The organism is Vibrio sp. VPAP30 (assembly GCF_001188205.1).
In the GTDB taxonomy this organism is placed as follows: Bacteria; Pseudomonadota; Gammaproteobacteria; order Enterobacterales; family Vibrionaceae; genus Vibrio; species Vibrio bivalvicida.
On record NZ_LBLS01000025.1, the window covers coordinates 1 to 57,671 of the forward strand.

The window sequence follows — 57,671 nt, forward strand, 5'->3', positions numbered from 1 at the left end:
AATGAATACTGACTTCAAAACTACTGTGTAATTTTAAAGCTATTATCGTTCCAACAGAACGATAATGAATTGACTGTGCTCGATAACCGAAGTTATCAAATTGGTCACTCAGTTCATTGAAACCTAATTTGAAACCCCTCTTTATTTAGAGAAATTTCTAATTGGATTATCATCAACGAGTGCCCACACAGATTGATAGGTTTATATTGTTAAAGAGCTTTCTTCTTTGTGATTCGCATCACTTCGGAAGAGGCGGTCATTTTAGCGAGATAAAGTTTAGTGTCAACCACTTTTTTCAAACTTTTTTCAAGCGTTTCCACTTGGCTAATTGACCTTGCTAACTGGGCTTGCGTTTCTGTTGAAGCGTTGCCGTGTCAGCGAGGGGGCATTATAGAGATCGAAAGATTCTTGGCAAGCCCTTTTTGCAGTTTTTTCTAACTTTTTTATTGTTCGATTAAATTTCGATCTAAAAGCCTTATAAGTAAGCCTTTTCTTTACATATCTTTAAACTTATTGGCGAATAGAGTCACTTTTTCCCAGTTGGTATACTCTACCTCTTTACTTGTATCTGTCTCTCCCCCCGTCATACTCATAATGAATTTAATCATTGTTCTATCAAACCAACCATATCGTGGGTAATAGAGCGCACCGGCAAATACGCCAATCAACTCAGGTTGCCAAGGCGACTTTTTGAGAAATGTCTTTATATAGGCACTACCTTCAGGCGTATCCTTTCCTTGGTCTTCTTTACGTGCCGTCAGATTCACACAGAAGAAAGCAACTTTACTCTGCTGTAATGAAGACAAGTTACGCTCAATAAACTGATAGAGCTTTTTATTAAGGTGGCCATAACGAATAGAGGCACCAATAAGCACTCGCTCATATTGGCTGAAATCGACAGTCTCTATGCGATGCAGGTCGAGCAGCTCACAATCAAATCCCGGCATCTGTTTCTGTATATAGTTAAAAATCTTTTTAGTTTGACCTTCACGGCTTGAATAGAGAAATAGCGCCTTTGCCACATCGTCTCCTTAGCTACGCCAAAATGTCGGCGTCAGTAGTATAAGTAGTGTAAATATTTCCAGTCGTCCAAATAGCATCGAAACAATCAGAACCCATTTCGCCTTGTCATTCACATCCCCAAAGTGAAGTGCCACTTCACCAAGACCCGGACCTAAGTTGTTGAGTGTAGCCGCAACCGCAGAGAAAGCACTTAGCTCATCCATACCAGTGGCAATCAGACCTAACATACAAACAACAAAAACCAGAGCATAGGCAGAGAAAAATCCCCACACCGCATCGACAACCCGCTGAGGAAGAGAGCTGCCCCCGACTTTAATCGTATAGACCGCACGAGGGTGAACTAAACGCTTGAGTTCACGTACCCCCTGCAAGGTCAGTAGTAAGATACGAACCACTTTCATGCCACCACCTGTCGACCCAGCGCATCCACCGATAAAAGAAGAAAAAAGCAGCAACACAGGTAAGAATAGCGGCCATTCTGAAAAGCCTGTTGTGGTAAAGCCCGCTGTAGTGGATATCGAAACGGTTTGGAACAGCGCTTGATCAAAAGCATCATAGACTGAGTTATATGAGTGATGATTTAACAGCACAAGAAAACAAACGACAAACAGCAGCGCTTGAATGAAGATAAAAGCTCTAAATTCTGGGTCTTTCCAATAGTATTTAGGATGCACACCACCAGATGCAAAGGCAGCAAAGTGAAGTGAGTAGTTACATGCTGAAATTAATAGAAACACCACAGTAATCATATTAACCGCGTAACTATCAAAATGCCCCATGCTGGCATCATGAGTAGAGAAGCCACCAATAGCAATCGTTGAGAAACTATGGCTGATCGCATCAAACGGCGTCATACCTGCTAACCAAAAAGCAGCAGCGCAAGCGATAGTTAAACTGAGATAAATATACCAAAGAGCTTTAGCCGTTTCCGCTATCCGTGGCGTCATCTTGGTATCTTTTACTGGTCCTGGGATTTCTGCTCGGTAAAGCTGCATACCACCGATACCTAATACCGGTAAGATCGCAACGGCAAGTACGATGATACCCATACCACCAAACCACTGTAGAAACTGACGATAAAACAATATCGCTTTGGGCAAATCATCTAAGCCAACAATAACGGTGGCTCCAGTCGTGGTTAAAGCAGAAAAAGACTCAAAGAAAGCATCAGTGACGGAAATATTGGGATTGTCTGCGATCAGAAATGGTAATGAACCAGCGCTACCGAGTACCGTCCAAAATAGAACAACAATCAAAAATCCATCACGGGCTTTTAATTCATGTTTGTAGCGTCGATTCGGAAACCAGCACAAGGTCCCGCAAAACAAGAGTACAAAAAAGGTGGTAACAAAAGGAACACCGGCGCCGTCTCGATAGATAAGCGCCACCAAAGCAGGCGCCAACATTGAGAGACTAAAGAGAGCGAGCAAAAGCCCGACGATACGAATAATGGATCGAAATTGCATGGTTAGATTGATTTATGAAGCGTAGCTTCCGACTTCCTAGTTATCTTTGTTGTATGTCCAATGGGGTAACCTGTACCTTGGCGCCACTCTTATTAATAATGGTTTGTGTAAAATCACCCACTTGACGAAGTTCAATCTCGACAACCATTTTAACCAACTCACTGTACTCAGCGTTCACCTCTTGAACTCCAAACTGAGGAAACAACGATTGTGCAATGGGCATAAACCCATAGTCTAACTCTAGTAGTAACTTAGTGGTTATTTTTTTCTCAATTGTTTGAAGAGATTTGAGTGCTTGCTGCACTCCGCCGCCATATGCTTTAACCAAACCGCCAGTACCGAGTTTAATTCCACCCGAGTAACGCGTGACCACAGCAGTAATCTCACCAACACCAGAACCGGCCAACTGCGCCAGTATTGGTTTGCCTGCTGTACCTGAAGGCTCACCATCATCACTAAAACCCCACTTCATCGAATCGTCAGGCCTGCCAGCAACAAACCCCCAGCAGTTATGCCGCGCATCAGAATGTTTGTTTTTTATCTGCTCAACGAAAGCTTTAGCTACAGCAATTGAGGGAGTATGTGCGAGGTAGGTAATAAAGATGCTTTTCTTTATCTCCTCTTCAAACTGAGTGGGTTGCACAGGGACTAAATACGGCTGGTCATTCATGGTTTAGATTCATCTTTTGTTGTGCTCGCAGTGTAGCACGAGAGCGAATTTAACGTCGCCTAAGATCTGTTCGAGCGCACAATGTTAAACAGTTGTTTAAAAAATGTATTGAATTTAACCAACAGCAAGTCCAAACTAAAACAACTGGTCAAACCAGAATAACTATAACACCACTTTCCTTTACAGCGGTTGCTGTTAAACCAGCCGCTGTACACGCAATCCAAAGATTGTATGTCATGGAGATAGACAATGATTTACCAAGCCGAAACCCTACAGGTAAAGGAATTACAAGACGGAATCGCTGAGCTCAGCTTCTGTGCCCCAGCGTCTGTTAACAAGCTCGACCTTGCTACTCTTGAGTCACTGGATAAGGCTCTTGACGCACTTAAAGCTCATAGCTCTCTCAAAGGATTACTGCTCACTTCAGATAAAGATACCTTTATTGTAGGCGCAGATATTACTGAGTTTCTGGGCCTATTTGCCAAACAGGAACAAGAGCTAGATCAATGGCTTCAATTTGCTAACAGCATCTTTAACAAGTTAGAAGACCTACCGGTACCAACACTTTCAGTTTTAAAAGGTCACACTTTAGGTGGCGGCTGTGAGTGTGTACTCGCTACCGACATGCGTATTGGTGATAAAACCACCAGCATTGGCTTACCAGAGACTAAACTCGGTATCATGCCAGGTTTTGGTGGTTGTGTTCGCTTACCTCGTGTTATCGGTGCCGACAGCGCGATGGAAGTCATTACACAAGGCAAAGCGTGCCGAGCTGATGAAGCACTTAAAATCGGCCTACTCGATGCAATTGTCGACACAGACGCCCTGTATGATTCAGCGATCAAAACCCTGACTCAAGCGATCAATGAAAAGCTCGATTGGAAACAGCGCCGTAAACAAAAAACATCGGCACTTTCACTCAGCAAGCTTGAATCAATGATGAGCTTTACCATGGCAAAAGGCTTGGTCGCTCAGAAGGCTGGCCCTCACTACCCAGCCCCTATGACAGCTGTTGTGACTATCGAGGAAGGTGCTCGTTTTACTCGCAATGAAGCACTTGATATTGAACGCAAGTATTTCGTTAAGCTGGCTAAATCCGAAGAAGCTAAGTCTCTCGTTGGCCTGTTCCTCAACGATCAATATATTAAGGGGCTAGCTAAAAAAGCGGCTAAATCTGCGAGTAAAGACACTCAACGTGCAGCGGTATTAGGTGCGGGCATCATGGGGGGCGGAATTGCTTACCAATCGGCTCTTAAAGATGTCCCTGTCTTAATGAAAGATATCGCACAATCATCTTTAGACCTCGGTATGACGGAAGCATCTAAACTGCTCAACAAGCGTTTATCTCGCGGTCGTATTGATGGCTTTAAAATGGCGGGTATCCTAGCGTCTATCACTCCAAGCCTCCATTACGCAGGCATTGAGGAGACGGATGTTATCGTTGAAGCTGTGGTTGAAAACCCGAAAGTGAAAGCGGCAGTACTCAGTGAAGTCGAGCAACAAGTGGGTGACGAAACCGTCATTACCTCAAATACATCGACCATCCCGATCAATCTGCTGGCTAAATCACTCAAGCGACCTGAAAACTTCTGTGGTATGCATTTCTTCAACCCAGTACATCGCATGCCTTTAGTAGAGATCATCCGTGGTGAACACACCTCAGATGAAACTATCAACCGCGTAGTCGCTTACGCAGCGAAAATGGGTAAATCGCCAATCGTAGTGAATGACTGCCCGGGATTCTTCGTCAACCGCGTACTCTTCCCTTACTTTGGTGGATTCAGCATGTTGCTACGTGACGGCGCTGATTTCACTAAAATCGACAAAGTCATGGAGCGTAAATTTGGCTGGCCAATGGGACCTGCCTATCTGCTAGATGTAGTCGGTATTGATACCGCTCACCATGCTCAAGCGGTAATGGCTCAAGGTTTCCCAGAGCGTATGGGCAAACAGGGCCGTGACGCGATTGATGCCCTGTTTGAAGCAGACAAGTATGGTCAGAAAAATGGCAGCGGCTTCTATAGTTACGCTTTAGACAGAAAAGGTAAACCGAAGAAGACATTCAGTGAAGATATTCTGCCAGTACTCGCCGACGTTTGTGCTGAGAAACAAGAGTTCGATGATCAAACCATCATCCAACGAATGATGATTCCGATGATCAATGAAGTTGTCTTGTGTCTGCAAGAAAACATCATCGCTTCTCCTCAAGAAGCTGATATGGCTTTAGTTTATGGTCTGGGCTTCCCTCCATTCCGAGGTGGCGTTTTCCGTTACTTAGATAGCATAGGTATTGCCGAGTTTGTCGCAATGGCCAACCAATACTCAGATCTAGGCGCTATGTACCAAGTACCACAATTGCTGATTGATATGGCTGAAAAAGGCCAGAGCTTCTATGGTGCTCAGCAACAAGGTTCTATCTAAGGAGATTCCCAAATGACTAATCAAACTAAAAACGTTGTCGTAGTAGATTGCCTACGTACACCGATGGGACGCTCTAAAGGTGGGGCTTTCCGTCATACTCGCGCCGAAGATCTTTCTGCCCACTTAATGAAAGGCATTCTTGCGCGCAATCCTCAGGTCAACCCAAGTGAAATTGAAGATATCTACTGGGGCTGTGTGCAACAAACGTTAGAACAAGGCTTTAACGTTGCGCGTAATGCAGCACTGCTTGCAGGCTTGCCAATTGAAATAGGTGCAGTAACTGTCAACCGCTTATGTGGTTCATCAATGCAGGCTCTGCATGATGGCACACGCGCAATCATGACCGGTGATGCGGAGATTTGCCTCATTGGTGGTGTTGAGCACATGGGACATGTTCCTATGAATCATGGTGTGGATTTCCATCCAGGCATGTCGAAAAACGTTGCTAAAGCCGCGGGTATGATGGGTTTAACCGCAGAAATGCTTGGTAAACTGCACGGTATCAGCCGTGAGCAACAAGATGAGTTTGCTGCGCGTTCTCATGCTCGTGCTCATGCCGCTACCCTTGAAGGTCGCTTTAAAAATGAGATTCTTCCAATTGAGGGCCACGCAGCGGACGGCACCCTATTCACGCTAGATCACGATGAAGTGATTCGTCCGGAAACCTCAGTAGAAGGTCTATCTCAGCTTCGCCCAGTGTTTGACCCTGCAAACGGAACCGTCACGGCAGGTACATCCTCTGCGCTATCTGATGGTGCATCAGCTATGCTGATCATGAGCGAAGACAAAGCCAATGAGCTTGGTTTGCCAATTCGCGCTCGCATCAAAGGTATGGCGATTGCGGGTTGCGATCCATCTATCATGGGTTACGGCCCTGTACCAGCAACGCAGAAAGCGCTCAAACGTGCAGGTCTCTCTATCGAAGATATGGATGTGGTAGAGCTAAATGAAGCATTTGCTGCTCAATCTTTACCTTGTGCTAAAGACCTAGGTTTACTGGAAGTGATGGACGAGAAGGTCAACCTTAACGGTGGTGCCATCGCTCTTGGTCACCCGCTAGGTTGTTCTGGGTCGCGCATCTCAACCACGCTTATCAACTTAATGGAAGCCAAAGACGCAAAATATGGCCTGGCCACTATGTGTATCGGTTTAGGTCAGGGGATCGCAACCGTCTTTGAACGCCCTTAAGCGGCTATCAAGTCAAACAACGCCAGCATTATGCTGGCGTTGCTTTAGTGCTTTAACCAGTCGTGATGGAGCTGATTGGAAGAGCCTAAGTAATCTACCATCCACTGAATAAGTTTGTGATTATCATCCTTACGCCAAACTAAACAGCATTGGCTGATCGGCTTTTCATCTGGCAAGGTTTTCTCCACCAGCACCCCATCAAGAATCAACGACATCGCGATGTGTCGAGGCATATAGCCAACCCCAACGCCATTCTTAAGACACTCAATTGCACTATACCAATTGGGCAGCAACAAGCGCCGCTGCTGCGGATAATGCCCAGTGTGACGCTTAGGCAGAACACTGGAAGTATCATCAAGACAGATGGCAGGGAACTGGCTGACAAACTCTTCGCTTAAGTTTTGCTGACGAACACAAGGGTGTGCCGGAGACATAACAAATGCCCAGTCCAGTACGCCCATATCTCTGACCTCAAAATCTCCACCAACGGGGATCGCAGATGTTGCACCGATGACAATATCGGCTCGCTCCTGCGCTATCGCCTCCCAAGATCCATTAAAAACTTCCATGTTTATTTGTAACTCAGCAAACTCAAACTCACGATAAAAGTCTTCAACCAGTGGCTTTAACTTATCGAGCTTCACTACATTATCCAAAGTTAGCTTAAGGGTTGATTGCCAACCATGAGCAGCACGTTTAGTTTGTACCTTAAGTTCTTCCATCTGTCTTAGTAATAGTCGCGCTTCGGCGATAAATAGTTCACCAGCCGGAGTAAGCTCAACTTTCCGTGGCAAACGACGAAACAATATGACGTCCAACTCTTGCTCGACCTGACGTACACCATAGCTGATAGCTGAAGGCACTTTGTGTAGCACCTCTGCTGCCGCAGTAAAACTTCCTAACCGAGCCACGGTATCTAACATCTCAAGTGACGACTTTGAATACATAATGGACAACCGTTCAATATTTTTGATTGATAACCAATAATTTTAACGTTTTATTTTCTTAAAATCGAAAAATAGAATGGCATGGTAAATAAATCAGGGTTGGCGCCAACTAATACTGAGTAATTAATGATTAAATAATTTGATTGGTTGAATCATGAAAATATCAAAACTACAGCTTGTTTATCTCGCAGCCCTTTCAATGCTCGGCTTTATTGCCACCGACATGTACCTGCCCGCTTTTAAAGCAATGGAAGTTGATTTCGCAACGGGCCCAGAGCAGATAGCCCTTTCATTAACCGTATTTTTGGTTGGTATGGCATTTGGGCAACTTATGTGGGGGTTGGCCTCGGATAAGTTTGGTCATCGTAATACCTTAGCGGCAGGCTTGGTAATTTTTACTATCGCCTCTTTTGGCTTAGCCTTTAGTGATCAAGTTTGGCAGCTACTCGCCCTACGCTTTGTGCAAGCAATTGGTGTCTGCGCACCTGCAGTGATCTGGCAAGCGATGGTTATTAAGCGTCACTCAAGCAACAGTCAGCAAATATTCGCTACTATCATGCCACTGGTCGCCCTGTCCCCAGCGCTGGCTCCACAGTTGGGTGTATTACTGGCAGATAGCTTTGGTTGGCACAGCATTTTTGTAGCGCTGACACTAATGGGTGTATTGCTCGTCATCGCAACCATGGCACAGAAAAATGAAAAAGCTGAAGTTAAGCAAACCAGCATGTCGACAGATATTAAGCTGCTACTGGGGTCAAAAACCTACCTTGGCAATGTATTTATGTTTGCCACAGCATCGGCGGCCTTCTTTGCTTACCTTACAGGAATGCCGGAGATCATGTCGCAGCTTGGTTATGAAGCTAAAGACATTGGTTTGAGCTTTATTCCACAAACTATCGCATTTATGGTAGGCGGCTACTTAGGTAAAGTCGGTGTCCGCAAGTATGGTGACGAAAAAGTACTACGCCAACTGATTGGCCTGTTTAGTGTCGCTTCTTTGCTGATCTTTATCGCTTCTCAATGGCAACTAACTTCCATTTGGCCGATCCTAGCACCTTTCTGTTTGATTGCTGTCGCCAACGGCGCGCTTTACCCAATCGTTGTCAATCGTGCTCTAGCAAGCGCGCAGCGAAGCCCTGCAACGGCCGCTGGCTTACAAAACAGTGTGCAAATTTGTGTCAGTAGCTTATCGAGCGCTCTAGTGGCTGCAATGGCAAGTCAGGCACAGCTAGTAACAGGCATCGCGATTGTTATTTGTATGGGAGGGCTGTGGATTGGCTATGTTGTTTCGAATCGTGAGCTGTCTCAGCACTTTACTGCGCCTGACAACTCTCGCGTAGTCAATGATGAGTAAATAGTAAAAGAGCCGCAAAATGCGGCTCTTTGTTAGGGCAGTAAACTTAGTAAATACTTACAAACTCTTCAGACCCCATTTTTCGGCTGTCTTTTTAAAGAACCCCTGAGTCTTCTTCAATTCTACCCAGTGATTGAGGTAATTAATCCAAACCTGATCATCCTGTGGCAGTAACATCGCGATCGGCGTCGGTTTACGTGGTTCTTTAACTGGCACGATAGCCAGTTGTTTGAACTTCTCCACCAACGTAGCCGCCTCAACGTTTGAGGTCACTGAGACATCCGCTCTGCGTGCCAGTAGCTCCTGGAAGTCACGTGCAGGTGCTTCAATAACAACATGCTGTGCTGACGGAAAGAACTCTTTAACCATCTTTTCTTGTACTGTTCCCAGCGTTGCCGCTACTTTGACTTCTGATTTGTCAAAATCACTCCAATCAGAGAACTTGTCTAAGTCCTTTTTCTGCACCACTGGAACAAACGCCAAGTAGAAATATGGCTGACTGTAACCTGCTACTTTAGCGCGCGACATGTTCAGTGAAGCACTACCAGTAACGTCGTACTTATTGGCAGTAATACCATTAACCAATGTTTTCCAGTCTGTCGCTACATATTCGACTTTTACACCAAGATCCTTAGCCAACTCAGTTGTCACATCAATATCAAAACCGCGATAGCTATTGGTTGCTGGATCCTTCATTGTCATCGGATTCCAATCCCCTGTAGTACCAACACGCAGCACCCCTTTATCAAGGATTTGTTGTAAACGACTGGTTTCGGCCATGACCTGGCCCACTGACAATAAGCACAATCCAAGTGCTAAAATATACTTGTTCATTATATCTTCCCTAAAGTTATTACGAATTAAGCCCGTTCATTGCTAACATAGCAGCATCAAATGGATTTTTTTAGTCAATACAAGGTGTAATGTGACTTCTCGTTATCTATTGCTTAGTTCACTGCTACTTCTCAGCGGCTGTTCAGATTATCAGTGGGGTTGGTACGTACTTGACCCGACAACCGAGCAAGGCCAAACCAACTTAAGCTTTCTACTCGCAGGGTTTAGCGACACAATTCAAGTCTCTCTGCTGAGCATGCTGTTTGCCATGACGCTCGGGTTAATCATCGCGTTACCTGCGCTTTCTCCAATGAAATATCTGCGTGCCATCAACCGAATCTATGTAGAATGCGTGCGCTCTGTACCTGTGCTCGTCTTGCTACTTTGGGTCTACTATGGAATGCCAACTTTACTAGACGTCTCACTAGATCATTTTTGGGCGGGGGTGATAGCACTGACCATCGCGGAAAGTGCTTTTATGGCTGAAGTGTTTCGCGGCGGGATTCAAGCCATCAGCCGTGGCCAACATGAAGCTGCGGAGTCACTAGGTTTGAATTACTGGCAGAAGATGCGCTTAGTAATTTTGCCGCAAGCATTTCGGCAAATTTTACCGCCATTGGGCAATCAGTTTGTTTATATTCTCAAAATGAGCTCATTAGTCAGTGTGATTGGCTTAAGTGACCTAACCCGCCGTGCCAACGAGTTAGTAGTCAATGAGTACTTACCATTAGAGATCTATACCTTCTTGGTCTTAGAGTATTTAGTGCTGATTCTTTTCGTCTCTCAAGCCGTTCGTTGGCTAGAAAAGCGTATCGCTATTCCTAGTCATTAATACCAACCAAGTAGAGACAACAAAGCCGCTCATTATGAGCGGCTTTGTAACATTATCATTGGTAGCAAGAGCTATTACTTTTGTTTTAATGGACGCTGCCAACCTGAAATCTTACGCTCTTTAGCGCGAGTGATGACTAACTCACCTTCAGCGACATCTTTTGTTAAAGTCGTTCCTGCACCAACTGTCGCGCCATCAGCAATTGTCACTGGAGCTACTAGCTGACTATCAGATCCGACAAACACATCGTTGCCTATTGTGGTTTTAAATTTATTTGCACCATCGTAGTTACACGTAATCACACCCGCGCCAACGTTAGTGCGCTGACCGATCTCTGCGTCACCTAAGTACGACAGGTGGTTGGCTTTAGAGCCCTCACCAAGGCATGCATTTTTCACTTCAACAAAGTTACCTACGTGCGAATCATTGCGCATCTCAGCACCAGGGCGAAGGCGAGTAAATGGACCGACGGTACACTCTTCACCTACTGTAGCACCTTCAATTACGCTATATGGGCGAACTAATGTATTGTCATCGATTTCACAATCTTTAAGCACACACCCAGTGCCTATAACGACGTTATCACCTAGGGAGACTTTGCCTTCGATAATAACATTGGCGTCAATTTCACAATCCATACCGCACTGAAGCTCACCGCGCAGGTCAAAACGCGCAGGATCTCGTAACATTACTCCCTGTTCTAACAGTTTTTGTGCTTGCATCGATTGAAACGCACGCTCTAAGCGCGCCAGTTGTGCACGGTCGTTAACCCCTTCAACTTCGATAGGATTAACTGGGTGAACCGCTTCAACTGCACGGCCTTCATCGTGAGCGGCAGCAATCACATCTGTCAGGTAGTACTCACCCTGTGCATTTTCATTGTTTAGGCCAGATAACCAACGCTTAAGATCCCCACCAGTCGCAACCATCACACCCGTATTGATCTCTTTAATTAGCTTTTGCTCTTCTGTGGCATCTTTTTGCTCTACGATAGCCACGACAGGGCCATTTTTACGTACGATACGACCATAGCCAGTTGGGTTATCCAGAACCACGGTGAGCAACGCGATACCACCAGTTGGTTGAGCATCGAGTAAACTTTCAATCGTCTCTTCAGAGATCAATGGCACATCACCGTATAACACTAAGATCTTCTCATCCTCTTCGAACTGAGAAGAAGCTTGATCCACCGCGTGGCCTGTACCTAGCTGCTCCGCTTGCAGAACCCAATTCACAGACTCAGCACTCAGTTCAGCCTGCATTTGATCGCCACCATGACCATAGACCAAATGTATATTCTGCGCGCCTAAACCGTTACATGTATCGATAACATGTTTAGCCATAGGTTTACCAGCAAGTGTATGCAAAACCTTAGGTTTGTTGGAGTACATGCGAGTCCCTTTGCCCGCCGCCAGAATCACTGCGCTAAACTTCATTGCGTTACCCATTAGAACTTGTATTAAAACTGAGAGGTATTCTAGACACTAATTGATGATTAGTTAATTGATTAGGAAAAATTTCCGTTAAAAATTAAGCAAAAAGGCGGTCTTACGACCGCCTTTATCACTTTTAAAACAGTGTCGCGAATTAGCGACGCTGTTTTGTCAGCTCGATAACTCGTAGCTGAGCAATGGCTTTAGCCAGTTCACTGGCCGCTTGAGCGAAGTCCATATCACCGTGCTGATTCTGAATATTCTCCTCAGCGCGACGTTTCGCTTCTTCTGCCTTAGCTGCGTCAAGCTCTTCACCACGGATAGCGGTATCAGCCAGTACAGTCGCTGTACCCGGCTGAACTTCTACCATACCACCAGAAACATAAAGAATTTCTTCGTGGCCGTGCTGCTTAACAATACGCACCATACCAGGCTTGATAGCGGTCAGCAGCGGAGTGTGACCATGGAAAATACCAAGTTCACCTTCGCTACCGGTCACCTGAAACGTTTCTACTAGGCCTGAGAAAATCTTCTTCTCTGCACTAACAACGTCTAGGTGAAAGGTTATTGCTGCCATATCGCCTCCTAGTTAGCCTTATAGCTTCTTCGCATTCTCGATAGCATCGTCAATCGTACCGCAGTACATAAACGCTTGCTCTGGAATGTCATCGTAATCACCAGCTAGTAGACCTTTGAAACCACGTAGAGTCTCTTTAAGAGGTACGTAAACACCAGGGTCGCCAGTAAATACTTCCGCTACGTGGTAAGGCTGAGTTAGGAAACGCTCAATCTTACGTGCACGAGATACTACTTGCTTATCTTCTTCAGACAGCTCGTCCATACCTAAAATCGCAATGATATCTTTCAGCTCTTTATAACGCTGAAGAGTCTGCTGAACGCCACGAGCGATATCGTAGTGCTCTTGACCAACAACCAATGGATCAAGCATACGAGATGTTGAATCTAGTGGGTCGATCGCAGGGTATAGACCCATAGCTGCGATGTTACGGTTAAGTACTACCGTTGCATCCAAGTGCGCGAACGTTGTTGCTGGAGACGGGTCAGTCAAGTCATCGGCTGGTACATATACCGCCTGTACAGACGTGATAGAACCAGATTTCGTTGACGTGATACGCTCCTGCAGTACACCCATCTCTTCTGCAAGAGTTGGCTGGTAACCTACTGCTGAAGGCATACGACCTAGCAGAGCTGATACTTCAGTACCAGCAAGCGTGTAACGGTAGATGTTATCAACGAACAGTAGAACGTCACGACCTTCGTCACGGAAACGTTCAGCCATTGTTAGGCCAGTCAGTGCAACACGTAGACGGTTACCTGGTGGCTCGTTCATCTGACCGTAAACCATCGCTACTTTTGACTCTTCAGGATTCTCAACGTTTACAACGCCCGCTTCCTGCATCTCAAAGTAGAAATCGTTACCTTCACGAGTACGCTCACCTACACCTGCAAATACAGATAGGCCAGAGTGCTGTAGTGCGATGTTGTTGATAAGTTCCATCATGTTAACGGTCTTACCTACACCTGCACCACCGAATAGACCGATTTTACCACCCTTAGCGAATGGACAAACCAGGTCGATTACTTTAACGCCCGTTTCTAGTAGAGCGATCTCGTTTGATTGCTCTTCGTAGCTTGGTGCTTCACGGTGGATAGAGTAAGTCTCTTCCGCACCGATTTCACCACACTCGTCAATTGCGTCACCTAGAACGTTCATGATACGACCTAGGGTCTTAGTACCTACTGGTACTGAAATTGGAGCGCCAGTGTTTACAACTTCAACTCCACGACGTAAACCATCAGAGCTACCCATTACGATACAACGAACTACGCCACCGCCTAGCTGTTGTTGAACTTCAAGAACTAAGCGTTCTTTTGATTCAGTCACGTCTAGAGCGTCATATACACTAGGTACTTCGCTCTGTGGGAACTCTACGTCGACTACCGCACCGATGATCTGTACGATCTTACCTGTAGCCATCGTTAATCCTCTAAACTATTTCGTTTAACCTAAGCTTAAACCGCAGCAGCACCACCAACGATTTCCGATAGTTCTTGTGTAATCGCAGCCTGACGGGCTTTGTTGTACACAAGTTCTAAATCTTCAATCAAGTTGGTCGCGTTGTCCGTTGCAGCCTTCATCGCAATCATTCGAGCCGCTTGCTCACAAGCAAGATTCTCAACCACACCTTGGTAAACCTGAGACTCTACATAGCGCACTAAAAGTGTATCTAGTAGAGGTTTTGGTTCAGGCTCATAGATGTAGTCCCATGAGTGCTCACGCTGCATCTCTTCGCTGTCTGATTTAGGCAAAGGTAGCAATTGATCGATCGTTGGTTGTTGAACCATAGTGTTCACAAACTTGTTGTACACTACGTATAAACGGTCCAATTCACCTTCATCGTATTTCTTTAGCATTACGCTTACAGAACCGATTAGGTCTTCTAAGCTTGGGCTATCGCCAAGACCAGAAACCTGAGCGGCAACTTTCGCGCCACTGTTATTGAAAAATGCTGTTGCTTTAGAACCAATTACCGCTAGTTCAACTTCAGCACCTTTCTCTTTCCATGCCTGCATATCAGCAACTGCTTTTTTGAACACGTTAATGTTCAAGCCGCCACACAGGCCACGGTCTGTAGAAACGATGATGTAACCAACTCGCTTCGCTTCACGCTCTTCTAAGTACGGATGACGGTACTCTAGATTTGCGTTTGCTACGTGACCGATCACTTTACGCATTGTTTCAGCGTATGGACGAGAAGCTTCTCTTGCATCTTGACTACGACGCATTTTCGAAGCTGCTACCATTTCCATCGCTTTCGTAATTTTCTGCGTGCTTTTAACACTACCGATTTTATTACGTATCTCTTTTGCGCCGGCCATCGTTACTCTCCATTAGTTGGTGACATTACTGCCACCGACCTATTACCAAGTTTGGGTTGCCACGAAGTCATCAGTCAGCTTCTTAAGCTGTGCTTCAACTTCATCGTTGTACGCACCCGTCTTGTCGATCTCAGCTGCAAATTCAGCGTATTGACCGCGAGCATACGATAGTAGTGCCGCTTCAAAATCTAGAATCTTGTTGATTTCAACATCATCTAGGTAGCCGCGTTCAACAGCGAAGATAACTAGTGCTTGATCAAATACAGACATAGGAGCGTACTGCTTCTGCTTCATTAGTTCTGTAACTTTTTGACCATGGCTTAGCTGACGCTTAGTTGCTTCATCAAGGTCTGATGAGAACTGTGCGAATGCTGCTAGTTCACGATAAGCCGCTAGTGCAGTACGGATACCACCTGATAGCTTCTTGATGATTTTCGTCTGTGCTGAACCACCTACACGAGAAACTGAAATACCTGGATCAACGGCTGGGCGTACACCCGCGTTAAAGGCTTCAGACTGTAGGAAGATCTGACCATCGGTAATCGAGATTACGTTCGTAGGTACGAATGCAGAAACGTCACCAGCTTGAGTTTCGATGATAGGAAGAGCAGTCAAAGAACCCGTCTTACCTTTCACTTCACCATTAGTGAAACGTTCTACGTACTCTTCGCTTACACGAGCAGCACGCTCTAGTAGACGAGAGTGTAAGTAGAATACGTCACCTGGGAATGCTTCACGGCCTGGTGGACGTTTTAGTAGTAGAGAGATCTGACGGTAAGCTACCGCTTGCTTAGATAGGTCATCATAAACAATCAGAGCGTCTTCACCACGGTCACGGAAGTACTCACCCATTGCACAACCAGCGTAAGGAGCTAGGTATTGCAGTGCAGCAGATTCAGATGCAGATGCTACAACCACGATAGTGTTTTGTAGTGCACCGTGCTCTTCCAGTTTACGCACAACGTTCGCGATAGTAGAAGCTTTCTGACCAATCGCTACGTAGATAGAGAAGATACCAGAATCTTTCTGGTTGATGATTGCATCGATCGCCATCGCGGTTTTACCGATCTGACGGTCACCGATTATAAGCTCACGCTGACCACGACCGATTGGGATCATTGAGTCAACTGACTTATAACCAGTTTGTACTGGCTGATCAACCGATTTACGGTCGATTACACCAGGTGCAATCACTTCTACTGGTGACGTAAGTTTAGCGTCAATTGGGCCTTTACCATCAATTGGCTCACCTAGCGTGTTTACTACGCGGCCTAATAGTTCAGGACCAACTGGCACTTCAAGAATACGACCAGTACCTGTAACTTTCATGCCTTCCTTAAGGTCAGCATATGGGCCCATTACAACCGCACCAACCGAGTCACGCTCAAGGTTAAGTGCTAGTGCATAACGGCCACCCGGTAATTCAATCATTTCACCTTGCATCACGTCCGCTAGGCCGTGAATGCGAATGATACCATCGCTTACCGATACGATAGTACCTTCATTGCGAGCTTCACTAACAACTTCGAAAGATTCGATACGTTGTTTGATTAGATCGCTTATTTCCGTGGAATTAAGTTGCATGCTCCAATCCCCATTAAGACTGCAATGCATCGCTCAGGCGGCTTAGACGGCCACGTGCTGAGTTATCGATGACTAAGTCTCCGGCTCGAATTATAACCCCACCAAGTAGGGTCTCATCTACACTGCAATTCAGCTTTACTTTACGCTCTAGGCGCTGCTCAAGTTTGCTGCTGATATTTGCGAGTTGTTCTTCAGAAAGTTCTGCTGCTGAAGTAACTTCAACATCGATCTCTTTCTCATGCTCTTGTTTAAGAGCAAAGTACTGTTCACAAACATCAGGAAGGGCCGCTAAACGGCCATTCTCAGCCATCACCTTTAATAGGTTTTGGCCGTGCGCATCAACTTGGTCACTACAAACTGCAACAAATATTTCTGCTAGCTTTTCAGCAGAGACAGAGCCTGTTAGAAGCTCTTGAATTTGTTCGTTGTTAGCAACTTCCGCAGCAAAAGACAGCATTTGACCCCATTGGTCTAGTTGGCCTTTATCTACAGCAAAGTCGAAGGCTGCTTTAGCATAGGGGCGTGCGATTGTAGTCAAATCAGACATATGCGCCCCCAGACTTAAAGTTTTGCAGTAATGTTGTCGAGAATATCTTTTTGCGCATCTTTATCGATAGAACGCTCAAGGATTTTCTCAGCACCAGCTACAGCCAGAGTTGCAACTTGTTTGCGCAGTTCATCACGCGCACGGATGCGTTCTGCTTCAAGTTCAGCTTCAGCTTGAGTAAGGATTTTCTGGCGTTCTGCCTGAGCTTCCTCACGTGCTTCATCTAGAATTTGAGCTTTACGCTTATTCGCTTGCTCGATGACCTCAGTTGCTGTGCGCTTCGCTTCTTTCAACTGATCAGAAGCGTTTGCTTGTGCTAGATCCAAGTCTTTAGCAGCACGTTCTGCCGCTTGCAGACCGTCAGCAATTTTCTTCTGACGTTCTTCGATCGCCTGCATGATTGGTGGCCATACATACTTCATGCAGAACCATACAAACATTGCAAACGAGATTGCTTGACCTAGCAGAGTTGCGTTCATATTCACAACAGCTACCCCTTCTATTCGGACTTAGTGTTAATCAATGACAAACCGAAATTTGCCTAGAGTTAAAAGTGATTAACCTAGTTGACCAACGAATGGGTTTGCGAAAGTGAATAGAAGTGCGATTACGATACCGATCATTGGAACCGCATCAAGTAGACCCGCGATGATGAACATCTTAACTTGTAGCATAGGAGCCATTTCTGGTTGACGTGCAGCACCTTCAAGGAATTTACCACCTAGAAGTGCGAAACCAATCGCTGTACCAAGAGAAGCAAGACCGACGATAATACCTACGGCGATTGCAGAAAAGCTCAGTAAAGTTTCCATTACTATCTCCAATTTATAGTTGTTGGCTAGTTGCCCAAATAAAAAGCTTTAAAAATAAAATTAATGATCACTGTCTTCGTGTGCCATTGACAGGTAAACAATTGTCAACATCATAAACACGAAGGCTTGAATCGTAATAACCAAGATATGGAAGATTGCCCACGGTAGTGAACCCATCCATTGCAAGTACCATGGTAGCATTGCCGCACAAAGAATGAATACAACCTCACCTGCGAACATGTTACCGAATAAACGCATACCAAGTGATAGAGGCTTCGCAAGTAGCGATACCACTTCAATCAATAGGTTAAACGGAATCATCACAGGGTGATTAAATGGATGTAAAGCAAGTTCTTTAGCGAATCCACCTAGACCTTTCACTTTGATGCTGTAGTAAATCATCAGAGCGAATACGCCTAGAGCCATAGCCATGGTGATATTAACATCAGCTGACGGTACAACCTTAAGGTAAGGAATACCAAGCCAATGCTCTGCTGGGTAAGGTAAGAAGTCGATAGGAACTAAGTCCATCACGTTCATCAAGAATACCCAACAAAAGATAGTCAGTGCTAAAGGCGCGATCAGTGGGTTGCGTCCATGGAACGTGTCTTTGACGTTTTCCGCGACAAATTCAACGATCATTTCAACAAAACACTGAAGCTTACCCGGTACACCCGCTGTCGATTTCTTCGCTACTGAGTAAAAAATTCCTAAGAAAATTAAACCCGTAAACCAAGAAAAAAACAGGCTATCGATATGTACGTTCCAGAAACTTGCTTCCTCCGCTACAAGACCTAACTTATACGTCGATAGGTTTGTAAGGTGGTGGGCAATGTATCCGGATGACGTTAGCGCTTCACCTGGCGCAGCCATAACTCATCCTATTTTTTGTTGTTAATGAATAGCACTGGCGCACAGATATTAATACCTAGAGCCAGCAAATAGGTTAGCTTAAGGGGAACAAGTTCCACCTGCATATACATGTAGGCAACGGTGAAAAGAATCACCGTGATGAGGATTTTGAGTGCTTCGCCAGCATAGAAAGAGGCCGTAATTCGCTTTGCAGCACGAGCTCCACTAAACATAAACGCACACAGCGCAAAAACGGCATTGGCAATCACAAAGATGCCACCACCAATCAACGCTGAAAGTCCCCAGTCAGCATTTACGGCTATTGCCATACCTACTGCCAGAAGTGTAACCGCGCCAAACTGGATCATTAACAATTGCTTAGCAAGCTCTCGTCCTGGTCTAGCTAACGCAGCTACCATGTATTCGTACCTCTAGTAAAATCCACAGCTTTACTACCTCAGGGCTGGGAAATTGGCGAAAATTATACGGTGAGTCGAACTGATTGCAATTAAAACACTGCAAAAAGTTACAATTTTGTTTACAAACCGACAACTTCCGCACAAAAATTCGATTTTTACATATATTGACTGAGATCAATTATCTCATTTAGCTCTCTAGCTTGGCAATTAGCTGCTCCAATTTGTGAGGCTCATCAAGACTAATCGTTACTTTCGACTTGCCATTGTCAGCTCTTACAATTGCCACTTTAGCACCAAGCATTTCACTCAATTTATGTGATATTTGTTGTGCTTCAGTGTCTTCGGCCTCACTTTTTGGTTCAGTTTGAGGTTGAAGACATTTTTTTACTAACTGCTCAGTCTGACGCACTGTCATTTTCTTTTTGGCAACTCGCTGAGCAATCTCAACTTGCTGTTCTCCTTCAAGTGCCAGCAAAGCTCTAGCATGCCCCATATCAAGATGATTACTAGAGACTAAACCTTTTACGTCAACTTCTAGCTGATTTAGACGCAATAAGTTGCTTACCGCCGCGCGAGACTTGCCGATGACATCAGCAACCTGTTGATGAGTAAGACTAAACTCTTCTTGTAAACGATCTAACGCGACAGCTTCTTCAATTACATTAAGATCTTCACGCTGAATATTTTCAATCAGCGCCATCGCGATCGCCGCACGATCTTCGACATTTTTCACCACACACGGCACTTGTTTTAATCCGGCCTTACGAGCAGCGCGCCAACGTCGTTCACCGGCGATGATTTCAAACTTGTCACCGTCAACCTGTCTAACGACAATAGGTTGGATAATCCCTTGCGACTCAATTGAAGCCGCTAGTTCTTCAAGCGCCTCTGGTTCCATCTCTTTACGCGGCTGATAAACACCCGGCTTCAAGCTATTGATATTTAAATCGGTTAGATTACCATCCGATGACAGTTCTTGACTGTGCAGCGCACTTTGCTGTTTTTCACGCGCCAATGAACTGGTTGAAAGCAGGGCGTCAAGCCCTTTACCTAAACCACGTTTAGACATGAGACGGAATTCCTTTGGTTATCGTTATGCAGGGACTTCTTCGCGGCGAAGCATCTCACCGGCAAGAGCGAGATAAGCCTTAGCACCAGCAGAGTATTTATCGTAATACATTGCCGGTTTACCATGACTAGGTGCTTCAGCGAGACGAACGTTGCGCGGAATAACTGTGCGGTACACCTTGTTACCAAAGTGCTTTTTAAGTTGATCGGATACTTCATTCGATAATCTGTTACGTGGGTCGTACATGGTGCGCAGCAACCCTTCAATTTTCAGATTTTCATTAACAACAGCGGCTAGCTTGCTGATCGTATCCATCAATGCGGTTAAACCTTCAAGTGCAAAATACTCACACTGCATTGGAACCAAAACCGAATCGGCTGCGGCCATAGCGTTGATTGTAAGAAGGTTTAGAGAAGGAGGACAATCGATAAAGATGAAATCATAGTTATCGCGAACTAATTGTAACGAATTCTTAAGACGAATTTCGCGTGCGAACACTTCCATCAATTTGATTTCTGCCGCCGTCACATCACCATTGGCAGCAACCAAATCGTAATTGCCCGACGTTTTACGGCACACCACTTCATCAAATGGTACATCCTCAACGAGCAATTCATAGGCCGTCGCATCCACTTGGTATTTGTCAACACCACTGGCCATCGTCGCGTTGCCTTGTGGGTCGAGATCTATCACCAGAACCTTACGCTTAGTCGCAGCCATTGATGCAGCTAAGTTAATGCATGTTGTTGTTTTTCCAACCCCGCCTTTCTGGTTGGCGATCGCTACGATTTTTCCCACGTTGAACCTCGCTTTTATTCCTTGCGCGATAAGATTACTAGATGACGCTCACCTTCCAGTTGAGGAACATTCAAAGCTTTGACATCTGTCACAGAACACCACTCGGGTAATTGCTCAATCTCATCCTGTGGCAATTGACCTTTCAAAGCTAAGAAATGACCATCTTGAGATTTGGGCAGATGGTGGCACCACTCAACCATATCAGTCATTGAAGCAAATGCTCGGCTCAATACACCATCAAATTTGTCTTCTGGCTGGTATTGTTCGACTCGACTTTGAACTGGAGCCACATTTTCGATTTTGAGTTCGTGTAGAACCTGTTTGATAAAGCGAATACGTTTGCCCAAACTATCGAGCAAAACAAACGTTTTATCCGGATGCATGATCGATAGTGGTATACCAGGTAACCCTGGCCCTGTACCGACATCAATAAAACGCTCACCTTGTAAGTGAGTGCTAACAATAATGCTATCCATAATATGTTTAACTAGCATTTCTTGAGGATTACGCACCGAGGTTAAGTTGTAAGCTTTATTCCACTTATCCAGCATTTCAACATAACCAACCAGTTGCTCACGTTGGCGAGGAGAAACCTCTAACTCGGTTTGGCTAATCAAATCATCCAGTTGAGTACGGAGTTGAGACATTATGCTTCCTCACCTTTTTTCAATAGACCGTGTTTTTTCAAATGCACAAGTAAAATGGAAATGGCTGCTGGTGTAATACCTGAAATACGTGAAGCGATACCAATAGACTCAGGTTTTGCCTCAGTCAATTTTGCTACCACTTCGTTTGACAAACCGCTTACCTTGGCATAGTCGAGATCAACTGGCAGCTTGGTGTGCTCATGACGTAACGATTTTTCGATCTCGTCTTGCTGACGCTTGATATAACCTTCGTATTTAACTTGGATCTCGACTTGCTCAGTAGCTTGTTGATCTTCCAATGCCGGCGCAAAGGCAGTTAATTGAGTCAATTGATCGTAAGACATTTCTGGGCGTCGCAGTAGATCTTCACCACTTGCTTCACGCACCATAGGCGTTTTTAACAACGCATTTAACGCTTCAATACCTTCCGATTTTGGATTCATCCAAATATCTTTTAGGCGTTGACGTTCAGTCTCAATATTGTTGATTTTTTCATTAAAGCGCGCCCAACGGACATCATCAACTAAACCAAGTTGGCGAGCTTGCTCTGTTAAGCGCAAGTCAGCATTGTCTTCACGCAGCAACAGACGATACTCCGCACGTGAAGTAAACATACGGTAAGGCTCTTTCGTCCCCATGGTTGACAGATCATCAATCAACACGCCCATGTAAGCCTGATCACGACGTGGGCTCCAGCCCTCTTTGTCCTGACTAAACAAACTTGCGTTGAGACCGGCCATTAACCCTTGCGCAGCAGCCTCTTCATAACCCGTAGTGCCGTTAATTTGGCCAGCAAAGAACAAGCCATTGATAAACTTAGTCTCATAGGTCTGTTTTAAGTCGCGCGGATCGAAAAAGTCATACTCAATCGCATAACCAGGTCGCACAATATGGGCATTTTCGAACCCTTTCATTGAACGAACGATCTGAACTTGAACGTCAAACGGCAAGCTGGTGGAGATACCATTCGGATACAACTCATGTGTATCAAGTCCCTCAGGCTCAATAAAGATCTGGTGACTGTTCTTATCGGCAAAACGCATCACTTTATCTTCAATCGAAGGGCAGTAACGTGGACCAATGCCTTCAATCACACCCGCATACATAGGACTACGATCAAGGTTGTTGCGAATGACATCATGCGTCTTTTCGTTGGTGTGGGTAATAAAACACGGAATTTGTCGAGGATGCTGGTTACGAGCGCCAATGAATGAAAATACAGGCGCTGGATTATCACCATGTTGAGCTTCTAGCTCTGAAAAATCGACACTACGAGCATCAATACGTGGTGGCGTACCCGTTTTTAAACGATCGACCCGAAATGGTAATTCTCTTAAACGATCCGCAAGTGCGATCGATGGAGGATCGCCTGCACGGCCGCCTGAAGAGCTTTCCATACCAATATGGATCTTACCACCCAAGAAGGTACCGACTGTAAGTACCACGGCTTGAGCGTAGAAACGTAGCCCCATTTGGGTAACCACACCTAAGACTTGATCCTGTTCGACAATAAGATCATCAACGGATTGTTGGAACAAAGTTAAGTTCGGTGTGTTTTCCAAAACACTGCGCACGTAAGCTTTGTATAGTGCTCGGTCAGCTTGAGCACGAGTGGCACGTACTGCTGGGCCTTTTGAAGCGTTCAAAGTTCTAAATTGAATACCAGAATGATCGATTGCTTGGGCCATTAGCCCCCCCATTGCATCGACTTCTTTGACTAGGTGACCTTTACCAATACCGCCGATAGCAGGGTTACACGACATTTGACCTAAGGTGTCAATGTTATGAGTAAGCAACAAGGTTTTTTGCCCTGTACGAGCAGATGCGAGTGCGGCTTCCGTTCCTGCGTGACCGCCACCTACGACGATGACATCAAATTTTTCGTGATAAAGCATGAACCGACCTCAGGTATTCAATAGAGAGCTGGATAAAGAAAAAGAGCGTTATTCTACCTTCTTTCACGAAGAGAGAAAATGCTTTTGACTCTTTTCATTCAAAGAGCCAAATCCTTATATATATAAGATCTATATATATGATCTTTTATTAGATCTATTATTAGGATCGCCTGTTTCTGTGGATAAGTAGAAAATGATCAACAAGATCATGGATCTTCTTGGGATCATATCATGTGATCTTACCTTGATCAGAATGAGGATTAGCTGGGATCAAAAACGGCACTTATGCACAGGGGGTGAAAAGGATCTAAGTTGTTCTTTGGATAACTATAGGTTAATCACCGGAAAGATCTACTTTTATCCACAAGTGGAGTGGTCAAAAAAACAGCAAACAGTTCAGGGGGGTAAGGGAAATGTTATACACAATTAGAGTAAAACAGAGCTAAGTGGTCAACAGAGTGACCACTTGAGGAGAGTTAAAATAGCTCAATATGGTCATTTAGCCATGTTTCAGCTGCATCTTCTGGTACATCGTGGCTGAGAATATCAATCGTAAAACACTCGGTAAGTGCGGTTGCCCCTATATCTGCAAGTAAATTGTGAGCATGTTGGCCGGCTGCGCAAAATGTATCGTAGCTTGAATCACCAATGGCGATGGTGGCGTATTTCACTTGGTTCATCTTAGGGGGAGTATCTTGTAGCGCTCGGATAAAAGGCTGAATGTTATCTGGATAATCGCCAGCACCGTGAGTTGAAGTAATGACAAGCCAAGTGCCACTGTTGTCAACTTCATCTAGGTTGGGATGATTGTGAATAGTAGTCTCAAAGCCTTTTTCAATCAGTAGATCACTTAAGTGGTCTCCCACATACTCTGCACCACCAAGTGTGCTACCTGTAATAATGTGGATCATAGGTATTCCTTTATATACGCGTAAAAACGCGGCTAAGTTGCCGCGCTAAAGATTATTTTCCGATACAGAAAGAAGAGAAGATGCGTCCGAGAAGGTCATCAGAGCTAAACTCGCCAGTAATTTCACTCAAGTGCTGCTGAGTGATACGTAGCTCTTCTGCTAGGATTTCACCAGCCATATAACCTTCTAGTTGCTGTTGGCCAACGTTTAAATGTTCTGCCGCGCGTTCGAGCGCTTCTAAGTGGCGGCGGCGGGCCATAAAGCCACCTTCGTTGCCTCCAGCAAAGCCCATACACTCCTTCAAATGAGTGCGCAGAGCTTCAACACCATCGCCCGTTTTAGCGGATAGGCGAATTAAAGTTGGATCGTTAACGTGACAAATGCCAAGATCTTCATCGGTTTGATCGGCCTTATTACGGATCACTGTCATACCGATATTGTCAGGTAGACGATCGACAAAGTCAGGCCAGATTTCTATTGGATCGGTGGCATCGGTTGTGGTGCCATCGACCATAAACAGGACGCGATCTGCCTGAGCGATTTCATCCCAAGCGCGCTCTATACCGATTTTCTCGACTTCATCGGCAGCATCACGCAGACCTGCGGTATCAATAATATGCAGCGGCATACCATCAATATGGATGTGCTCGCGCAGTACGTCTCGCGTAGTTCCGGCAATATCCGTCACAATTGCCGATTCTTTACCTGAAAGGGCGTTGAGTAGGCTTGATTTGCCCGCATTTGGACGACCTGCGATGACCACTTTCATCCCTTCACGCATAATAGCGCCTTGTGTCGCTTCTTTACGTACCGCAGCCAAGTTATCTATGATGGTTTGTAGATCGGTCGCCACTTTACCATCAGCTAGAAAATCAATTTCTTCTTCTGGGAAATCAATCGCGGCTTCAACATAGATACGTAAGTGGATGAGTGATTCTACTAGAGTATTGATTCGACCTGAAAATGCCCCTTGCAGCGATTGCAAAGCCGATTTAGCGGCTTCTTCAGAACTGGCATCAATTAAGTCTGCAATAGCCTCCGCTTGAGCGAGATCGAGTTTGTCATTGAGGAACGCTCGTTCAGAGAATTCACCAGGTCTGGCTGTACGGATCCCTGATATTTGTAGGATACGCTTAATCAGCATATCCATTACTACAGGGCCGCCATGGCCTTGCAGTTCAAGTACATCTTCACCAGTGAATGAGTGCGGGTTAGGGAAGTAAAGCGCGATACCTTGGTCGAGTTGTTTTCCGTCTTGTGAGTTAAATGGCAGATACTCAGCATAGCGTGGACGCAGTTCCTTGCCTGTTACTTCAAGCGCGACTTGCGCAGCTAAAGGACCGGATACGCGAATAATGCCGACGCCACCACGACCGGGTGCTGTTGCTTGTGCAACAATGGTATCAGTTGTCATAAATGTGCCTGTGTTATCTAAATGCCGAGTTAGGCAAAAAATCTGTTAGCTGAATTGTAATCAGCTCAAATAAAAAAGGCGACCTTTTGGCCGCCTTTCATTGTTATTTCCGCTAAAGGTTACTTGCTGTGCAAACCTTTTTTCTCCAGTGCTTTGTAGATAAGCGTTTGCTGGATTAGCGTTACTACGTTCGATACTAGCCAGTATAGAACCAGACCTGAAGGGAAGAACAGGAAGAAGAAAGTAAACATAACCGGCATAAAGGTCATGATCTTCTGCTGCATAGGGTCAGTGACTGTTGTTGGGCTCATCTTCTGGATCATAAACATAGATGCACCCATCAGTAGTGGCAAGATGTAGTAAGGGTCTTGCGCTGAAAGGTCAGTAATCCAACCGAAGAATGGTGAGTGACGAAGCTCTACCGACTCCATTAGTGCCCAGTATAGTGAGATGAAAATAGGCATCTGTAGAATTAGAGGTAAACAACCACCGAGTGGGTTTACTTTCTCTTTCTTATACAGTTCCATCATTTCTTGGCTCATGCGCTGACGGTCATCGCCAATGCGCTCACGCATCGCTTGCAGTTTAGGCTGAAGCATGCGCATTTTCGCCATCGAAGTGTACTGCGCCTTGGTTAGTGGGTACATCGCACCACGGACAATGAAGGTTAGACAGATGATTGCCACACCCCAGTTGCTGACAAAGCTTTGAATGAACGAAAGTAATGAGTGCAGAGGTTTTGCTATAAACCACAACCAGCCATAGTCAACAACTAAGTCTAGATTTGGTGCTACTTCCGCCATTTGATTTTGAAGTTTTGGACCAACCCATAGTGTTGCTTTGAAGTTAGCGCTATCGCCATCAGCAATCGTTTTGTTTGGCATACGAACGCCAATATCACCCAGGTTGCCAATCACACGAGTGTATAGGTTAGTTCCTGGTTCATCGCGTGGAATCCACGCTGTAGCGAAGTAGTGTTGAATCATCGCCGCCCAGCCCTGACCATTGTTTAGGTTGAGGGACAGGTTGCGATCTTGCATGTCATCGAAGCTGTATTTTTTATAGCGGGTATCTTCAGTAGAGTATGCACCACCGCGGTAAGTCGGCATTGTAATGCTGCCACCAGCGTCAAGTAGGTTTTGACGTAAGTGAGCGTACATACCAAATGTCGCGTTGTTACCCGATTTGTTTACCACATCATATTCAACGTCAAGTGCGTAGCTACCACGCTTAACAATGAATGTTTTGGTGTACTCAAGGCCGTTGGCAGTGAATGTCATTGGAATACGCAGTTCATCTTGACCATCCGCTAGAGCAAAGCTATCTGCGCTAACAGAGTAAGCAGGGCGGTTGGTGCTGCTAAGGTCGATACCTTGTGGGCCTACAAGGCCACTTTGAGCAATAAACTGGTGACCTGCTTCGTTCTTAAGCAGAACGAATGGGTCAGCTGAGTCTAGTTCGTTTGAGTACTGGTTTAGGTCTGCGTGAATTACATCACCACCCACCGTATCAATCGACAGAGTCAATACATCAGTAGTTACAGTAATCGTTTTAGCAGAAGCTTGCTGCGCAGGAGCGGGGTCTAGCTCGTCGGCAAAAGATGGTGCAGGTAGAGTACTGCTTGATTGAGCCTGCTCAACCGGCTGAGGCGTTGGATTCTTTGCAACTTGCCATTGCTGGAACAATAGGAAAGAAACCAGTGCTAGCGCGATTAACAGAATATTACGTTGAGAATCCATCGTTATTTATCTCTGTCTTGTTTTTGGACTGGTGGAACGGGGTCATACCCCCCTTCATTCAAAGGATGGCATTTTAATAGACGTTTGCTTGATAACCAACACCCTTTTACAAAACCGTGAGCTTTTAACGCTTCTATGGCATAGGTAGAGCAAGTTGGAGTAAAACGACAACGTGGTCCAATAAGTGGACTAATAACACCTTGATAGAGACGGACGAGTCCGATTGCTAACCACGCGAAGGGCGAGACAGGCGCTGCCATAATTTATCAAACAGTTTGAAAATATCTTCATTGCTTAAATCTTGCGCGCTTTTCTTGGCAATAACAACAAAATCTTTGTTAGCAAGCTGATGTTGATTGTTACGAAAACTTTCACGAGCAAGGCGCTTAAAACGGTTACGACCTACAGCGGTTTTGATCTGTTTCTTGGGAACGGCTAAACCTAATCGAGGATGAGATAGGCTATTTTTACGAGCAATGATGGTGAAATGAGGTGAGCCAGCTCGATGAGCTTGCTGGAAGACATTTTGATAATGCTCGGGAGTTAACAAACGTAACTCCCGATTGAACGCGTACGTTTTCAAAATAATCTAGAGATTACTTAGAAAGACGCTTACGGCCTTTTGCACGACGTGCATTAATTGTAGCACGACCGTTCTTAGTAGCCATACGTGCACGGAAACCGTGAGTACGCTTGCGCTTTAGAACTGAAGGTTGAAAAGTGCGTTTCATGATAATTACCTTTACTGATCAGTAGTTTTAGGTCAATGTTAACCCGGCGTGGGCAATAACGTCTTCTTTATATATAAAGAGGACAAACCGACGCCTCTCAACAAAGAGGCGGAATTGTAATCACAGTCACACAAAGTGTCAATCTTTGTGCAAGCGCTAAATTCCGACCGGGCGATTATACGTAGTGTGAGCAAAATCTCAAGGATCGTTCGATCCTATCTGTTGATCTTTATTCAGCACCGACTTGTCGAAGAAACTTTTGCAAGCGAGGATCTTGTGGATTGCCAAAGATATCCTGTGGAGAACCTTGCTCAACAATGTTTCCTTCCGCCATAAAGATCACTCTATCAGCAACCTCTTTGGCAAATTGCATTTCGTGGGTAACCACGAGCATGGTTTGATGTTTTGTTGCTAAGTCTTTCATTAAATTAAGAACTTCTCCTACCCATTCAGGATCAAGCGCTGAAGTGGGTTCATCAAACAGCAGTAATTCTGGTTGCAATGCCATTGCTCGGCCAATGCCGACTCGTTGTTGTTGACCACCAGAAAGTGCCGCTGGATAACTTTCTCCTTTATCGCCTAAACCGATATCGTCAAGTATCTCTTGAGCGCGGCGTAAAGCATCGGCTTTTTTCCAACCACGAACGGTGATTAGGCCCTCGGCAATATTTTGTCTGGCAGTCATGTGGGCAAATAAAGCGTAGTTTTGAAATACGAAGCCTGTTTTGCGGCGTAGTGCTAATACTTCTGCTTTGGTGTGTTTTTCGCTATCGACACTGACGTCATCTATGCTTATGACTCCTTGGTCGGCACTTTCCAGAAAATTTACTGTACGCAGCAAGGTCGATTTACCCGTGCCACTTGAGCCAATGATGACGATGATTTCGCCTTGGTTGATTTCAAGGTCAATGCCTTTGAGAACTTCGGTATCGCCAAAGCGCTTATGAATATTGTTAAGTTTGATCATCGTTCATACGCCTTATTCAATTTCGCTTCTGCCCAAATTTGTACTCGAGTCAGAATGACTACCACACCCCAGTAGATTAAGGCTACTGCAAGGAATGCTTCGAAGAAGCGAAAGCTGGATGATGCTTCCATCTGCGCTTTGGCCATGATTTCAGCTACCCCAAGAGTGAAAGCCAGTGAAGTTGATTTGATCATATCAATGAAGTAGTTCATCAATGATGGCAGCGCGACACGGGTTGCTTGTGGCAAAATCACTCGGCGCATTGCCTGAGGCGTGGTCATTCCTACAGAGAGGCTGGCTTCCATTTGGCTGCGATCAATACCAATAATCGCTGCGCGAATACTTTCTGCCATGTAAGCGGCAAAGTGAAGGGTTAAGCCGATCACCGCAGCACCAAATGCATCAAGACCGACTAAAAATGGGAAGATTTGTGGTAAACCATAATAAAGCAGGAACAGTTGAACTAGCAGTGGTGTTCCACGGAAAAAACTGATGTATAGCTGGCTAAGTTGATCGAGAACTGGGACGCGAAAAACACGGATATTCGCCAAAATAACAGATAAAATCAGCGAAAAGAATAAACCCCACGTTGCCATTTCCATGGTTGTACCAAGATACCTGAGCAGTATCGGCATCAGATCCAGCATGTAATTAAAATCGAATCCCATAACGTGTCCCAAAATAAATCACAAATAAAAAACAAAACCCACTGCAAAGGAAGGAAAGCAGTGGGTTAAAGGCTAGCCGACTCATATAGGGCGGCTAGAAATCGAATCTCAGCTTATTTGGTGATATCAGCACCAAACCACTTCTCAGAGATTTTGGCTAGCGTACCATCAGCACGCATTGCAGCAAGTGCTTGGTTTACTTCTGCTTGCAGCTTTTTACCATTGTCGTTATCAACGAATGGCCATGCATTTTGGATGGTTTCGAAAGGCTGACCTGCTAGTTGTAGTGGCAGACCTGTTTTCTTGATCAGCTCAAGTGCCGAAAGGCGATCCATGACAAATGCGTCAGCGCGACCAAGTGCAACATCGTGCTCAACCCCCGTATCGTACGTCTTGATATTGATTTTGCCATCTTTATCGTAATTACGCAGTAACTGCTCAAAGTTGGAGCCTAGGTTTACTGCAACGGTTTTACCTTCAAGGTCTTCAATACCTTGAATGCTATCGTTGCCTTTACGAACTGTGATTTGCGCACCGTCTACCACATATGGGTCGGCAAATAGGTATTTTGCCTTACGTGCATCAGTCATAGTGATTTGGTTGGAGATAGTGTCGATACGACCTGTCTCTAACAAGCCAAATAGACCAGAGAAGTTTGCTGTTACGTACTCAACGTTGTAATCGTTACGTTTGCCGATCTCATCCCATAGGTCGACTTCGAAGCCTTGTAGCTTATCTTGCTGAACGAAAGTAAACGGGAAGTAGCGACCCGACATGCCGACTTTAACTTCAGTTGCCGCTTGAACAGTAGCAGCAGAAAGCGCGATTGCTGCTACTGCAGCTTTAATCCAGTTTTTCATAGTACAACTCCATATAATTATGGGGATAAATACTACTGTCACTGTACTCAATTAGATAAATAACCAAGTGCAATAACCTAGACAGTAGAGTAATAAGGTAGGGTGATTTACTGATATTCAACCTGTTAGACGAAGCTGGTTGAAAGAAGACGAATTTAGGGTGATGAAAAATTTTCATTCACAGACTTATCACCAGAACAAAGATCTCGTCAAAAATACCTTAATGTGGATCGATATGTGAGTAAAAATGGGGCAGCATGTGGGGATCTTACGGATAATCTCGAAAATATTGTGAATAACTTAGATCTTATTCACTGGATCGTCGATCATTTGCTGGCGATCTTGGTTATCAACAGGTAAAATTACCAATCTTTTCCGATCAATTACTTCGAGTGGGGGCACTGTGTCATCTTCGCTTTGGTTGCAATGTTTGCAACAGCTTCAAGAAGAGCTACCAGCAACTGAATTCAGTATGTGGGTTCGTCCGTTACAAGCGGAGCTCAATGACAATACACTCACTCTTTTTGCCCCGAACCGTTTTGTTTTGGACTGGGTACGTGATAAGTACCTCAACAGTATCAATCGTCTGCTGCAAGAATACTGTGGCAATGACATTCCAAGCTTGCGTTTTGAAGTGGGTAGTCGCCGAGTTGCGGCGCCAAAACCAGCACCTAAACGTACGCCAGCGGATGTAGCCGCTGAATCTTCAGCCCCTGCGCAGCTACAAGCGAGAAAGCCGGTTCATAAAACTTGGGATGATGACGCGCAAGCTATTGCCGATATAAACCACCGCTCGAATGTTAACCCTAAGCACAAGTTCAACAACTTTGTTGAGGGTAAATCGAACCAATTAGGCTTAGCGGCTGCTCGTCAGGTGTCAGATAACCCAGGCTCTGCATACAATCCACTGTTCTTATACGGTGGTACAGGTTTGGGTAAAACCCACCTTCTGCACGCGGTCGGCAATGCGATTGTGGATAACAAGCCAAATGCGAAAGTGGTCTACATGCACTCTGAGCGTTTTGTGCAAGATATGGTGAAAGCGCTGCAAAATAACGCGATTGAAGAGTTTAAACGCTACTACCGTAGTGTCGATGCACTGCTTATCGATGATATTCAATTTTTTGCCAATAAAGAGCGTTCGCAGGAAGAGTTCTTCCATACTTTCAATGCTCTATTAGAAGGCAACCAACAGATCATCCTGACTTCGGACCGCTATCCAAAAGAGATCAATGGTGTCGAAGATCGTTTGAAGTCTCGTTTTGGTTGGGGTCTAACGGTTGCGATCGAGCCACCAGAGCTGGAAACACGCGTCGCGATCTTGATGAAAAAAGCCGAAGATCACCAAATTCACCTTGCCGATGAAGTGGCGTTCTTTATTGCTAAGCGACTGCGTTCCAATGTTCGTGAGCTAGAAGGCGCACTAAACCGTGTTATCGCTAATGCCAACTTTACTGGTCGCCCGATTACGATTGATTTTGTTCGCGAAGCGCTGCGCGATCTCCTTGCTCTGCAAGAAAAGTTGGTCACGATTGATAATATTCAAAAGACGGTGGCAGAATACTACAAGATTAAAGTAGCCGATCTACTATCGAAACGTCGTTCTCGTTCGGTTGCCCGCCCTCGACAGCTTGCGATGGCACTCGCTAAAGAGCTAACTAACCACAGCTTACCTGAAATTGGTGATGCATTCGGTGGCCGTGACCATACTACGGTTTTGCATGCCTGCCGTAAGATTGAGCAGCTACGTGAAGAGAGCCACGATATTAAAGAAGATTACTCGAACTTGATTCGTACTCTGTCTTCTTAATTCGCACTATTTCTTGATTCACAGTATTCTAAGCATCGAGCAACAATAACGAATTCGGATAAGAGCACCCTATGAAATTTTCCATTGAGCGTAGCCATCTGCTTAAACCACTTCAGCAAGTGTCAGGAGCACTCGGCGGTCGTCCTACTTTGCCAATTCTTGGTAACCTTCTTCTTAAAGTCGAAGACAACGTACTCTCAATGACAGCTACCGATCTTGAGGTCGAGCTGATAAGCCGCGTCACCCTAGAAGGTGAGTTCGAAGCGGGCAGTATTACCGTACCTTCACGCAAGTTTTTAGATATTTGTCGTGGTCTACCCGATGACTCTGTGATTACCTTTGTTTTAGAAGGCGACCGTGTTCAAGTTCGTTCTGGCCGCAGCCGTTTCTCGCTATCGACGCTACCTGCGAATGATTTTCCGAACATTGAAGATTGGCAGAGCGAAGTAGAGGTATCACTGACTCAAGATGAGTTGCGTGGTTTGGTTGAGAAAACTCAGTTCTCAATGGCAAACCAAGATGTTCGTTACTACCTCAACGGTATGCTGTTTGAGATTGATGGTACAACGCTACGTAGTGTTGCTACCGATGGCCACCGTATGGCGGTATCTCAAACTGAACTGGATGCAGACTTTGCGCAAAAGCAAATAATCGTGCCACGTAAAGGTGTGTTAGAACTAGTGAAACTGCTTGATGCACCAGAGCAACCTGTTGTGTTGCAAATTGGCAGTTCTAATGTGCGTGCTGAAGTAAACAACTATGTGTTTACTTCTAAGCTGGTGGATGGTCGATTCCCTGATTACCGCCGCGTAATGCCACAAACGACAACCAAAACACTGGAAGCGGGCTGTGATGAATTGCGCCAAGCCTTCTCGCGTGCAGCGATTTTGTCTAACGAAAAATTCCGTGGTGTGCGAGTTAATCTTGCAGATACAGACATGCGCATAACGGCCAACAACCCAGAGCAAGAAGAAGCTGAAGAGATGCTTGATGTGAACTTCGAAGGCGAGCCGATTGAGATTGGTTTCAACGTCAGCTATGTATTGGATGTGCTCAACACCCTGCGCTGCGAAAAAGTCAGAATTTCAATGTCAGATGCTAATGCCAGTGCGCTGATTGAGAACTCAGAAGACGACAGCGCAATGTATGTGGTGATGCCAATTCGACTCTAGCATGCCGCTTTCTCGTCTAGTTATTCAGCAGTTTCGAAACATTAAAGCCTGTGATATTGAACTATCAGCAGGCTTTAACTTTCTTATTGGACCTAACGGCAGTGGCAAAACCAGTGTATTGGAAGCCATCTATCTGCTTGGGCATGGTCGCTCATTTAAGAGTTCTTTGACCGGAAGAGTGATTCAAAATGAGTGCAATGAGCTGTTTGTTCATGGACGTTTTTTGAACTCGGATCAATTTGAGCTACCAATTGGCATTAATAAGCAGCGTGATGGCTCAACAGAGGTTAAAATAGGCGGTCAGTCTGGGCAAAAGCTGGCACAGCTTGCACAGGTTTTACCCTTGCAGTTAATTCACCCTGAAGGGTTTGATTTGTTGACCGATGGTCCGAAACATCGTCGCTCATTTATTGATTGGGGTGTGTTTCATACCGAGTCAGCTTTTTATGAGGCTTGGGGGCGTTTTAAGCGTCTTAACAAACAACGTAATGCGCTATTGAAAACAGCAACCAGCTATCGAGAGCTGAGTTACTGGGATCAAGAGATGTCACGACTAGCTGAAAGCATCAGTCAGTGGCGAGCTGACTACGTCGAGCAAATGAAGGTCAAAGCGGAGCAGATCTGCAAAGCGTTTTTACCTGAGTTCGACATCCAACTGAAGTATTATCGTGGTTGGGATAAAGACACCCCATATCAGGAAATACTAGAGAAAAATTTCGAGCGTGATCAGGCGTTGGGTTACACCTTTAGTGGGCCTAACAAAGCGGATTTACGCATAAAAGTGAATAGTACACCTGTTGAAGATGTCCTTTCACGAGGCCAGTTAAAATTGATGGTATGTGCATTGCGAGTAGCGCAAGGACAACACCTAACAGAAATGACTGGCAAGCAATGTATCTACTTAATTGATGACTTTGCATCTGAATTAGATAGCCAACGTCGTAAGCGTCTTGCTGACTGCTTAAAAGAGACGGGGGCTCAAGTTTTTGTAAGTTCTATTACTGATAGTCAAATTGCCGATATGCGTGACGAAAACGGCAAGATGTTCCATGTGGAACATGGCACAATAGAGCAAAATATATAGTGGAAGATAACTCATGTCTGAAAATTACGATTCATCGAGTATTAAGGTACTAAAGGGTCTGGACGCAGTTCGTAAGCGTCCTGGTATGTACATCGGCGACACGGATGATGGCACCGGTCTGCACCACATGGTTTTTGAGGTGGTGGATAACTCAATTGATGAAGCGTTAGCGGGTCACTGTACAGACATCGTTGTGACAATTCATGAGGACAATTCAGTATCGGTACGCGATGATGGTCGTGGTATCCCTACCGAAATGCATCCAGAAGAGAACGTATCAGCTGCAGAAGTTATCATGACGGTACTTCACGCAGGTGGTAAGTTCGATGATAACTCATACAAGGTATCAGGTGGTCTGCACGGTGTAGGTGTATCGGTAGTTAACGCACTGTCCAAGCAAGTGACGCTAACCATCCACCGTGGTGGCCAAATTCATACTCAAACTTACCATCACGGTGAGCCTCAAGCGCCACTATCAGTCGTTGGCGAGACTGAGCAAACAGGTACAGAAATTCGTTTCTGGCCAAGTGAGTTGACTTTCTCTAACACAGAATTCCACTACGACATTCTAGCTAAGCGTCTACGTGAGCTTTCTTTCCTTAACTCTGGCGTATCAATCAAGCTACGTGATGAGCGTGAAGAAGATAAGCAAGATCACTTCATGTATGAAGGTGGTATTCAAGCGTTTGTTGATCACCTAAATACCAACAAAACGCCAATCATCGAGAAAGTATTCCATTTTAACTCTGAGCGTGAAGACGGTATCGCGGTGGAAGTTGCAATGCAGTGGAACGATGGTTACCAAGAGAACATCTTCTGTTTTACTAACAACATCCCTCAGCGTGATGGTGGTACTCACCTTGCCGGTTTCCGTGCAGCCCTTACGCGTACTTTGAACTCGTTCATGGACAAAGAAGGCTTCTCAAAGAAAGCGAAGACCGCGACTTCTGGTGATGATGCACGTGAAGGTCTAACTGCAGTTATTTCAGTTAAGGTTCCTGATCCTAAGTTCTCAAGCCAAACCAAAGACAAACTGGTTTCTTCTGAAGTGAAGTCAGCGGTTGAGCAAGCAATGGGCGAGAAGCTGTCTGAGTTCCTAGTTGAACACCCAGCGGAAGCTAAGACGGTTTGTACTAAGATCATCGATGCAGCTCGTGCTCGTGATGCGGCGCGTAAAGCTCGTGAAATGACTCGTCGTAAAGGCGCGCTAGACCTAGCTGGTCTGCCTGGTAAATTGGCAGACTGTCAGGAAAAAGACCCAGCACTCTCTGAACTCTACATAGTGGAGGGTGACTCGGCAGGCGGCTCCGCAAAACAAGGCCGTAACCGTAAGAACCAAGCGATTCTTCCTCTGAAAGGTAAAATCCTTAACGTTGAGAAAGCGCGTTTCGACAAAATGCTTTCTTCTCAAGAAGTGGCGACACTTATCACAGCGCTTGGTTGCGGTATCGGTCGTGACGAGTACAACCCGGATAAGCTGCGCTACCACAACATCATCATCATGACCGATGCCGATGTCGATGGTTCGCACATCCGTACGCTACTATTGACCTTCTTCTACCGTCAAATGCCAGAGTTGATTGAGCGTGGTTACGTGTACATTGCTCAGCCACCACTTTACAAAGTGAAGAAAGGTAAACAAGAGCAGTACATCAAAGATGAAGAGGCAATGAACCAGTACCAAGTTGCACTGGCTCTTGATAACGCATCTCTGCACGTAAACCCAGAAGCGCCAGCGCTTGCAGGTGAAGCACTTGAGAAGCTTGTTCAGCAGTACAACGCGGGTATTAAGCTAGTGGATCGTATGAGCCGTCGTTACCCACGTGCACTTGTTCATGAACTAATTTATACGCCACGTCTAACTGCAGAGCAGTGTCATGATGCAGCAGCAGTAGAAGCTTGGACTAAACAGTTAGTTGAGCAGCTAAACGCGAAAGAAGTGGGTGCAAGTCAATACAGCCACGAAGTAGAACAGCATGCTGAGCTAGGTCTAAACCTACCTAAGATTATTGTTCGTACCCATGGTGTGACTCATGAATTTGCACTAAGCGTTGATCTGTTTAACTCGAAAGAGTATGGCAAGCTAGCTGATCTATCTGAAGCGCTAGATGGCCTGATTGAAGAGGGCGCATACATCAAACGTGGTGAGCGTACTCAGCCAATCGCAAGCTTTGTTGATGCGTTAGAATGGTTGATTAAAGAGTCGCGTCGTGGTCTAAGCCTACAGCGCTACAAAGGTCTAGGTGAGATGAACCCAGATCAGCTTTGGGAAACAACCATGGACCCAGAGACTCGTCGTATGATGCAAGTAACGATTGAAGATGCGGTTGGTGCAGATCAGCTGTTTACGACGCTAATGGGTGACCAAGTAGAACCTCGTCGTAACTTTATCGAAGAAAACGCACTTAAAGTTGCCAACTTGGACGTTTAGTATCTTTGATACTTCGCTCTTTCGCTTAATTTCTGTGTCAGAGGTGCTCACATACCTTCGTATGCTCCGCGCCTCTTCCTTGAACTAAAACGAAATAGCTTCGTCTTAAAAAACTAATTTTTAAAGGGCTACCAGAAATGGTGGTCCTTTTTTGTTTTCGATATTTTAATTATTTTTCAAATGCTTGGGATGTCATCCTCAAGAGGGAGGAACGACTGAGTTGGGGATCTCTAAAAGCACATTGAATATTTTTTAAGTCGGATCCCTTGAAACTATTTTGCTTTAGCCACATATCTATTGTTGAAGAGGGAAGCTGTCTTGCTCAAGAGAGAAGAAACAGAACCTCTGGATTCGCTGATAAGATATCGCTCATGAGAGGATAACCTTAGAGGCACACATTGAACTGATTTATTACTACGTCCCAGCGTTATAAGAACCCGAGGAGTAGAAAATAAATCCCTTAGCCGGCAAAGATCTCAACAAGATAGATCCGCGCAAACTCACGACTAAGACTATTGCTTACTATGAGGATAGCATTATGAGAACTGTAGATTTCACTCCACTTTACCGCAACGCAATTGGCTTCGATCGTCTATTTAACATGATGGAAGCAAACACTGCGAAAAACTCTTCTGGCGGTTACCCTCCATACAACATTGAGCAGCAGGACGAGAATCATTACCGTATTACAATGGCAGTGGCAGGTTTCGCTGAAGAGCAGTTAGATCTGACTCAGAAAGAGAACATGCTAATTGTTAAAGGTGAGCGTAAAACAGAAGAAGAGAAGCAATACGTATATCAAGGTATCGCAGAGCGCGATTTCGAGCGTAAATTCCAACTTGCTGACTATGTTAAAGTCGTTGGTGCAAGCATGGAAAACGGTCTACTGCATATTGACCTAGAGCGTGAGATTCCGGAAGCAATGCAACCACGTAAAATTGCAATCAATGGCAGCAAGCTAATCGAAGGTTAATGGACTATCTCAAAACTGAGAGTAAAGAGTGAAAGAGCGCATATTGGCGCTCTTTTTTATTGTATTCTAATCTGTAAGACAGTACTTTTTGCATCGTAAAAAGATAAACTCGGAAAATAGAATGAAAAAATTATTATTATCGGCGTTAGTTGTTGTTGTCTCTGGCTGTTCTAGTATCGTTGCCCCGCTTGCTACTGATTACACTGCAACAAATGGTGAAAAGATCCGTATTGCTTATGCAAACCCTGAAAAATCAGCCAACTGTGAGATGAAAGGCCAGTCTGCTTACAATCCTAATTCGCAAAGTATTATGGGAATTGTCTCTTTAGGTGATAGCGAAATGGATGCCGAGCACAAAATTAACTCAACATTTGGTGAAGAAGCGGCAGCACTAGGTGCTAACTATGTAAACCGCGGCTTTGGCGGTTCTTCTACATACGGTGGTGTATATCAGCGCTCTTCTACTGTAGAAGCGACTTATTTCTTGTGCGAGCAAATTCCTGCTCTATAAATACAAACAGCCCAAAGCTTTACCTTTGGGCTGCTTTAGTCTTGCCATGCTTAATCTTGTTGATAGGCTCGCTCGACTTCCTCTGCGATAATTGCGATACCTTTCTGCATCATTTCATCATCTTGAACATAGTTCATACGTAAGCACTGATGAGCATGTTCCCAGTCATCTTCTTGGCCAATAAAGAAGTACTCGCCAGGGACAATCAGCACTCCTCGTGCTTTTAGGCGCTGGTACAGTTCCATAGTGGTGATCGGCAGCTCATCAAACCAAAGCCAAAGGAAAATAGCACCTTCAGGTTTGTGAATACGAAAACGTGAGTCAGTAATGGCGGTTTGCAATAGTTCTACTGCTCGTTGTGATTTCTGTTTGTAGAAAGGTTTGATCACTTCTGAGCTCAGCTTTAACAAATCACCTTTGCCAATAATGTGGTTGGCGATAGCTGGACCTAAACTGCCAGGAGCAAGGCTGATAATGCCGTTCATATTGGTCATTGCCTGCGTGACTTCTTCACTAGCAATGACAATGCCACAACGTACACCCGGCAAGCCGAGCTTTGACAGGCTCATACAGAGTATGGTGTTTTCATTCCAGAACGGCTCAACATCTTCAAAAATAATATTTGGAAACGGTAAACCGTAAGCGTTATCAATGATCAGCGGGATGTCGTTTTCGCGCGCTAGTTTATCCAATTTATGGATCTCTTCGTCGGTCAACACATTGCCTGTCGGGTTGGTAGGACGGGATGCACAGATTGCGGCGACAGAGTCATCTACCTTTAGCTGCTCAAAATCGACATGGTACTTAAATAGGCCATTATCGAGCATCTCTATTTCAGGATGATAAGAGACAAAAATATCTTCATCGATGCCAGCATCACCATAACCGATATATTCTGGTGCCAGTGGCAGTAAGATTTTTTTGTGTAAACCATCAGGCTGTTTGCCGGCTAAAAGGTTAAATAGGTAGAAAAAGCCGCTTTGACTGCCGTTAGTCAAGCTGATGTTCTTTTCTGTGATATTCCAGCCATAAGTATCTTTGAGTAGTTTTGCTAGCGCTTTTACAAATGCATCTTTTCCTTGCGGCCCATCGTAATTGGCCATAGCAGCAACCAGCTCTCCGCTCCCTAACAGTTCTTCGCTGGTGAGTCGAAAGTAATCGAGCATGGCAGGAATAGCGGCAGGGTTTCCCCCACCGAGCATGATGGCACCCGGTGTGCGTAGACCATCATTTAAATCATCCATTAACTGGGTAATACCTGAATACTGATTGAACTTTTCACCAAATTTAGAAAACTGCATTACTTTTTGTACCTAATTCATTGTTGTCATTGCTTTAGTCTTTAAACAGCTAGTGCGTGGCTAGCCAATAGAGTAATCCTTGAACATACCTTAATGATAATAGGACGAAAAGCACTAAATCAGTGCATTGGTAAAGAAAAGCCCAACTCCGAGGAGTTGGGCTTTAATACTCTTAGCTAAAGTAAGGGCTTAAAATCATAATTTTAAGCGTTACTTTTGTAGTAGAGAAATATCGGCAATTTGTAGGAACAGGTTACGCAGGTTGTTTAGTAGCGTTAGACGGTTCTTCTTCAGAGCTTCGTCATCAGCCATCACCATTACGTTATCAAAGAAGGCATCTACAGGTTCACGTAGATCAGCTAGTTTGCTTAGGGCTTGTTGATAGTTGCCGGTCGCGAATGCTGGCTCTAGCGCTTCAGTCATAACTTCAACACTTTCAGCCAGGGCTTTTTCTGCGTCTTCTTGCAGCAGTGCTAGATTGATCTCGTCAGCAAGCTCGCCGTCGAATTTCGCTAGGATGTTACCTACACGCTTATTTGCTGCGGCTAGGGCTTCTGCGGCTTCTAGTTCACGGAAATGCGATACCGCTTTAACGCGTTGGTCAAAGTCAGCGGGCTTGGTCGGGCGACGTGCTAGTACCGCTTGGATAATATCCACGCTGAAGCCTTCGTCTTTGTACCATGCATTGAAACGACCTAGCATGAAGTCGATAACGTCCTGCTCTACGTTGTCGTTAGTTAGTTTAGTACCAAATTGCACCTTGGCTTCACGAATAAGATCAACAAGATCTAAGTTGTAGCCGTTCTCAACGATGATGCGTAGTACACCTAGAGATGCACGGCGAAGTGCGAATGGGTCAGAACCCTTAGGTGCTTGGCCAATACCAAAGATACCAACGATAGTATCTAGTTTATCTGCCATAGCAACTGCAGATGAGATACCAGTGCTTGGTAGTTCGTCACCTGCGAAACGAGGCATGTACTGCTCGTACAGTGCTAGGGCTACTTGCTTGTCTTCACCATCGTGAGTTGCGTAGTGCATACCCATGACACCTTGAGTATCGGTAAATTCGAATACCATAGAGGTCATTAGGTCACATTTAGCCAGTAGGCCTGCACGAGTCGCTTTCTCTACGTCAGCATCAATCTGCTTAGCAATGTAACCAGATAGAGCGGTAATGCGGTCAGTCTTATCTTTGATTGTGCCAAGTTGCTTTTGGAAGATAGCCTGCTCTAGTTCTGGCAGGCGGTCGATAAGAGGGCGCTTACGGTCAGTGTTAAAGAAGAATTCTGCATCTGCTAGACGTGGGCGTACCACCTTCTCGTTACCTTCGATGACGTGGCGAGGCTCTTTCGATTCAATGTTTGATACGAAGATGAAGTTAGGTAGAAGCTTCTTGTTTTCGTCATACACTGGGAAGTACTTCTGGTCACCTTTCATGGTGTAAACCAGTGCTTCAGAAGGAACCTTCAGAAACTCTTCTTCGAACTTCGCAGTCAGAACAACTGGCCATTCAACTAGAGACGTTACTTCTTCCACTAGGTCGTCTTCTAGGTCCGCTGTACCACCAACTGCTGCTGCTGCTTTTTGCGAGTCAGCAAGGATGATTGCTTTACGCGCTTCGTAATCTGCCATTACTTTACCGCGTTCTTCTAGGATCGCTGGGTATTGCTCGGCAGACTCGATAGTGAACTCTTGCTCACCCATGAAGCGGTGACCACGGATAGTGCGATCTGATGCTACGCCTAAGATCTCACCTTCGATAAGGTCAGAGCCCATTAGCATAGTCAGTGTTTTAACTGGGCGAATGAACTGAGTCGTTTTGTTGCCCCAACGCATTGGTTTAGCGATAGGTAGGTTACCCAGTGCTTTTGCTGCAAGCTCAACAACGATTTCAGACGTTGCTTGGCCTTTGACTTCTTGTTTGAACAATAGCCATTCGCCTTTGTCTGTTACTAGGCGATCAGCTTGCTCAACAGTAATGCCATTACCACGAGCCCAGCCTTGTGCTGCTTTGGTTGCACTGCCGTCAGCATCGAATGCTACAGAAACCGCAGGACCGCGCTTCTCTACTACTTTGTCTGCTTGGCCTTCAGCTAGCGCTGAAACTTTAAGTGCGAGGCGACGAGGCGCTGCGTACCATTTAATACCTTCGTGGCTAAGGTTTGCACCTTTTAGCTCAGCTTCGAAGTTTGCCGCGAACGCTTCAGCTAGAGTGCGAAGCTGCGTTGGTGGTAGCTCTTCAGTACCCAGTTCAATTAGAAATTCTTTAGCCATGATTACTTCTCCTCGCTCTTCTTACACATAGGGAAGCCAAGAGCTTCACGTGACGCGTAGTACGCTTGTGCAACTGATTTAGTCAGGTTGCGGATACGAAGGATGTAACGCTGGCGCTCTGTCACAGAGATAGCTTTGCGCGCATCAAGAATGTTGAATGCGTGACCCGCTTTAAGAATGCGCTCGTAAGCTGGAAGCGGTAGAGGCTTCTCTAGCTCAAGTAGCTCTTTACACTCTTTCTCGCACTGGTCGAAGAAAGTGAATAGGAAATCTACGTCAGCGTGCTCGAAGTTGTAGGTTGATTGTTCCACTTCGTTTTGGTGGAAGATATCACCGTAAGTCACGTTGCTGCCGTCTGGTGCTACGTTCCATACAAGGTCGTAAACGGAGTCTACTTCTTGGATGTACATCGCTAGACGCTCGATACCGTAAGTGATCTCACCAGTTACTGGCTTACACTCAAGGCCACCGACTTGCTGGAAGTAAGTGAACTGCGTCACTTCCATGCCGTTTAGCCATACCTCCCAGCCTAGACCCCATGCGCCTAGCGTTGGGTTTTCCCAGTTGTCTTCTACGAAACGAATATCGTGTACTAGCGGGTCGATACCAAGAACTTCAAGTGAGCCTAGGTACAACTCCTGAATATTATCTGGAGATGGCTTTAGAGCTACTTGGAACTGATAGTAGTGCTGCAGACGGTTCGGGTTTTCACCGTAACGGCCATCAGTCGGACGACGTGAAGGTTGAACGTAAGCTGTCGACATTGGCTCTGGGCCAAGTGCACGTAGACATGTCATTGGGTGAGAGGTGCCAGCACCTACTTCCATATCTAAAGGCTGTACAATGGTACAACCGTTTTGTGCCCAGTAATCCTGCAGCGCGAGGATCATTCCCTGGAAGGTTTTGATATCGTATTTTTGCATAGTAATTCGCGCGATTCTTGTGTCTAAAATTGAGAAAAAATAACAATCAAGTATACCCAGATATTTAGCATGGGAGTAGAGCTAATCTTGATTAATTCCTAGGCAAAATTCTCCTTTAATGGAATTTTAGTGGCTTATTCGTCCAAATTTTCCTAAAAGGGAGTTATTTGCAGTTTATTGCTTGAGAAACCGCAGTTAGATGGTTAGAATTCCGCCGTCTTTGGGGAGTAGCTTACTTAACTATCAACACTGGGAAGTTAGGTTCGTCCGTCAACATAATTGATGCAAAATCATCATGGCGTTCGAGATGGGTATTGACCACTTTAATCACAACAATGTCGATCCATTTAGCAAGACCTTAGACAAATCATCATGAACCGGGGTGGGGCGTGAGGTTTGTCTTTGGTTAAAATTATAATCCCTACCCCAGAAGAGCATGTCGTGAGCGTTTTAGCTATCTCTATCACTACCGTTGCATTGGCGGAAATTGGTGATAAAACTCAACTTTTATCCCTGCTTTTAGCCAGTCGATACCGCAAGCCGATACCCATCATCATAGCCATATTCTTAGCGACGATTGCTAATCATGCCTTAGCTGCGTGGTTCGGCGTAGTAGTGGCAGACTACCTTTCACCAGAGATTCTCAGGTGGGTGCTGGTGGTAAGCTTTATCGCCATGGCTGGCTGGGTATTGATTCCTGACAAGCTCGATGACGATGAGCAGATTTCTAATCGCGGTCCGTTTGTGGCGAGCTTTATTGCTTTCTTTATTGCTGAGATCGGAGATAAAACTCAAATCGCGACCTCAATTCTTGGCGCGCAATACCCAGACGCCCTTACTTGGGTCATATTCGGTACAACCATTGGAATGTTGCTTGCTAATGTACCTGTGGTGCTGATTGGTAAATTGTCCGCTGATAAGATGCCGCTTGACTTGATTCGAAAAATCACAGCATTGCTGTTTATTGCTTTGGCAACAGCGGCGGCTGTCTTTGACTAAATGGTCGAAACTTGGTGTTAAATATCAATAACTAGCACTAAAAAGATCCAGTTCAAACTCTGACTAAAATTCGCTCTGAGTCGTGATCATTGCCATATAAGTGTCATACTTGTCATGGTACTTTAATCATGTGAATGATAGCGAGAGGGCAAGGTTATGCTTACACGTTATATGGGGATGACCCCAAAAAGTCAGAGTTACTTGTTCACCTTTGGATTAGCGCTGTGTTTACTGGCAATGGTTTTGACCGATATGTGGTTACCGATAGTGGCAGGTTCGTTTATTTTGACGGGATTGACCGTTGAAGCATGGATTCGCGTTGAGCATATTATTCCAATGCATGAGGAAATGCGTGCGATGCAAAAACAGCTCAGTAAACTCCAATCTGAAGTCCGTACTTTAGAATACGATGAATAAATTAACGGCAGCCTTTGTGGCTGCCGTCTTCTTTTCTGTTGTGGCGTTTTAAGCCATCCCTTTCTTAATCAAATACTGATATGGCAACTGCTCGGTTTGTGAGCCAATCAGTTGATGATCCATAAAGCGACAAAAGCTTGGGATATCACGAGTGGTCGATGGGTCGTCGGCTTTGACTAACAGCACTTCTCCATCTTGCATGGTACGAATTGTCTTCCTGACCATCATCACTGGCTCTGGGCAGCGTAATCCTTCTGCCTCTAATACCTTGGTTGCCTGCTGCGGATTGAATGTCATGGTCGTATCTTTGGTTGCTCAATTTGGCCTAGATAATACTAGTGAAGAAAAAATATTCAATAACCCCTTGGCAAAGCGATCATTTTGTTTTAACTTAGTTAACAACTTGGTAACATTTAAGCAAGGGAGCAAGTATGTTGACAGCGTTAGATCGTCTGACCATCTATTCAGTGCTGTGCTTTATCTCTTTTTGCGCACTTGTTTTACGTTCACCAGCAGAATCGTCGTCGTTTATGCCTCTACTCGGCATGGGGGCGACGGTGGTAGGGATTTGGCTTGAGATGCATCGCTGGCCGAGTGCATCTGAAGAACACGAAAACGATTTGTAGTGCTTCCAACTACGCTTCGTTTTTATCACTACGCTCAACTACATTCCGACACTATCCCCAGTTTTCTTGGGCTTCCCCGCTGAAAGGCGGGATTTTTTTTGCCTGAAAAAGGTACAATGAGACTATGCCCATCTAAAGTGCGTGGTTAAAGCGTGGAATTAGAAGATATTTATCGTCGAGATCTTAATCTGTTAGTCGCATTACGCGTACTGATCGAAGAGTGCAGTGTCAGCAAAGCAGCTAAGCGCTTAAATCTCAGTCAATCTGCTATGAGCCGTGTTCTTGGTCGGTTACGAGACATGTTGGGTGACCCGTTATTCACACGCCAAGGTCAGCATTTGATTCCAACTGAAAAAGCACTCGAAATTGATTGTTGTTTAGGTGAGCCGCTAGAGTCACTGCGTCAGTTATTATCACCTATCGAGTTTGAGCCGCACTGTTGCGACCAGACGTTCAATATCGCCACCACCGATTACGCAATGCAAACTATTTTGCCGTTTGCTCTACCGCGTATTTACCAAGAAGCCCCTAATGTGTCGTTCAACTTTTTGCCACTTCAGCATGACAGATTAGCGGATCAACTCACCTCTGAAGGTGCAGATCTGGCGATCTGCCGGCCAATTGGTCCTGTAGAGCCATTACGCAGCGAAATCTTGGGGCGTGTTGGGGTGTTGTGCCTACTATCAAAGCAGCACCCACTGGCAGACAAAGAGCTTAGTTTACAGGACTATCTGAACTACCCTCACGCGATGATCGCCATCAGTGATGGCGTTAAGGCCTTAATCGAAGGGGCACTAGTTGATCAACCTAAGCGCAAGATGGTACTGCGTGCATACCATCTAGAGGCTGCGTTAGCGATTGTCGATACCATGCCTCTGATCATTACGGTTCCGGCAGACTTGGCTTACTTGGTGGCCGAACGTTATGACTTAGTGATTAAACCGCTGCCTTTCCAATTTACCCCGTTTGATTACTCGATGATTTGGCATCCACGCTGTGAGCATTCGCCTGCTCAAGAGTGGTTACGCGGAATAGTAAAGGAAGAATGCAGTCGCTTGATTGCCAAGCGTATTGAAGATATTGGTTTGGATTGATCAAAAGAATTAGAAATGTCATTGCGGAATTGAGGAACGAAATGTCCGGAATCTCTCGCGTTTAGAGATTCCTTACTCGTTCGTTCCTCACTCTAAGGAATGGCACTGTGTCGTTAAGCGATTAAAGTTTGATAACTACTCGGCCTGTTACTTGACCGTTAGTGATGTCTTGCGCGTATTTTGGCGCTTCAGCCAACTCTACTTCAGTACATGCTTGCTCAAAGTAGCTATCTGGCAGTAGCTCTACCAGTTTCTCCCACGCGGCGATGCGTTTTTCGGTTGGGCAAGAGACTGAATCAATACCTTGTAGGCGAACGTTACGCAGAATGAATGGCATCACTGTGGTTGGTAGGTCAAAACCACCAGCAAGGCCACACGCAGCAACCGCACTGTTGTAATCCATTTGAGCGAGTACTTTCGCTAGCACTTTGCTGCCTACGGTATCTACCGCGCCAGCCCAAACTTGTTTCTCTAGTGGGCGTGCCGGTTGTTCAAATTCAACTCGGTCGATGATGCGGCTAGCACCAAGCTTTTCGAGTAGTGGGCCATTTTGTTCAATACGACCCGTTAGCGCAGCCACTTTATAGCCAAGCTCGGCAAGAAGCGTTACTGCTACAGAGCCAACACCGCCACTTGCACCAGTAACAAGAATTTCGCCATCTTCAGGTTTAATCCCTGCATCAAGTAGTGCTTGGACACATAGCATACCTGTGAAGCCTGCCGTACCAACCATCATGGCTTTCTTGCTGTCTAGCCCTTGTGGTAGTGGAACGAGCCAGTCAGCTTTAAGGCGTGCGCGCTGAGCCATACCACCCCAATGGTTTTCACCGACACCCCAACCAGTCAGGACAACCTTGTCACCGGCTTGGTAACGATCGTCTTCAGAGCTAACCACAGTGCCTGCTAGGTCGATACCTGGAACCATAGGAAAGTTGCGAATGATTTTGCCTTTACCTGTGATTGCTAAACCATCTTTATAGTTTAGTGATGAATAATCAACATCAATCAGTACGTCGCCTTCAGGCAGTTGTGCTTCGTCGATCTGCTCGATAGAAGCAATAGTACGTTTTTCTTCTTGGTTTAGAATCAGTGCGTTGAACATAAGTGGTCTCCACAAATAAGAGCGGCAATTTAAAAACTGGCTATGAGTGTAGATCCAAATTGGATATGACAAAAATGAAACTTTAGCATTGTATCTATGCGCATCACGCATTTTGACTAAAGTATAAGCAAGGGAGATAGATTGAGGGTTACAAATAACAAAAGCCCTTAATCGAGAGGATTAAGGGCTTGGGTATTTGGATTAAGAAAGGAAGAATTTGTACGACGGGTTGTCGGTTTCATCCTTACACTGGTAACCCAGTTCGCGTAGGTGAGCGGAGAAGCGGGACAAATCTGATTCATCTAGCTCAAAGCCACACAGCACGCGGCCGTAATCCGCGCCATGGTTACGGTAGTTGAACAGGCTGATGTTCCAGTGTGTTCCCAGTGTGCTCAAGAACTTAAGCAGTGCTCCAGGGTATTCTGGGAACTCAAAGCTGTACAAACGTTCTTTAAGTGGCTTAGAGGGTTTGCCACCAATCATGTAGCGCACGTGCAGCTTAGCCATTTCATCGTCAGAAAGATCGACCACAGGGTAGCCACCATCACGCAAGTCATGAATGATGTTCTCCAGCTCTTCTTGACCACCTTGCAAACGTACACCGACAAAGATATTGGCTAATGCGTCATCGCTATAACGGTAGTTAAACTCAGTTACTGCTCGGCCACCAATCAGATTACAGAACTCAAAGAACGCCCCTTGTCGCTCTGGAATGGTGACGGCCAGTAGACCTTCACGCTTCTCACCCAGTTCACAGCGTTCCGAAACATAACGTAGCCCGTGGAAGTTAGTGTTGGCACCAGAAAGAACCGTCGCTAGGTTTTTATCTTTCAGTCCATTTTGCTCGGCAAATTTCTTCAAGCCCGCTAAAGCCAGCGCACCGGAAGGTTCGGCAATGGCGCGAGTGTCTTCAAAAATATCTTTTACCGCAGCGCAGATTTCATCGCTTGAGACCGAAATATGGCCATCAATGTATTTCTGACATAAGCGGAACGTCTCTTCACCAATTCGTTTCACCGCCACACCATCGGCGAACATGCTCACCTGATCCAGAACGACTGGTTCTCCGGCATCCAATGCTGCTTTTAAACAAGCGGAGTCTTCAGGCTCTACCGCAATAACTTTAATTTCAGGCATCAGTTGTTTGACTAACACTGCAACTCCAGCCGCTAGACCACCGCCACCAACAGGAACAAAGATGTAATCAAGATGGCCATTTTGCTGCAACATCTCCATACCGATGGTGCCTTGCCCCGCAATCACCAGCGGGTGATCAAATGGTGGGACAAAGGTATAGCCGTGTTCAACAGACAGGCGCTCAGCTTCTGCCTTCGCTTCGTCAAAGTTACTACCATGCAATACAACGTTGCCACCAAACCCACGAACTGCTTCGACTTTGATGTCTGGAGTAGTTTTAGGCATTACTATGGTGGTCTTGATGTCCAGTTTAGTACCTGATAGCGCCATACCTTGAGCGTGGTTACCCGCAGAGGCCGCAATAACCCCCGCTGCTTTTTGCTCATCACTTAGGCTTGCGACCATGTTGTAAGCACCGCGCAATTTAAACGAGTGAACCGGTTGGCGGTCTTCACGTTTGATCTGCACATTATTACCAATACGTGCCGCAAGGCGAGGCATTTCCTGAAGTGGTGTTACTGTTGCCACTTCATAGACTGGAGCTCTTAATATCTGGCGCAGATAATCTGCGCCAGTTTGGTTGGTCAGAGTCATAAGCTAGTCCTCTAGCTTAGATTTATCTCGTACTGCACCTTTGTCAGCACTGGTTGCCATACTTGCGTACGCTTTAAGTGCAAATGAAACTTCACGTTGACGGTCAACTGGTTTCCAGCCTAACTCGTCTTGTTTTGCACGGCGCTCAGCAAGTTCCTGTTCTGAAACTTGTAAAGAAATGGAACGGTTTGGAATATCAATCGCGATCATGTCGCCCTGTTTAACCAAGCCGATTGCACCGCCGTTAGCTGCCTCTGGAGAAGCGTGGCCAATTGAAAGCCCCGATGTACCACCAGAGAAACGACCGTCAGTCAGTAGCGCACACTCTTTACCTAGACCCATAGATTTTAAGTAAGTGGTTGGGTAGAGCATTTCTTGCATGCCCGGACCACCTTTAGGACCTTCGTAACGGATAATAACCACATCACCTGCTTTGACTTTACCGCCCAAGATGCCTTCAACCGCATCTTCTTGGCTTTCAAATACTACGGCAGGGCCTGTGAACTTAAGGATGCTTTCATCGACGCCCGCAGTCTTAACAATACAGCCATCTAGCGCGATGTTGCCCGACAGTACCGCTAGGCCACCCTCTTGGCTAAAGGCGTTATCTTTAGTTCGAATACAACCCTCGACACGGTCGTCATCAAGGCGGTCCCAGCGACAATCTTGCGAGAAGGCTTTAGTGGTGCGAATTCCTGCAGGGCCTGCGCGGAAGAACTTGAGTACGTCTTCATCTTCAGTTTGAATGATGTCGTATTTGGCGAGCTGCTCCTCCATCGAAACACCAAGCACAGTGCGGGCATCATTGTGTAGTAGGCCTGCACGATCCAGTTCACCAAGAATCGCCATTACACCGCCCGCGCGATGCACGTCTTCCATGTGGTACTTCGGAGTTGAAGGGGCTACCTTACATAGGTGTGGAACTTGGCGAGATAGGCGATCAATGTCATCCATATCGAAATCAATGTCGCCTTCTTGCGCTGCGGCGAGTAGGTGCAAAATGGTGTTGGTTGAACCACCCATTGCGATATCCAGTGCCATGGCGTTTTCGAACGCATCGAAAGTAGCAATATTACGTGGCAGAGCCGATTCATCATCTTGCTCGTAGTAACGACGCGTCAGTTCAACGATACGCTTACCAGCATTGATGAATAGCTCTTCGCGGTCGGCGTGTGTTGCCAGCATTGAACCATTACCTGGTTGAGACAGACCCAGCGCTTCGGTTAGACAATTCATTGAGTTGGCTGTGAACATACCAGAGCAAGAGCCACAAGTAGGACATGCGCTGCGCTCAATCTGCTCGCTTTGCTCATCGGATACTTTCGGGTCAGCACCTTGGATCATTGCATCAACAAGGTCGAGTTTGATCAGTTGGTCAGAAAGCTTGGTTTTACCCGCTTCCATTGGGCCACCAGAAACGAAGATTACCGGAATGTTGAGGCGCATTGACGCCATTAGCATTCCCGGGGTGATTTTGTCACAGTTTGAGATACACACCATAGCATCGGCACAGTGTGCGTTAACCATGTACTCGACTGAGTCGGCAATCAGTTCGCGTGATGGCAATGAATAAAGCATACCGCCGTGCCCCATCGCGATTCCATCATCTACTGCGATGGTGTTGAACTCTTTAGCGATACCGCCTGCTTTTTCAATTTCACCTGCAACCAACTGACCCATGTCTTTTAGGTGTACGTGGCCTGGTACAAATTGAGTAAACGAGTTTACTACGGCAATGATTGGCTTACCGAAGTCTTCATCTTTAACGCCCGTGGCACGCCATAAGGCGCGTGCACCGGCCATATTGCGTCCGTGTGTTGTGGTTGCTGATCTATATTTTGGCATTGTGTTACTTCCTATATTTGCCGGTGCTTTTTAAGCTTTGTCTGCGTCTTGTGGGTAAACGTAATCTAGCCAACCCCATTTATCTTCTGTGGTGCCATTAAATAGGCCGAAGTAAGCTTCTTGGAGCTCTTTGGTGATTGGGCCACGTTTGCCGCTGCCGACTTCAATCTTATCGATAGTTGCAACAGGAACGACCTCTGCTGCAGTACCTGTCATAAAGACTTCGTCTGCTAGGTAAAGCGCTTCACGCGCAATGTTGGCTTCACGCACTTCATAACCGCGATCGCGAGCGATAGTCATGATTGAATCGCGAGTGATGCCCGGAAGAATTGCGCTTGTTGCTGGTGGAGTGGTAATTACACCATCTTTAATCACGAAAATGTTTTCGCCAGCACCTTCAGATAGGTAGCCATCAACACTGAGTGCAATACCTTCATCGTAGCCGTGACGACGAGCTTCACCACCAACAAGTAGTGACGATAGGTAGTTACCACCTGCCTTTGCGGCTGTAGGGATAGTGTTTGGTGCCGCGCGATTCCAGCTTGAGATCATCGCATCAACACCTTTCTCTAGTGCTTCTTCACCTAGGTAAGAGCCCCAAGGGAAAGCCGCGATGATTAGATCCATCTCAGTGCCAACCGGTGGGCACACACCTAAGCCAACGTTACCGATAAAGCCCAGTGGACGGATATAAGCGCTATCGAGTTTGTTTTGACGCAGCGTTTCGCGTGTCGCTTCCATGATTTCCTCAACAGTATAAGGAATTGGGAAACGGTAAATCTTTGCTGAATCTTTAAGGCGTTTTGCGTGCTCTGGATGGCGGAAGACAATTGGTCCTTTTGGTGTGTTGTAGCAGCGTACACCTTCAAATACAGAAGTTCCGTAGTGCATTGCATGCGTCAAAACATGCACGTTTGCCTCTGCCCAAGGAACCAATTTACCGTTAAACCAAATGTAGTCTGCTGTTTTTGTAGCCATTATTGTCTTCCTTATGCACAAATTTTTTGTTGTAGGTTGTTATTAGGGAGTTCGTCACTTGCAATCTGCGTGACCTCAACAGTGCGCACGTCCCAAAGCTTCTCTATTTGGTTGGTGAGAAATGAAATAGGGCGATCACTGTCAACGATGATTTCAACGCTGGCGATTTTGCTTGCGTGGTTTTGTGTCCCAGCGACTTGCTTAACCGTAAATCCACGATGACGTACTACGCGAAGAACACGTTCCAACAGTACTGGCTTGTCGTCCGCTTTGATGTCGATTAGATATCTTTCCATGTTAGGTATTCTCCAGCATGTCACTGTTTGATGCACCAGGTGGTACAAGCGGCCATACGTTTTCTTCTTCGTCGATTAGAACATGAAGCAAGTATGATGTTTTACTTTCTAGCATTTCTTTAAGAGCTGGCTCAACTTCTTCTTTCTTGGTGATCGTTTTTCCAGGGATATCAAAGGCTTTAGCTAACATTACAAAATCAGGGTTGTCATCAAGGATGGTTTCACTATGGCGACCATCAAAGAAAAGTGATTGCCATTGGCGAACCATGCCTAAACGTTGGTTGTTAAGTAGCACCACTTTCACCGGAATTTGACGGCGCTTCAGCGTACCTAGCTCTTGGATGTTCATCATAAATGAACCATCACCTGTGATAAGAATAGACTGATCATCAGGTCGAGCAACCGCAGCACCCATTGCAGCAGGTAGACCAAAGCCCATCGTACCTAGGCCAGCAGAGGTAATGAAGTTTTGTGGTTCGCGTGGCTGAATGTGCTGAGCTGCCCACATTTGGTGTTGACCAACATCGGTAGAAACAATCGAAGTGTCGGGCATAAGATCAGATAGCTGCTTAAGTAGACCAGGAGCATAGATAAGATCGCCCGGGTGGTCGTAACGCCATTTGAATCCGCTGCGCAGACTCTCACTGTGTTTAACCCAAGGTGTAATATCTTGGGTTAGCTCTAACTGAGGAAGAACGGTGGGGATTTCCCCGCGAACAGGTGCATTAGCTTGGCGAAGTTTGTGAATCTCAGCAGCGTCGATATCAATATGGATTACCTTAGCGTTTGGCGCGAAGGTGTCGAGTTTGCCTGTTACTCGGTCATCAAAACGCGCACCAACAGCAATCAGCAAATCACATTCTTGGACAACTAGGTTAGCGGCTTTAGTGCCGTGCATGCCGAGCATACCTAGATAGTGAGCGTCATGACGTTCAATAGTACCTAGGCCTTTAAGGGTACTTACTGAAGGCATCGGATTTAAACGTAAGAATTCTCTAACCGAATCAGTTGCGTGACCAAGCTGTACTCCGCCACCGACATAAAGCACTGGGCGGGTGCTTTGAGAAAGCAGCTCTTGAGCCTTAGCGATATCATCTTGGTTTGCAACTGGCATTGCTGGCGGTGAAACCGGAGGAAGAAGATTTACAGGAGCTTGTCCAAGCTGCACATCTTTTGCGATATCAACAATAACAGGACCTGGGCGACCTGCTTTTGCGACTTCAAATGCTTCGGCTAGGGTTGGTGCCAGTTCATTGATATCTGTAACTAGATAACTGTGCTTAGTACAGGCTAGCGACATACCGATGACATCGATCTCTTGGAAAGCGTCAGTCCCGATGTGAGAACTTGCGACCTGGCCTGTGATTGCAACTAGCGGGACAGAGTCCATAAAGGCATCTGCTAGACCCGTTACTAAATTGGTTGCTCCAGGGCCCGAGGTTGCCATACAAACGGCGACGTCTTGAGTTGAGCGAGCCATACCTATCGCCGCCATTGCAGCGCCTTGCTCATGTCGACATAGAATGTGCTCGACGCCACCATCATAGAGGGCATCGTAAATTGGCATGATGGCACCGCCTGGGTAACCAAATACAGTTTTAATTCCTTGCTGCTTAAGGGCAGCAACGACTAACTCGGCACCTGTCATTGTGAGCCCCCTTTACGCATATTCTTATCTTGTGTTGTGTTGCACGTCATGTGCGCTCCCATTCTTCCTACGGCTCTTGTTTTCTGAGCTTTATTTAATGTCTGCCAATTTTTCAGCGTGCTAATTGTAAAAAACCCCCGGACTTTTCAGTGCGGGGGTTTTTTTGAATCTGTGGTTATTTTTCGCCCACTCTACCCCGCGCGGTGTCAATAATGACCACGATAATCAGGACAATCAGTGCGTTAGTGCGGGCGTTAAAATTCATTGTTATTTCTTTAGTTATTTATGCCGAATAGGGCACGAAAATGTTTGCGTCTCTAGTGGTAACATACAATTCCGCTGCATGACAAGCAAAAAGTCATTCTTTTTTCACATTCTTTCAGCATCTTGCCACGCTATATAACAACCTTGATAACAAAATAGATGAACTATCAGGGGGATAAATAATGTACAAGCAAATAGTGAGCCTAGTATGGGTTTAGCCATCATTCATAGCCGAGCCTGTGTCGGGGTCGAAGCACCTGAAGTTACGGTTGAAGTGCATATTAGTAACGGCATGCCGGGATTCACTTTGGTTGGACTACCCGAAACCACGGTAAAAGAGTCACGCGATAGGGTGCGTAGTGCCATCATCAACTCACGTTTTGAATTTCCAGCTAAACGTATCACGGTCAACCTCGCCCCGGCTGATTTGCCAAAAGAAGGTGGCCGCTTCGACCTACCTATCGCATTGGGCATTTTGGCAGCTTCTGAGCAAATTCCTGTTAATGAACTTAGCGATCAGGAGTTTGTAGGAGAGCTTGCGTTGTCGGGTGAGTTAAGAAGGGTAAAAGGGGTGTTACCAGCAGCATTGGCGGCTAATCGTGCCCAGCGTAGCCTAGTGGTGCCTCACCATAACGGTGATCAGGCCGCTTTAGTGGGCGCCGAGAGACACAAATCAGCGCAAAGTCTACTCGAAGTATGTGCTGATTTATGTGGTCAGAACAAACTTTCACTCCATCAGACAGCGCAAGTGAGTGCAGAGCCGAGTAGCCTGCGGGATCTGCAAGACATTATTGGTCAGCAACAAGGCAAGCGGGCGTTGGAGATTGCAGCGGCGGGCAATCACAACCTGCTTTTTCTTGGTCCTCCTGGTACTGGCAAAACCATGCTTGCGTCGCGTTTGTGCGACTTATTGCCTGATATGTCGGATAGCGAGGCTCTAGAATCTGCCTCGGTGGCCTCGCTCACTCAACAAGAAATCAATGCCCACAACTGGAAGCAGCGTCCTTTTCGCGCCCCGCATCATTCAAGTTCAATGGCAGCTTTAGTTGGCGGCGGTTCAATACCAAGACCGGGGGAGATCTCACTGGCTCACAATGGGTTATTGTTTCTTGATGAAATGCCCGAATTTGAACGCAAAGTGTTAGATTCACTGCGAGAACCGCTAGAGTCAGGGGAGATCATTATCTCCCGCGCGCAAGGTAAGACTCGTTTTCCTGCAAGGTTTCAATTGGTTGGCGCGCTTAATCCAAGCCCAACAGGTTATTATGAAGGCAACCAATCGCGAGCCAATCCGCAAACTATTCTGCGTTATTTAAGCCGTTTATCTGGTCCATTACTTGATCGTTTTGATATGTCGCTGGAAATCCCTGCGTTACCAAAGGGGACATTAGCTGAAGGTGGTGAAAGGGGAGAGTCTAGCCAGATTGTGCGTAAGAGAGTGCTAGTGGCAAGAGAGAAAATGCTGTCACGGGCGAGTAAAGTTAATGCTTTGCTCGGCAGTCGAGAAATAGAACGTTATTGTCCACTGCATAAGCAAGATGCTCAATTTTTGGAAACCGCATTGCATCGATTAGGTCTATCGATTCGTGCTTACCACCGGATCATTAAGGTTGCGCGTACTATTGCTGACTTAGAGGGGGCAAGCCATATTGAACGTAATCATATTGCGGAAGCATTAGGTTATCGCGCCATGGATAGATTGCTGCGCCAGTTGACCGCGCAGGCAGTATAAAAATAGCCCGCATATTGCGGGCTAGTGAAATTAGAACTTGTAGTTAACACCTACCGAGAAAATCATCTGATCTTCGTCGTAAAAATCGATGTTTGAGTCGCTCTGACTATAGCCAGCAAACGAGATTAATGACCAGTTTTGCCAGCCCATAAACTGTTGATACTCGTATGCGGCGAATAAGCTAAAATCGTCATCTTCACGAACCTTGCTGTAGATAGGGTGTGAAGCATCATAGCTTTTACTGGTGTAGCCTGCAGTAAGTGCGAATTGATGATGATTGATGACTTTAAATAGCGAAAGCTCGCCGCCCCAAGAGGTGAGAGAGTTAGCATCGCCGTCGGCATCAGTTTTAATGTAAGTGAGGGATGGAACTAAGAAGGTAGCGCGATCGAGGTGCAGCTTATAATCACCTTTTACATAAATCGATGTAGCATCTCGTTCGAGTAAGCCTGCTGACGATACATAATCAGAGTCTAATCCAGAGCGCTCATTCTCGATATCTTTTGCCGCGTATGCGGTATCTAGACTAAATCCAGAGTTAGCTATATTGCTAAATTTGACACGATAAGCATTACCTTTTTCGTCGGTGACGCTACGCGCAGAGTTAGTTTGGAATGGATCAGCCCAGGTCTCACCCGACATAATGGTCGGTAGGAAAGAGGCATCAATCACTGTTCCATTGGCCAGTTGTTGCTTATAACCTATTTCTAACGCTAATGTACCGACAGCAATATCTTCACGCGATGTACCAACATAGAACTGTTTGTCGAGTTGGCTACCGAAGGTGTAGGCAAGGCTACCTAAAGGAAACACCATAACATTACTATCACTCTCACCTTTTTGGCTGTTGTCGCTAATGGTGGCGTTGGCGTCGGTATTAAAGTTCGACGTCGTTGAGGTATAACCTGAGCTTAGTGAAATCTCACCGCTGAGCCCTGCTGAATCAGAGAGTTGTGCCATAGCAGGCGTTGTGCTCAATACAGCAAAAGCGATAAGGGTTTGTTTTGGTGTCATTATGTGTTCTCCATGGTGTAAACCTAGTGACTGATTGCCTTTAGGTCGAAGAGCGAGTAAACAACTCTGACCATAGTTAGATTAGTTTCAAACTTTCCAATGGCTTGTATAATTACACGCTGTCTTATTATTCATAAATGAATGTTTATAAATTTTTAATTAAGTCTCACTTATAAAGCGTATGTTGGCACATTTACTCCTTGTACTGAATATTAGTTTGGTCATCTTAAACTCAGCATTTTGCTCGATTGCAATTTGTATTGTGGCCATTTTAAAGTTTGTTTTGCCGGGTACTGCACTTAAAGCAAAAGGTACCCAGTTTGCCAATAAGATTATGTGGCTTTGGGCGACGGTAAACTCTACCATTCTCAACGTTTCGAACCGAATTGAGTGGGATATTCAAGGTGGTGATGAACTGCAAAAAGATGGTTGGTACTTAATGATCAGTAACCACCTTAGCT

At 45.6% G+C, this 57,671-nt stretch carries 55 protein-coding genes (1 of these 55 running past the window's edge); 16 read left to right on the forward strand and 39 right to left on the reverse strand.

The genetic code is table 11. From position 1 onward, the window contains the following. Positions 1-494 precede the first annotated feature (494 nt). From hemG to ZX61_RS10120, 3 genes are read right to left on the reverse strand one after another with little or no spacing between them, the layout of a single operon-like run. Positions 495-1,022 (reverse strand): menaquinone-dependent protoporphyrinogen IX dehydrogenase, encoded by a 528-nt coding sequence (gene hemG, locus ZX61_RS10110; protein WP_049844506.1) that lies wholly within the window; start codon positions 1,020-1,022, stop codon positions 495-497. A gap of 9 nt (positions 1,023-1,031) precedes the next feature. Then, on the reverse strand, positions 1,032-2,489 hold the full coding sequence (locus ZX61_RS10115) for a TrkH family potassium uptake protein (RefSeq protein ID WP_049844507.1): 1,458 nt from the start codon (positions 2,487-2,489) through the stop codon (positions 1,032-1,034). Between the two features lie 40 nt (positions 2,490-2,529). Further along, a complete protein-coding gene (locus ZX61_RS10120) occupies positions 2,530-3,159 on the reverse strand; it encodes a YigZ family protein (RefSeq protein WP_049844508.1) in 630 nt (209 codons plus the stop codon). Positions 3,160-3,408: 249 nt separating this feature from the next. Here ZX61_RS10120 and fadB point away from each other — a divergent pair, with 249 nt between their 5' ends. Both fadB and fadA read left to right on the forward strand, forming a co-directional pair. Beyond that, positions 3,409-5,580: a fatty acid oxidation complex subunit alpha FadB gene (gene fadB, locus ZX61_RS10125; protein ID WP_049844509.1), complete on the forward strand. Its 2,172-nt coding sequence runs from the start codon at positions 3,409-3,411 to the stop codon at positions 5,578-5,580. 12 nt (positions 5,581-5,592) lie between these two features. Next, the gene (gene fadA / locus ZX61_RS10130) at positions 5,593-6,768 is read left to right on the forward strand and encodes an acetyl-CoA C-acyltransferase FadA (RefSeq protein ID WP_049844510.1); all 1,176 of its coding nucleotides are present in this window, start codon (positions 5,593-5,595) and stop codon (positions 6,766-6,768) included. A gap of 44 nt (positions 6,769-6,812) precedes the next feature. Here fadA and punR read toward each other — a convergent pair whose 3' ends face one another. Next, the gene (gene punR, locus ZX61_RS10135; protein WP_049844511.1) at positions 6,813-7,715 is read right to left on the reverse strand and encodes a DNA-binding transcriptional activator PunR; all 903 of its coding nucleotides are present in this window, start codon (positions 7,713-7,715) and stop codon (positions 6,813-6,815) included. Between the two features lie 154 nt (positions 7,716-7,869). Here punR and punC point away from each other — a divergent pair, with 154 nt between their 5' ends. Then, positions 7,870-9,069, forward strand: a complete 1,200-nt coding sequence (punC, locus tag ZX61_RS10140; protein ID WP_049844512.1) for a purine nucleoside transporter PunC — start codon at positions 7,870-7,872, stop codon at positions 9,067-9,069. 57 nt (positions 9,070-9,126) lie between these two features. Here punC and ZX61_RS10145 read toward each other — a convergent pair whose 3' ends face one another. Beyond that, complete coding sequence (locus ZX61_RS10145; protein ID WP_049844513.1) at positions 9,127-9,903, reverse strand: transporter substrate-binding domain-containing protein; 777 nt, start codon at positions 9,901-9,903, stop codon at positions 9,127-9,129. Between the two features lie 91 nt (positions 9,904-9,994). Between ZX61_RS10145 and ZX61_RS10150 the strand changes: the two genes are divergently transcribed. Next, positions 9,995-10,735 carry an amino acid ABC transporter permease gene (locus ZX61_RS10150; protein WP_049844514.1) on the forward strand — a complete coding sequence of 247 codons (741 nt, stop codon included), beginning with the start codon at positions 9,995-9,997 and terminating at the stop codon, positions 10,733-10,735. 74 nt (positions 10,736-10,809) lie between these two features. Here the strand turns inward: ZX61_RS10150 and glmU are convergent, their stop codons facing one another. The 23 genes from glmU to ZX61_RS10265 all read right to left on the reverse strand — a co-directional run bounded on the left by glmU (position 10,810) and on the right by ZX61_RS10265 (position 30,982). Beyond that, on the reverse strand, positions 10,810-12,171 hold the full coding sequence (glmU, locus tag ZX61_RS10155; protein WP_049844515.1) for a bifunctional UDP-N-acetylglucosamine diphosphorylase/glucosamine-1-phosphate N-acetyltransferase GlmU: 1,362 nt from the start codon (positions 12,169-12,171) through the stop codon (positions 10,810-10,812). A gap of 151 nt (positions 12,172-12,322) precedes the next feature. Beyond that, on the reverse strand, positions 12,323-12,745 hold the full coding sequence (locus ZX61_RS10160) for a F0F1 ATP synthase subunit epsilon (protein WP_049844516.1): 423 nt from the start codon (positions 12,743-12,745) through the stop codon (positions 12,323-12,325). An 18-nt stretch (positions 12,746-12,763) separates the two neighbouring features. Continuing rightward, entirely contained in the window at positions 12,764-14,167 is a 1,404-nt protein-coding gene (atpD, locus tag ZX61_RS10165; protein WP_049844517.1) for a F0F1 ATP synthase subunit beta, read from the reverse strand. Between the two features lie 35 nt (positions 14,168-14,202). Continuing rightward, the gene (gene atpG, locus ZX61_RS10170) at positions 14,203-15,069 is read right to left on the reverse strand and encodes a F0F1 ATP synthase subunit gamma (RefSeq protein WP_049844518.1); all 867 of its coding nucleotides are present in this window, start codon (positions 15,067-15,069) and stop codon (positions 14,203-14,205) included. Between the two features lie 42 nt (positions 15,070-15,111). Next, positions 15,112-16,653: a F0F1 ATP synthase subunit alpha gene (gene atpA, locus ZX61_RS10175; RefSeq protein ID WP_049844519.1), complete on the reverse strand. Its 1,542-nt coding sequence runs from the start codon at positions 16,651-16,653 to the stop codon at positions 15,112-15,114. Between the two features lie 13 nt (positions 16,654-16,666). After that, positions 16,667-17,200 (reverse strand): F0F1 ATP synthase subunit delta, encoded by a 534-nt coding sequence (atpH, locus tag ZX61_RS10180; RefSeq protein WP_049844520.1) that lies wholly within the window; start codon positions 17,198-17,200, stop codon positions 16,667-16,669. A gap of 14 nt (positions 17,201-17,214) precedes the next feature. Then, complete coding sequence (gene atpF / locus ZX61_RS10185) at positions 17,215-17,685, reverse strand: F0F1 ATP synthase subunit B (protein ID WP_049844521.1); 471 nt, start codon at positions 17,683-17,685, stop codon at positions 17,215-17,217. Between the two features lie 72 nt (positions 17,686-17,757). Further along, a complete protein-coding gene (atpE, locus tag ZX61_RS10190) occupies positions 17,758-18,012 on the reverse strand; it encodes a F0F1 ATP synthase subunit C (protein WP_002540812.1) in 255 nt (84 codons plus the stop codon). Between the two features lie 60 nt (positions 18,013-18,072). Next, positions 18,073-18,885 (reverse strand): F0F1 ATP synthase subunit A, encoded by an 813-nt coding sequence (gene atpB / locus ZX61_RS10195; protein ID WP_049844522.1) that lies wholly within the window; start codon positions 18,883-18,885, stop codon positions 18,073-18,075. 8 nt (positions 18,886-18,893) lie between these two features. Beyond that, a complete protein-coding gene (locus ZX61_RS10200) occupies positions 18,894-19,283 on the reverse strand; it encodes a F0F1 ATP synthase subunit I (RefSeq protein WP_049844523.1) in 390 nt (129 codons plus the stop codon). A 187-nt stretch (positions 19,284-19,470) separates the two neighbouring features. Then, positions 19,471-20,352 (reverse strand): ParB/RepB/Spo0J family partition protein, encoded by an 882-nt coding sequence (locus tag ZX61_RS10205; RefSeq protein WP_049844524.1) that lies wholly within the window; start codon positions 20,350-20,352, stop codon positions 19,471-19,473. A gap of 24 nt (positions 20,353-20,376) precedes the next feature. Then, positions 20,377-21,150, reverse strand: a complete 774-nt coding sequence (locus tag ZX61_RS10210) for a ParA family protein (RefSeq protein ID WP_049844525.1) — start codon at positions 21,148-21,150, stop codon at positions 20,377-20,379. Between the two features lie 14 nt (positions 21,151-21,164). Next, positions 21,165-21,797: a 16S rRNA (guanine(527)-N(7))-methyltransferase RsmG gene (gene rsmG / locus ZX61_RS10215; RefSeq protein WP_049844526.1), complete on the reverse strand. Its 633-nt coding sequence runs from the start codon at positions 21,795-21,797 to the stop codon at positions 21,165-21,167. Beyond that, entirely contained in the window at positions 21,797-23,692 is a 1,896-nt protein-coding gene (gene mnmG / locus ZX61_RS10220; protein ID WP_049844527.1) for a tRNA uridine-5-carboxymethylaminomethyl(34) synthesis enzyme MnmG, read from the reverse strand. Before mnmG ends, rsmG begins: the two co-directional genes overlap by 1 nt. Before the next feature lie 476 nt (positions 23,693-24,168). Next, positions 24,169-24,603 (reverse strand): FMN-binding protein MioC, encoded by a 435-nt coding sequence (gene mioC / locus ZX61_RS10230; protein ID WP_049844529.1) that lies wholly within the window; start codon positions 24,601-24,603, stop codon positions 24,169-24,171. Between the two features lie 52 nt (positions 24,604-24,655). Continuing rightward, positions 24,656-26,017, reverse strand: coding sequence for a tRNA uridine-5-carboxymethylaminomethyl(34) synthesis GTPase MnmE (mnmE, locus tag ZX61_RS10235; RefSeq protein WP_049844530.1), 1,362 nt, complete (start codon positions 26,015-26,017; stop codon positions 24,656-24,658). Between the two features lie 119 nt (positions 26,018-26,136). Next, entirely contained in the window at positions 26,137-27,756 is a 1,620-nt protein-coding gene (gene yidC, locus ZX61_RS10240) for a membrane protein insertase YidC (RefSeq protein ID WP_049844531.1), read from the reverse strand. A 2-nt stretch (positions 27,757-27,758) separates the two neighbouring features. Then, positions 27,759-28,016 carry a membrane protein insertion efficiency factor YidD gene (yidD, locus tag ZX61_RS23720; protein ID WP_074181700.1) on the reverse strand — a complete coding sequence of 86 codons (258 nt, stop codon included), beginning with the start codon at positions 28,014-28,016 and terminating at the stop codon, positions 27,759-27,761. Beyond that, entirely contained in the window at positions 27,983-28,306 is a 324-nt protein-coding gene (gene rnpA, locus ZX61_RS10245; RefSeq protein WP_230300094.1) for a ribonuclease P protein component, read from the reverse strand. Before rnpA ends, yidD begins: the two co-directional genes overlap by 34 nt. 46 nt (positions 28,307-28,352) lie before the next feature. Beyond that, complete coding sequence (rpmH, locus tag ZX61_RS10250; RefSeq protein WP_004411068.1) at positions 28,353-28,487, reverse strand: 50S ribosomal protein L34; 135 nt, start codon at positions 28,485-28,487, stop codon at positions 28,353-28,355. 229 nt (positions 28,488-28,716) lie between these two features. Continuing rightward, entirely contained in the window at positions 28,717-29,454 is a 738-nt protein-coding gene (locus tag ZX61_RS10255; protein ID WP_049844532.1) for an amino acid ABC transporter ATP-binding protein, read from the reverse strand. Next, positions 29,451-30,122, reverse strand: coding sequence for an amino acid ABC transporter permease (locus tag ZX61_RS10260; RefSeq protein ID WP_049844533.1), 672 nt, complete (start codon positions 30,120-30,122; stop codon positions 29,451-29,453). Before ZX61_RS10260 ends, ZX61_RS10255 begins: the two co-directional genes overlap by 4 nt. Positions 30,123-30,235: 113 nt before the next feature. Continuing rightward, on the reverse strand, positions 30,236-30,982 hold the full coding sequence (locus tag ZX61_RS10265) for an amino acid ABC transporter substrate-binding protein (protein WP_049844534.1): 747 nt from the start codon (positions 30,980-30,982) through the stop codon (positions 30,236-30,238). Positions 30,983-31,385: 403 nt separating this feature from the next. Between ZX61_RS10265 and dnaA the strand changes: the two genes are divergently transcribed. The 6 genes from dnaA to ZX61_RS10295 all read left to right on the forward strand — a co-directional run bounded on the left by dnaA (position 31,386) and on the right by ZX61_RS10295 (position 38,963). Then, positions 31,386-32,792 carry a chromosomal replication initiator protein DnaA gene (gene dnaA / locus ZX61_RS10270; protein ID WP_049844535.1) on the forward strand — a complete coding sequence of 469 codons (1,407 nt, stop codon included), beginning with the start codon at positions 31,386-31,388 and terminating at the stop codon, positions 32,790-32,792. 71 nt (positions 32,793-32,863) lie between these two features. After that, positions 32,864-33,964: a DNA polymerase III subunit beta gene (dnaN, locus tag ZX61_RS10275; RefSeq protein ID WP_049844536.1), complete on the forward strand. Its 1,101-nt coding sequence runs from the start codon at positions 32,864-32,866 to the stop codon at positions 33,962-33,964. Position 33,965: 1 nt separating this feature from the next. Next, the gene (recF, locus tag ZX61_RS10280; protein WP_049844537.1) at positions 33,966-35,048 is read left to right on the forward strand and encodes a DNA replication/repair protein RecF; all 1,083 of its coding nucleotides are present in this window, start codon (positions 33,966-33,968) and stop codon (positions 35,046-35,048) included. 13 nt (positions 35,049-35,061) lie between these two features. Beyond that, positions 35,062-37,479, forward strand: a complete 2,418-nt coding sequence (gene gyrB, locus ZX61_RS10285) for a DNA topoisomerase (ATP-hydrolyzing) subunit B (protein ID WP_049844538.1) — start codon at positions 35,062-35,064, stop codon at positions 37,477-37,479. A gap of 538 nt (positions 37,480-38,017) precedes the next feature. Further along, positions 38,018-38,452, forward strand: a complete 435-nt coding sequence (locus ZX61_RS10290) for an Hsp20 family protein (RefSeq protein WP_049844539.1) — start codon at positions 38,018-38,020, stop codon at positions 38,450-38,452. 121 nt (positions 38,453-38,573) lie between these two features. After that, entirely contained in the window at positions 38,574-38,963 is a 390-nt protein-coding gene (locus ZX61_RS10295; protein WP_049844540.1) for a hypothetical protein, read from the forward strand. Between the two features lie 50 nt (positions 38,964-39,013). On the opposite strand, the gene ZX61_RS10300 is transcribed toward ZX61_RS10295, so the two are convergent. From ZX61_RS10300 to glyQ, 3 genes are all read right to left on the reverse strand, one after another. Then, positions 39,014-40,264, reverse strand: coding sequence for a valine--pyruvate transaminase (locus tag ZX61_RS10300; RefSeq protein WP_049844541.1), 1,251 nt, complete (start codon positions 40,262-40,264; stop codon positions 39,014-39,016). 210 nt (positions 40,265-40,474) lie between these two features. Continuing rightward, entirely contained in the window at positions 40,475-42,541 is a 2,067-nt protein-coding gene (gene glyS / locus ZX61_RS10305; protein ID WP_049844542.1) for a glycine--tRNA ligase subunit beta, read from the reverse strand. A 2-nt stretch (positions 42,542-42,543) separates the two neighbouring features. Continuing rightward, positions 42,544-43,464: a glycine--tRNA ligase subunit alpha gene (glyQ, locus tag ZX61_RS10310; protein ID WP_049844543.1), complete on the reverse strand. Its 921-nt coding sequence runs from the start codon at positions 43,462-43,464 to the stop codon at positions 42,544-42,546. A gap of 441 nt (positions 43,465-43,905) precedes the next feature. Here glyQ and ZX61_RS10315 point away from each other — a divergent pair, with 441 nt between their 5' ends. Both ZX61_RS10315 and ZX61_RS10320 read left to right on the forward strand, forming a co-directional pair. Continuing rightward, positions 43,906-44,463, forward strand: a complete 558-nt coding sequence (locus ZX61_RS10315; protein ID WP_049844544.1) for a TMEM165/GDT1 family protein — start codon at positions 43,906-43,908, stop codon at positions 44,461-44,463. A 156-nt stretch (positions 44,464-44,619) separates the two neighbouring features. Continuing rightward, positions 44,620-44,880, forward strand: a complete 261-nt coding sequence (locus ZX61_RS10320) for a hypothetical protein (RefSeq protein ID WP_049844545.1) — start codon at positions 44,620-44,622, stop codon at positions 44,878-44,880. A 48-nt stretch (positions 44,881-44,928) separates the two neighbouring features. On the opposite strand, the gene tusA is transcribed toward ZX61_RS10320, so the two are convergent. Beyond that, on the reverse strand, positions 44,929-45,177 hold the full coding sequence (tusA, locus tag ZX61_RS10325; RefSeq protein ID WP_049844546.1) for a sulfurtransferase TusA: 249 nt from the start codon (positions 45,175-45,177) through the stop codon (positions 44,929-44,931). A gap of 134 nt (positions 45,178-45,311) precedes the next feature. Between tusA and ZX61_RS10330 the strand changes: the two genes are divergently transcribed. Continuing rightward, on the forward strand, positions 45,312-45,506 hold the full coding sequence (locus ZX61_RS10330) for a hypothetical protein (protein ID WP_049844547.1): 195 nt from the start codon (positions 45,312-45,314) through the stop codon (positions 45,504-45,506). Between the two features lie 152 nt (positions 45,507-45,658). Then, positions 45,659-46,600, forward strand: a complete 942-nt coding sequence (locus ZX61_RS10335; protein WP_049844548.1) for a LysR family transcriptional regulator — start codon at positions 45,659-45,661, stop codon at positions 46,598-46,600. Between the two features lie 121 nt (positions 46,601-46,721). On the opposite strand, the gene acuI is transcribed toward ZX61_RS10335, so the two are convergent. From acuI to ilvG, 6 genes are all read right to left on the reverse strand, one after another. Then, complete coding sequence (gene acuI / locus ZX61_RS10340) at positions 46,722-47,702, reverse strand: acrylyl-CoA reductase (NADPH) (protein WP_049844549.1); 981 nt, start codon at positions 47,700-47,702, stop codon at positions 46,722-46,724. Positions 47,703-47,903: 201 nt separating this feature from the next. Next, positions 47,904-49,433: a threonine ammonia-lyase, biosynthetic gene (gene ilvA / locus ZX61_RS10345; protein WP_049844550.1), complete on the reverse strand. Its 1,530-nt coding sequence runs from the start codon at positions 49,431-49,433 to the stop codon at positions 47,904-47,906. Between the two features lie 3 nt (positions 49,434-49,436). Further along, the gene (gene ilvD / locus ZX61_RS10350; RefSeq protein ID WP_049844551.1) at positions 49,437-51,278 is read right to left on the reverse strand and encodes a dihydroxy-acid dehydratase; all 1,842 of its coding nucleotides are present in this window, start codon (positions 51,276-51,278) and stop codon (positions 49,437-49,439) included. Between the two features lie 30 nt (positions 51,279-51,308). Beyond that, entirely contained in the window at positions 51,309-52,256 is a 948-nt protein-coding gene (gene ilvE, locus ZX61_RS10355; protein WP_049844552.1) for a branched-chain-amino-acid transaminase, read from the reverse strand. 11 nt (positions 52,257-52,267) lie between these two features. After that, a complete protein-coding gene (gene ilvM / locus ZX61_RS10360; protein ID WP_049844553.1) occupies positions 52,268-52,552 on the reverse strand; it encodes an acetolactate synthase 2 small subunit in 285 nt (94 codons plus the stop codon). A gap of 1 nt (position 52,553) precedes the next feature. Beyond that, positions 52,554-54,200, reverse strand: a complete 1,647-nt coding sequence (ilvG, locus tag ZX61_RS10365) for an acetolactate synthase 2 catalytic subunit (protein ID WP_049844554.1) — start codon at positions 54,198-54,200, stop codon at positions 52,554-52,556. Positions 54,201-54,672: 472 nt separating this feature from the next. On the opposite strand from ilvG, the gene ZX61_RS10370 reads away from it, so the two are divergent. Then, the gene (locus tag ZX61_RS10370) at positions 54,673-56,196 is read left to right on the forward strand and encodes a YifB family Mg chelatase-like AAA ATPase (RefSeq protein ID WP_049844555.1); all 1,524 of its coding nucleotides are present in this window, start codon (positions 54,673-54,675) and stop codon (positions 56,194-56,196) included. Positions 56,197-56,226: 30 nt separating this feature from the next. On the opposite strand, the gene ZX61_RS10375 is transcribed toward ZX61_RS10370, so the two are convergent. Then, on the reverse strand, positions 56,227-57,210 hold the full coding sequence (locus tag ZX61_RS10375; RefSeq protein ID WP_049844556.1) for a DUF2860 domain-containing protein: 984 nt from the start codon (positions 57,208-57,210) through the stop codon (positions 56,227-56,229). A gap of 181 nt (positions 57,211-57,391) precedes the next feature. On the opposite strand from ZX61_RS10375, the gene ZX61_RS10380 reads away from it, so the two are divergent. Continuing rightward, a protein-coding gene (locus ZX61_RS10380; protein ID WP_074181701.1) for an acyltransferase crosses the window boundary here: on the forward strand, positions 57,392-57,671 show its 5' portion. The gene runs 605 nt beyond the window's last position; only the first 280 of its 885 coding nucleotides appear in the window; its start codon is at positions 57,392-57,394; its stop codon lies beyond the right edge, outside the window.

Coding starts and splice junctions, on each gene's coding strand:
- ZX61_RS10200 (WP_049844523.1), bottom strand. CDS start 19,283: ATGGTAGCTGCGTTAGCTAGACCAGGACGAGAGCTTGCTAAGCAATTG.
- ilvG (WP_049844554.1), bottom strand. CDS start 54,200: ATGACAGGTGCCGAGTTAGTCGTTGCTGCCCTTAAGCAGCAAGGAATT.
- ZX61_RS10300 (WP_049844541.1), bottom strand. CDS start 40,264: ATGCAGTTTTCTAAATTTGGTGAAAAGTTCAATCAGTATTCAGGTATT.
- yidC (WP_049844531.1), bottom strand. CDS start 27,756: ATGGATTCTCAACGTAATATTCTGTTAATCGCGCTAGCACTGGTTTCT.
- atpH (WP_049844520.1), bottom strand. CDS start 17,200: ATGTCTGATTTGACTACAATCGCACGCCCCTATGCTAAAGCAGCCTTC.
- acuI (WP_049844549.1), bottom strand. CDS start 47,702: ATGTTCAACGCACTGATTCTAAACCAAGAAGAAAAACGTACTATTGCT.
- atpB (WP_049844522.1), bottom strand. CDS start 18,885: ATGGCTGCGCCAGGTGAAGCGCTAACGTCATCCGGATACATTGCCCAC.
- ZX61_RS10120 (WP_049844508.1), bottom strand. CDS start 3,159: ATGAATGACCAGCCGTATTTAGTCCCTGTGCAACCCACTCAGTTTGAA.
- glyS (WP_049844542.1), bottom strand. CDS start 42,541: ATGGCTAAAGAATTTCTAATTGAACTGGGTACTGAAGAGCTACCACCA.
- ZX61_RS10370 (WP_049844555.1), top strand. CDS start 54,673: ATGGGTTTAGCCATCATTCATAGCCGAGCCTGTGTCGGGGTCGAAGCA.
- recF (WP_049844537.1), top strand. CDS start 33,966: ATGCCGCTTTCTCGTCTAGTTATTCAGCAGTTTCGAAACATTAAAGCC.
- ZX61_RS10255 (WP_049844532.1), bottom strand. CDS start 29,454: ATGATCAAACTTAACAATATTCATAAGCGCTTTGGCGATACCGAAGTT.
- ZX61_RS10295 (WP_049844540.1), top strand. CDS start 38,574: ATGAAAAAATTATTATTATCGGCGTTAGTTGTTGTTGTCTCTGGCTGT.
- ZX61_RS10265 (WP_049844534.1), bottom strand. CDS start 30,982: ATGAAAAACTGGATTAAAGCTGCAGTAGCAGCAATCGCGCTTTCTGCT.
- gyrB (WP_049844538.1), top strand. CDS start 35,062: ATGTCTGAAAATTACGATTCATCGAGTATTAAGGTACTAAAGGGTCTG.
- punC (WP_049844512.1), top strand. CDS start 7,870: ATGAAAATATCAAAACTACAGCTTGTTTATCTCGCAGCCCTTTCAATG.
- ZX61_RS10330 (WP_049844547.1), top strand. CDS start 45,312: ATGTTGACAGCGTTAGATCGTCTGACCATCTATTCAGTGCTGTGCTTT.
- mnmG (WP_049844527.1), bottom strand. CDS start 23,692: ATGCTTTATCACGAAAAATTTGATGTCATCGTCGTAGGTGGCGGTCAC.
- ilvE (WP_049844552.1), bottom strand. CDS start 52,256: ATGGCTACAAAAACAGCAGACTACATTTGGTTTAACGGTAAATTGGTT.
- yidD (WP_074181700.1), bottom strand. CDS start 28,016: ATGGCAGCGCCTGTCTCGCCCTTCGCGTGGTTAGCAATCGGACTCGTC.
- ZX61_RS10145 (WP_049844513.1), bottom strand. CDS start 9,903: ATGAACAAGTATATTTTAGCACTTGGATTGTGCTTATTGTCAGTGGGC.
- dnaN (WP_049844536.1), top strand. CDS start 32,864: ATGAAATTTTCCATTGAGCGTAGCCATCTGCTTAAACCACTTCAGCAA.
- glyQ (WP_049844543.1), bottom strand. CDS start 43,464: ATGCAAAAATACGATATCAAAACCTTCCAGGGAATGATCCTCGCGCTG.
- punR (WP_049844511.1), bottom strand. CDS start 7,715: ATGTATTCAAAGTCGTCACTTGAGATGTTAGATACCGTGGCTCGGTTA.
- ilvM (WP_049844553.1), bottom strand. CDS start 52,552: ATGGAAAGATATCTAATCGACATCAAAGCGGACGACAAGCCAGTACTG.
- atpG (WP_049844518.1), bottom strand. CDS start 15,069: ATGGCCGGCGCAAAAGAGATACGTAATAAAATCGGTAGTGTTAAAAGC.
- atpA (WP_049844519.1), bottom strand. CDS start 16,653: ATGCAACTTAATTCCACGGAAATAAGCGATCTAATCAAACAACGTATC.
- mioC (WP_049844529.1), bottom strand. CDS start 24,603: ATGATCCACATTATTACAGGTAGCACACTTGGTGGTGCAGAGTATGTG.
- ZX61_RS10290 (WP_049844539.1), top strand. CDS start 38,018: ATGAGAACTGTAGATTTCACTCCACTTTACCGCAACGCAATTGGCTTC.
- ZX61_RS10160 (WP_049844516.1), bottom strand. CDS start 12,745: ATGGCAGCAATAACCTTTCACCTAGACGTTGTTAGTGCAGAGAAGAAG.
- fadB (WP_049844509.1), top strand. CDS start 3,409: ATGATTTACCAAGCCGAAACCCTACAGGTAAAGGAATTACAAGACGGA.
- ilvD (WP_049844551.1), bottom strand. CDS start 51,278: ATGCCAAAATATAGATCAGCAACCACAACACACGGACGCAATATGGCC.
- fadA (WP_049844510.1), top strand. CDS start 5,593: ATGACTAATCAAACTAAAAACGTTGTCGTAGTAGATTGCCTACGTACA.
- ZX61_RS10320 (WP_049844545.1), top strand. CDS start 44,620: ATGCTTACACGTTATATGGGGATGACCCCAAAAAGTCAGAGTTACTTG.
- atpD (WP_049844517.1), bottom strand. CDS start 14,167: ATGGCTACAGGTAAGATCGTACAGATCATCGGTGCGGTAGTCGACGTA.
- ilvA (WP_049844550.1), bottom strand. CDS start 49,433: ATGACTCTGACCAACCAAACTGGCGCAGATTATCTGCGCCAGATATTA.
- rpmH (WP_004411068.1), bottom strand. CDS start 28,487: ATGAAACGCACTTTTCAACCTTCAGTTCTAAAGCGCAAGCGTACTCAC.
- ZX61_RS10260 (WP_049844533.1), bottom strand. CDS start 30,122: ATGGGATTCGATTTTAATTACATGCTGGATCTGATGCCGATACTGCTC.
- ZX61_RS10375 (WP_049844556.1), bottom strand. CDS start 57,210: ATGACACCAAAACAAACCCTTATCGCTTTTGCTGTATTGAGCACAACG.
- ZX61_RS10205 (WP_049844524.1), bottom strand. CDS start 20,352: ATGTCTAAACGTGGTTTAGGTAAAGGGCTTGACGCCCTGCTTTCAACC.
- mnmE (WP_049844530.1), bottom strand. CDS start 26,017: ATGACAACTGATACCATTGTTGCACAAGCAACAGCACCCGGTCGTGGT.
- glmU (WP_049844515.1), bottom strand. CDS start 12,171: ATGAAGTTTAGCGCAGTGATTCTGGCGGCGGGCAAAGGGACTCGCATG.
- atpE (WP_002540812.1), bottom strand. CDS start 18,012: ATGGAAACTTTACTGAGCTTTTCTGCAATCGCCGTAGGTATTATCGTC.
- ZX61_RS10115 (WP_049844507.1), bottom strand. CDS start 2,489: ATGCAATTTCGATCCATTATTCGTATCGTCGGGCTTTTGCTCGCTCTC.
- tusA (WP_049844546.1), bottom strand. CDS start 45,177: ATGACATTCAATCCGCAGCAGGCAACCAAGGTATTAGAGGCAGAAGGA.
- rsmG (WP_049844526.1), bottom strand. CDS start 21,797: ATGTCTCAACTCCGTACTCAACTGGATGATTTGATTAGCCAAACCGAG.